The organism is Streptomyces sp. A 4/2 (genome assembly GCF_940670765.1).
GTDB lineage: Bacteria > Actinomycetota > Actinomycetes > Streptomycetales > Streptomycetaceae > Streptomyces.
In genome coordinates this window covers 1-41077 of sequence record NZ_CALNVW010000013.1, presented here as the reverse complement: position 1 = coordinate 41077, position 41077 = coordinate 1, and the positions used below count along the sequence as shown (strand labels likewise).

Sequence of the window (41077 nt, the reverse complement as noted above, 5' to 3'; positions counted from 1 at the left end):
CTGACCTTCGACGGCGTCTACCAAGGCGTCCGCATCAAGGGCACCGCCGGCGCCACCGGCACCATCATCGACTTCGCCCCCCACCCCGACCAGAGAGGCCTGCAGCCGCCCACCCACCTCGAACCGCCGCCGCCCCGCGAGCTGTCCGACGAACCCGCGTTCAGCGAGACGTCGATGCGGTTCGTGCTGCGCGGTGACCCCTCGACGCTGACCGGGGTGCAGTACGCGCACAGCGAGGACCGGCGCGAGCTGGCCCAGACGGACCGCGGAATCCGCTTCGACAAGCTGTCGGACCCCGACTTCAACGGCGTGCGCCGGGCCGAAGTGTGGTTCCGGAACCCGCCGACGGGACCGGGAAGGGCGATCCTCAAGATCGGCCAGGGCGACTCGCCCGAGGTGATCACTCATGACGGTCTCGGCAGCCATCCGCGGACGCTGTTCCCGGAGGTGTGGACCCCCGGTGACCTGCGCGAGGCCGTACGGGACGCACACGACAACGCCCTGGCCAACGGCCTCTTCGAAGTGCTGCCCGACGGCGGCTACCTGTGGGAGGGCTCGGCGGGCGGTGTCCGGATGCAGGGCGTCGTGAAGGACGGCGAGCACCGCTGGTTCCGTCCGACGCGCTTCCAGCCGCACCCGGAGTGGGACGCGCACGACATCGCGGCGACCACCTCCGAGACCCCGATGACCTACGCCAGGGCGTCCGGCGGGCTCGCCGACTTCCGGGTTTCGCACGTGGTGTTCGCCAACGGCGACCGCGGGCTGAACCTCACCCGGATCGTCCATTACCCGAGGGGCATGGACCCGCTGGCCCTCGCCGAACTGCGCGAGAAGCTGTCCGACGTACAGGACCACATCGACGACACCTACAACTCCCCGGAAGAGGCCAACGAGAACGGCCGGCTGCCCAAGACCCGGTTCACCGTGGAGCTGCGCCCGACGAAGCGGCCCGGCCAGCGGGAGGACGGCGCGGACATCGGAGCGCTGTCCACGCAGAGCACCGAGGACGCGGCGGCCCAGCTGCTGGGCCTCGACGTGGATCCGGACGCGGGCCGCCAGGACCTCGTACGCCAGGTCCTCGAACACCGGCGCCCGGTACCGCAGTCCACCGACTCCTGGGACGCCCCGCACGAGCAGGGCGGGACACCGAACCCGCTGCTCACGTCGGACGTCGAGGCCGCGCTGCGCCGCAACACGCACGCCGGGCTCTTCGACGAACCCGGTGTACTGGAACTCCTGGCCGCCCGCCGGTCCCAGGACCACGCCCCGCACGTCACCAGGGAATCGACCGAAGCGGCACTGGCGGCCCTCACCGAGGACGATTTCGCGCCCGACTACACCCGCACGCCGGACGACCAGCTCCCGGACGGCTGGACCCCGGACCGGCTGCGACTCGCCGCACTGCGGGCCGCCCGCAGCAGCGCACCGCGTACCCCCGACCTCCACCAGCCGGGCACCCTCACCCTCGTCACCACGCCCGAACCGGGCATGCAGCTCACCACCCGCATCGACAGCACCTCGCTGCTCGTCCTCGGCGCCGAGATCGTCAGGCTGCCGCAGCCGACAGCCCCGGCCGGACACACCCAGGCCCCGGGCACGCACCCGAACGATCCGGTCACACCCGTCCCGCCCGTCACACCCGTCAGTCCGATCGGCTCGGTCACCCACGTCAATCCGGTCCATCTGGACGCTGTTTCACGGGCCTTGGGCCTGACCCCCGCGCAACTGCACACCGCCCTGCCCGTACTGCACCATGCCGCCACTCCGAGCGAAGCACTGCACGCCCTGGAGACGCTGGCGAAGCGGGTCGGCTCGGGACCGCAGGTGGGCAGGTTCGTCCGGCGGATGTCGGAACTCCAGGTTCCCGCAGCCGACTGGTGGGATCTGTCGAGCTACCTGACCGGCCGGGGCGAGAGCATGCTGCACGTGCTCGGCCCGTACACCCCGGAGGTCCAGCGGCGGATCGACGAGTGGCGGCTCAGCGATGTGACCCACACCGACGAGGCCACCAGAACCACCGCACACGAGCTGGGCGTGCATCCGCTCGCCCTCACCCGGATCGCCAGGGCCGTCCGGCTGCCCAGCCCTTCGGACGTCACCCGGCTCACTGTGGACGCCGACTTCTGGCAGCGCCCGGTTCCCCCCGAGGAGCTGGCGCTGGAGTATCTGGTCGGGCACCGCACGGAGATCGAGAACCTCCGCGCCGTGATCGACCGGGACCGGTTCGACGAGGTCGCCGACGACGTCCTCGGCCCGGAACGACACGACATGGGCGAGAGCGACCTCGACTACCACCGCTTCCTGTACTGGACCGGGGTGGCCCACGAGGGTCTGCGGCCCTTCAGCGCAATCGAGTTGGACTTCCTGGTCGGCAACTGGGCGCCGTACCGGGACACCGGGCCGCAGCCGCCGCCCGGCTTCGACCCCGCCCTCTACCGAAGGCATCTGGACGAGCTGGAGCACCGGCGGAACCTGGCCAAGTTCGCGGCCGTCGAAGCGGGCCGGGCCAGAGACCGGACGGCGCTCGACAGGGCGCGCGCCACCCTGAACCAGCTGCGCCCCTACGTCACGAGGCACCGCGCCGACCTGCGGCTGCGGCTCGCCCAGCTGTGGTCGCAGAACCCCATGACCCCGGCCACTCCGGGCGCACAGACGCCTCCCGCCACTCCGGGCGCACCGACGCCTCCCGCGCAACCGGCCGCACCGACGCACCCGGTCGCCGACGAGGACATCGTGATGGGCGAGGACGCCCCGGTGGACCCGGACGGGGACATCGTGATGACCCCGAGCCCGCGTCTGCTCCACCAGTCCCCGCCCAACGTCCCCCCGCAGAGCAACTCGCACGTCGACGGGACGACGGAGCCGCCCCTCATCGAGCCGAACTCCTCGCCGAGCACCCCGCTCCACACGCAGCAGACCGGCCCGCAGGAGCCCCCGGTTCCCACCCTCACGCCCGCCGCCAAGTACGCCGTCGTCGAACTTCCCCCGGCTCCCCTTCCCAAGCCGGTCATCGACGTCAAGTCGCTGGGCAAGGCCGAGATTCTCCCGCCCAGTGCCCGGAGCAGGGCAAGGGGCGGGGCCGCCGCGTCCGTCTGGGAGCGCGCCTTCGCCGTCGAGCGCACCGAGCTCAGCGACGGCAGTGTGCGCTCCGACATCACGGTCCGCGTCTATCTGGACGTGCAGCCGGGCGCCACCCCGAACCACGTCGCGAACGCCAAGGAGATGGCGGAGCGCGGCATCGACACGTACTACAACGCCCCGAACCACCGGCTGTCGAACGGTGATCTGCTGCGGGTGAAGATGGAGTTCGTCGACGATCCCGCACAGGCGCACCGCAAGGTGCGGCTGCACCCGGACCTGGACGGCAAGGGCCGCGACAACAGCGGCACCTGGTACGTCTCGGAGGGCGGAAAGAACGCGAAGGACAAGTCGTACGTCATCGCGCACGAGACCGGCCACCTCCTCGGCTTCCAGGACCAGTACCGCGAGGCCAAGGAGGGCCGTCCGCCCCGGCCGGTGCACGACGACCACTCGCTGATGTCCGGATACGGCATCGACGCATCGGGACTCATCCAGTTCGACATGGACCACCTGGCCTCCTCCGGTCAGCTCTCGCCGACGCTGCGGATCGTGCCGCGGGATCTGCTGCTGCTCTCCACGGCGGTCGACACCGCCTGGTCGCACGCCCCCGGCGTGGGCGCGGGCCCGCACGACAAGGCCAGGGCGCACATCCCGCTCGACGTACGGGAACAGGTGCTGCGCGGCAACGTCAGCACCGGAGCCACCGGCCTCCTCGCCCCGCGCGGCCCCTCCGGACGCTTCCGCCCCGAACCCACCGGACCGCGCAACCCCAACGGCACGTACCAGGCGGGCAAACGCCCCGACGGCACCGACCAGACGATGTTCCCGGACCACTGGAGCCCGGAAGAAGTCCTGCACGCCACCCGCCAGGTCTACCTCGACCACGTCAGGACCGGCAGTCTGACTGCGGACAGAAAACTCTCGGGCCGCCAGACCTTCGACGGTGTCTACCAGGGCGTACGCATCAAGGGCACCGCCGACACCACCGGCACCATCATCGACTTCGCGCCCCACCCCGACCAGAACGGTCTGCTGCCGCCCACCCACCTCGAACCGCCCCCGCTCCGCAAGCCCACCGACGATCCCGCGTTCGGGGACGTCGCACTGCGCTTCATGGCGTACGGCTCCGCCCACAGCCGGACCGGCGTGCACTACATGCTGCCCGGCAAGGTCGGGACGCGTGCGCGGGAGAGCCAGTCCATCCTGATCAGCGAGTTGTGGACCGCGCACCCGAACGGCACCCAGTGGGCCCAGGTCTGGTTCAAGGACCCCAACCTGCGGGGGCGGACGGCGCAGGCTGTCACCACCGGCGCCCCGGCACCTTCGGAATGGCGGTTCGGCGACCAGGAGAGCCGGCACGTGCTCGGCGCCGACGGCACGGCGAACAGCGGCCAGCTGCTCTTCCCGGACCGCTGGTCGGTGTCCGATCTCCGGAACGCGATCGTCGAGGCTCACCGCGGCGCGCGCAGCTCCGGTTCGTGGGTGGAGGTCCCGGAGGGCGGCTACTTCTGGGAGGGCATGCACGACGGCGTACGGATGCACGGACACGTCCGCGACGGCGAGCACCTGTGGGTCCGGCCCTCGTCGGACCAGCCTCCGCTCCCGCACAGCTCGCCCGAGATACTGGCGAGCACCGCCCCCCTGGAATTCAGTGCGCCCAAACCGGACGGCACGACGGCGCTGTTCAGCATCCGGCGGGTGATCCACCAGGACGGCACCCTCGGGATGCACGTCACCCGGATCCTGCCGCATCCGTCGCTGGACCCGGGTGTGCACAGCCGCCTCGTCGACGAGCAGCTGCCGAAGGTCAGTAAGCAGCTGGCCGCCGAATTCAACCGGCCCGACCCGAATGGACGCCGCGAGCTGGGCCTGATCACCTTCGATGTGAAGCTGTCGCCGACGGACGACCCGAAGATAAAAATCCCGCGCCGGTCCGAGCTGTTCCAGATCATGATGGACAACGCGGACACGGACACCCTGACGGACCTGATGACGGTCGACGCCACCGACCCTGTGCGCCTGGCAGACCTCCTGCGCGACATGGCCGACCACCTGCCGCCGGTATCGGAGCTGCCGACCGACTGGCAGGGCCCGCAGGGGCAACCGCACCATGAGCAGGACCGGGTCTGGACGTCGGACGTGGCGACTTCGGTCCGCCGCACCCGGGCCCGGCTCCTCGACGAGCCGGGCGTGAAGGGGCTGTTGGAGCAGCACCGGAGCCAGGAGTCGGCACCCGGCCCGCTCACGAACACGAGCACACATACGGGCGGGGCCGAGAACACAGCCGCAGGCACCGCCACCGCCACCGACCGCAGGAACGCGGCAGCCGAGAGCCTCGGACTGGCGCCTTCCGATCTCACCAGCATCGAGATGGCCCTGAAGGGCTCCGGTCCCCTGCGCCCGGCCCTCGACGCGCTCGACCAGTTGGCTGCCCGCCTGGAGGCCGGGCCCACGGGCCCCTTCGTCCGGCGGATGACGGAAATCGGTTCGCCGCTCTCCGAGTGGTGGTCCTTCTCGTCGTATCTGCACACCAAGAAGGGCCTGCTGTCCGACGTGGTCAGCATGGACCTGACCGGGGCCCGGAAGATGCTGAACGACTCGCGCAACCACCCGCCGGCGCCCACGTCGTACGAGACGGACATCCAGGCCTACGCGCTGGGCCTGCACCCGAATTATCTGACGCGGCTGGCCGACGCCGTCAAGGTGCGCCCGGAGGACGTCGCCAAGCTGGGCGAGGACAAGTCCTACTGGCAGCAGCCCCTTTCGCCCGAGACCCTGGGGCAGAACTACCGGGACCGCGAGCGCGAAAAGCAGGAGGACATCCGCACCGCCCGCGACCGCACCCGGTTCAACACCGTCGCCGACCAGCTGCTGGGCGCCGACCCGACCCGCGCGGAGGAGCGGTTCCGCTCCTTCACCCACTGGTCCGAGGCGGCGCGACACCTGGGCCTGAACGTCTTCACCGACCAGCGCCTGCGGGAACTGGCCGAGCACTGGCAGGTGGAAACGAACAGCGGCACCAACCCGGTGCCCGCGAACTTCGACCCGCGCAAGGACGGCAAGGTCCGGGCCGATCTGCTCCTTACGGAAGAACTCGCCAAGCGGTCAGGGGAACCGCTGCCCCCGAAACTGGTGAAGGACCTGGCCGACTTCGAGTGGTTCATCCAGTTCCAGCTGACGAATCTGGACGCGCGGTACAGCGGAGGCGTGACCCAGAACGCCACCCCGTCCGTGACACCCGCCACGGACCCGCACTCCACCCAATCGACCACCACTCAGTCAGCTTCCACTCAGTCAGCTTCCACTCAGTCGGCCTCCACTCAGTCGACCTCGAACCAGCCGCACAACTCGCCGAACCTCCCTCTCCACACGCCGCACGCCAGCCCGCACAAGGCCCCGGCATCCACGCCCACGCCCGCGCTCACGCCCACGCCCACCGCCGATCACCCCGTCACCGATGTCCCCACGGCCCCCATCGCCCCGACCCCCACCGCCCATTACTCCGTCGTCGAGATTCCCCCGCACCCCTCCGCCCCGGTCCCCCACCCCGCACCGGTCACCGACGTGCGTTCGCTGGGCACGGCCGAGGTTCTCCCGCCCAGTGACCTGACCAGGACGAAGGGCGGTGCCGCCGCATCCGTCTGGGAGCGCGCGTTCGCCGTCGAACGCACCGAACTCAGCGACGGCAGTGTGCGCTCCGGTATCACCGTCCGCATCCACCTGAACCTCCAGCCCGGTGCCACCGAGAACCACGTCGCGAACGCCAAGGCGATGGCGACGCTCGGCATCGACACGTACTTCAACGTCCCGAAGCACCGTCTCTCCAACGGTGATCTCCTGCACGTGAAGCTGGAGTTCGTCAACGATTCCGCACAGGCACACCGCACGGTGAAGCTGCACCCGGACCCGGACGGCACGGGCCGCGACGACAGCGGCGCCTGGTACGTCTCGGAGAGCGGGGCGGGCGGGAAGGACAAGTCACACGTCATCGCGCACGAGACCGGCCACCTCCTCGGCTTCCAGGACCAGTACCGCGAGGCCACGGAGGGCGAACCGCTCCGGCCGGTGCACGACGACCACTCGCTGATGTCCGGAAACTACATCGACGAGTCCGGGCTCCTGCAGTTCAGCATGGACCATCTGGCCACCGAGGGGGAGCTCTCACCGACGCTGCGGATCGTGCCGCGGGACCTGCTGCTCCTGTCCACGGCCGTCGACACCGCCTGGTCGCACGCCGACGGCGTGGGCGCGGGCCCGCACGACGGTGCCAGAGCACACATCCCACTCGACGTACGGGACCGCGTCCTGCGCGGCAGCGCCACCACCGGCACCCACGGCCTGCTCGCCCCGCGCGGCCCGGCCGGGAGGTTCCGCCCCGAACCCACCGGACCGCGCAACCCCAACGGCACCTACCAGGCGGGCAAACTGCCCGACGGCAGCGACCGGACCATGTTCCCCGACCACTGGAGCCTCGAAGAGGTCCTGCACGCGACCCGCCAGGTCTACCTCGACCACGTCAGGACCAACAGCCTGACCACCGTCCCCGACCGCTCCACACGCCAGACCTTCGACGGCGTCTACCAGGGCGTCCGCATCAAGGGCACCGCCGACACCACCGGCACCATCCTCGACTTCGCCCCCCACCCCGACCAGAGCGGGCTGCTGCCCCCCACCCACCTCGAACCGCCGTCGCCCCGCCGCCCCGACGCCGATCCCGCCTTCGGGGACGTCGTACTGCGCTACCTGACCTACGGCTCCACCGCCAACAGGACCGGCGTCCACTTCGCGCTGCCGGACAAGACCGGGACCTTCGCGCAGCGCAAGCACGGCGTCCACATCGAATCGCTGTGGCCCGCGCACCCGAACGGCACCCAGTGGGCCACGGTCCTGTTCAAGGACCCGAACCTGCGGGGGCTGACGGCAAAGGCTGCCGCCAACAACGCCCTACCGCCTCTCGAATGGCATCAGGGCGACCGGGAGAACGGGACCGTATTCAACCCCGACGGCATGACCGCCGCCGGTCAGCTTCTCTTCCCCCACCACTGGTCGCTGCCCACTCTCCGGGACGCGATAGCCGGAGCCCACCGCACCGCGCGCAACGCCGGTTCGTGGGTGGAGGTCCCGGAGGGCGGCTACCTCTGGGAGGGCGTGCACGACGGCGTACGCATGCACGGCCACGTCCGCGACGGCGAACACCTGTGGGCCCGGCCCTCGACGGACCAACCGCTGATCTCGGCCGTGTCTGCCAAGGTGCTCGCGGTCACCGATCCCGTACCTGTTCAGCTGCCCAAACCGGGTGGCGGGTCGCTGCCGTTCCACGTCCAGCGGGTGATCCACGAGGACGGCACCCTGGGGCTCCGCATCACCCGGGTCCTGGAACATCCCCCGCTGGCAGACGAGTTCCACGAATACCTGCGCGACGAGATGCTGCCGGACCTGCGTGAGCAGCTGGCCGACGACTTCAATCGGCTCTCCCCGTACAGACACCGCGAGCTGAACCTGGTCACCTTCGACATAGAACTGTCACCGACCGAAGATCCGGCGATGGAACTCGGGGACGACTCCGAGCTGGTCAAGATCGCGCAGAACAACGGGGACCTGAGCTCCCTCCTGTCGGACCTGATGCCGGTCGACTCCATCGACGAAGCGGGCATGGACGCCCTCCTGCAAAGCGTGCGAGGCATGCTGCCGCCGCTGTCGGAGCGGCCGGCCGACTGGCAGGGCCCGCAGGGGCAGCCGCAGCACGAGCAGAGCCCGGTCCTGAAATCGGTCTGGGAGTCGGACGTGACGACTTCCGTGCACCGCAACACCCCGGCCGGGCTGCTCGACGAGCCCGGCGTACGGGCGCTGTTGGCGCAGCACCGGGGCCAGGAACCCTCCAGCCCGCTCACGCGCACCGACACGGACACGGTCGTAAGCCCCCATCGCCTGGCGGCGGCGGCCGGGTTCCTCAAACTGCGGCCCTCCGACCTCACCAGCATCACGGCCGCCCTGCAGGGGTCCACCCCCCTCCACACGGCCATCGACTCACTCAACCAGCTGGCCGCCCGACTGGGCGTCGGGAAGTCCACGCGCCAGCTCGTGAAACAGATGACGGAAGTGGGTGTGCCGCTCTCCGAGTGGTCGCACTTCTCGTCGTATCTGCACACCAAGGGGCACACGCTGTCCAAGGTGGCCTCCATGGATCCGGCCAGGGCCAAGAAGCTGTACGCAGACTCGCGCGCCCAACCGATGCCGCGGGTTTCGGACGACATGCGGTTCTTCGCCTACACCCTGGACATGCACCCGAATTATCTGGAACGGCTGGCCGACGCCCTCCACCTGCACCCGTCAGATGTCCTCGATCTGGGCGAGTACGAGACCTTCCGGCAGCAGCCCCACACCCCTGAGGCCCTGGCGCGGAACTACGGGCTCGACAACCACCAGACGCTGGAGGATGCCCGCTTCGCCCGTAGCTACACACGGCTCAACGCGGTCGCCGACAAACTGCTGGGCAGCAACCCCGCCCTCGCGGACGCCAGGTTCCGCTCCTTCATGCACTGGTCCGACGTCGCGAGCGAGGGTCTGCACATCTTCACCGACCAGCGCCTGCAAGAGCTGGTGGAGCACTGGCGGGTGGAAACGAACGACGGGACCAACCAGGTGCCCGACGATTACGACCCGCGCGCGGAGCGGGAGCAGTATGCCGATCTGATGCACCTGGCCGACAAGTCGGCGCCGGTGCTGGACCCGGCCCGGGAGGAGGCCCTGGACACCTACGAGCAGCGCGTCCGGGACCGGCGGACGCAGTTGGATGCGCAGTACGTGGGAGGCCTGTCCCAGAACGCCGGCCTGCCCGTGACGCCGCCCACGGCCCCGCACCCGGCCCAGCAGTCCGCCGCCCCGCACCGGCCTCATCAGTCCCCGCCCACCGTCCTCTCGCAGAGCCCGGTAAACCCCCCGCAGACCCCCGTCACCCCGCAGCGACCCACCACCCGGGGCCGGTCGGCCTCCGCACCGCCGCCGCTCCCTGCCCCCGTGCATGCACCCGCTGTCCCGCATGCCCCCGACACCCCGCAGCCCCCCGTCACCCGGGGCCGGTCGGCCTCCGCACCACCGCCGCTCCTTGCCCCCCTGCCTGCCTCCGCCGTCCCACATGCCCCCGACACCCCGCAGCCCCCCGTCACCCGGGGCCGGTCGGCCTCCGCACCACCGCCGCCCCTTGCCCCCCTGCATGCCCCCGTCACCCACCGAGCCGAGATCCGCCGACCCTCCCCGGAGTTCCTGAACAGCGCGGGCTACACGGGACCCATCAGGCGTCGCCGGTTCAGCGCCGAGCGCACCGAGGTGCAGGGCGGTGTCGCCGAGACGAAGATCACCGTACGCATCCACCTGGACGTCAAGGACGGTGTCACCCCCGAACTCCTCCAGGCCACCAAGGCCTCGGCGAACAGCGGCCTCCAGAAGTACTACAACGACCCGGACCACCGACTGCCGAACGGCGATCTGCTGCGGGTGGCGGCCGAGTTCGTCGACACCCCCGAGCTGGCGCACCACACCATCGCGCTGCACCCCGACCCCGATGGCATGGGCCGGAGCAACGACGCGAACTGGTACCTCTCCGTGGAGAAGCTCACATCCGACCCGGTCATGCCGCCCCACGAGATCGGCCACCTCCTGGGCCTGCAGGACTACTACCGGGATCCCATGCAGGGACGAGCACACTGGCCGGTCTACGACGAGCACGCGCTGATGGGCGCCGCCTACACCGACCCGCTCTTCGGCCGGTCCGTGGTCGACCAGAACTTCCCGATCCCGGTGACGTCGTCGCCGTATCTGCGGATCATGCCCCGCGACCTCCTGGTGCTGGGCACCGCGATCGGAGCGGCGCTGCGGGACACGCCGCAGCCCACCGTCCGCATCCCGCTCGACGTGCGGGAACGGGTCCTGCGCGGCTACCCCCGCACCGGAACCGTCGGCCTGCTCGCCCCGCACGGCGCCGCCGACCGGCCCCGCCCGGTAGCCACCGGCGAGCGCAACCCGAACGGCACCTACCAGGCGGGCACCCACCCCGACGGCAGCGTGCGAACCGTCTTCCCGGACCACTGGACCCTCGAAGAGACGCTGTACGCCGTACGCCAGGTGTATCTGCACGAACAGGCCACCGGCGGTCTCGTACCCACCAAGCACACCCCCGGCATCGAGCCGGGGAACTACCACTTCACCGGCGAGTACCAGGGCGTACGGATCAAGGGCACCGTCGACGGCACGGGCACCGTCACCGACTTCGCTCCCCACCCCGACCAGGCCGGGCTCGACGCACCCCGCCACCTCGAAATTCCGGCGCGTCCAGAAATGCCTGACCATTGGCAATATCTCGCCCCCATGCCCGGGTCCCCCGCCGAACCGGCGCTCGGGGAGGGCGCGCTGCATTTCGTGACGTACGGCTCCACCCACCACAGGACCGGCGTCCACTACGCACTGCCCGGGACGGGCGGGACCGCAGCGCAGTTGGACCAGGGCGTCAACATCCAGCAGCTGTGGACCGCCCACCCGAACGGCACCCAGTGGGCCACCATCTGGTTCAAGGACCCGAACCTGCAGGGTCACACGGCACAGGCCGCCGCCAACAACGCCCCACCGCCCTTCGCATGGCAGCCCGGCGACCGTGAGAACGGGACCGTGCTCGGCTCCGACGGGATGGCAGCCGTCGGCCAACTGCTCTTCCCCTCCCACTGGTCGACGCACCAGCTCTGGGAGGCGATCGTCGTGGCCCACCGCAACGCGTTCGCCAACGGTTCGTGGGTGGAGGTCCCGGAGGGCGGCTACCTCTGGGAGGGCGTGTACAACGACGTACGCATGCACGGCCACGTCCGCGACGGCGAGCACCTGTGGATCCGGCCCTCGGCGGACCAACCCCCGCTCTGGCCACGCCTTTCCGAAGTGATCGCGGTCACCGCCCCCGTATCTGCCTCCGTGCACAAACCAGATCTCACCTGGGCAAATTTCAATATCCAGCGGGTGATCCACGGGGACGGCACCCTGGGGACGCGTATCACCCGGCTCCTGCGGCACCCACAGCTGAGCCCGGAGGAACACAGCCGACTGGTCGACCAGCAGCTGCCGGAGGTGCGTAAGCAACTGGCCGCCTCACTCAGCCAGCCCGACCCGTACCGGCGCCGCGAACTGAGCTGGGTCAGCTTCGACGTAGAACTCTCTCCGACGGGCCCGGAGACGGGGCTCCCGCCCCACTCCGAGGTGTACTCCATCATGAGGGGCGAATCGGACATGAGCACCCTGATGGATCTGCTGGCGGTCGACACCACCCGACCGTCGGGTCTGAGCAACGTCCTGCTCTACCTCGCCGACCGGCTGCCGCCGGTACCGCAGACACTGGCCGGGTGGCAGACCCCGCAAGGACAGCCGCACCACGAGCAGCACCCGGTCTGGCAGTCGGACGTAACGACCTCACTCCACCGCAACACCCTGGCCGGGGTGCTCGAAGAGCCGGGCGTAAAGGGATTGCTGGCCCAGCACAGAAGCCAGCAGCCGCCCGTCCCGCTCACGAACACGAACACGAACACGAACACGCATACAGGCGGGAACGAGAACGCGGGCACCGGCATCGGCACCGGCATCGGCACCGAGCGCGCAGCCGCGGCAGCCAAGGCCCTCGGGTTGCACCCCACCGCCCTCGGCAGCATCGAGGTCGCCCTGCAGGGCCACGCCCCTCTCCGCCCAGCCCTCGACGCACTCCATCAGCTGGCCGCCCGGCTGGAGGCCGGACCCACAAACGCGTTCGTCCGCCGGATGACGGAGCTCAATGCGCCGCTCTTCGACTGGTGGCACTTCTCGTCGCATCTGCGCACCAGGCAGCTCACCATGTCCCACGTGGTCGGCATGAATCTGGCCGAGGCCAAGAGGCTGTACAGCGACTCGCGCACCCAGCCGCTGCCGTACATTCAGCCCAGTACGGAAGTCCAGGCCAACGCGCTGGGCGTGCACCCGCGCTATCTGACACGGGTGGCGGACGCCCTCCATGTGCGCCCGGAAGACGTTGCCAACCTGGGCAGGGACAAGTCCTTCTGGCAGCGGCCCCTTTCGCCTGAGGCCATGGGGCACGACTACCTGGTCAGCGAGCGCGAGAGGCGGGAGGATGTCCGCCTCGCCCGCGAGCAGGATCGGTTCAACGCCCTCGCCGACGAGCTGCTGGGTAACGAACCCACCCTCGCGGAGAAGAGGTTCCACTCCTTCATGAATTGGTCCGGTGTGTCGCACCTGCCCCTGGACATCTTCACGGATCAGCGCCTGCGAGAGTTGGTGGGGCACTGGCACAGGAAGACGAACGGCGGCACCGATCAGGTGCCTGCGGGCTTCAATCTGCGCGCGGACGGAGTGGGACATGCCGATCTACTCCTCGCGGTGGAACTCGCCAGGATGTCGGGGCCGCTGCCCCCGAGGCTGGCGGAGGAACTGACCAGACGCGAGAAGCACATCAAGAGCCAACTGGAGATACTGGACGACGATTACGAGGGGGGCGTGTCCCAGGAGGACGGCCCACCCGTGACACTGTCCACGGAGATCTTCGCCGCACTGTCCGGCAACGACTGACACCCACGACCGGCGCACACGGGCGATGCACCCGGCTGACGCACACGAGCAGTACGAGAAGCAGGAGAGGCGAGGTGGCCATGGCACACACGGAACCCGAGTCGAACAGCGAGGTGTCCGCTGCTGCGGAGACGTCGGAAGAGGCGGCGCCGGGAGCGAGTACGGAGAACGAGAAGAAGGCTGGGGCCGAGGCAGCGAAGTCCACCACTACGGCTCCTGCGGCTCCCGCGGCTCCTGCGACCACCTCGGGATCCGGGGCAGGCGCCGCCAAGGTGACGGAATCCCGGAGTAGTTCACCGAAGGGCGTCGCCGCGACGCTCGCCGGTGGCGTGATCGGCGCGGAGGTTCCTGACGCCGCCCGCGCGACGGAGAGCAAGGCACCGACACTCGAATCGGCACCCGAGCCGATGGCGGCCGAGAAGCAGAAGGCCGAGAAGCCCGAGCCGACTCCGGAACCTGCTCCGGAAGCCGCTTCGGAAGCCGTTTCGGAAGCCGTTTCGGAACCGGCCGCCACCGAGCCGGAGACCACGGCCCCCCTCGCCGCCGAGCCAGTCGCAGCCACCGCGACCGCCACGGCGGCAGCCGCAACTCCCCGTGGGATAGCGGGACTCACCGCCGTCCTCGGCACCCTCACCCGGACCCGTACGCGTACCCGTACCGCCTCCGAGGCCGTCACCACCGTCGACGGTGCGGGCAACGGCCCCGAAGGCACCGGCGCGGCGGAAGAGAAGTCAGCACCCGGCAAGGTGTCCCGGCCGATGGTCGCCGCTGCCGCGATCGGGGGCGTGGTGCTGCTGTCCCTCCCGTTCGTCGTCGCCTCGTCGACCGGCGGGGACGGTCCCCAGCACAACAACAGGAACAACGCCGCCGGATACACGGACCCCGCCCCGGGTGCGGACGGCTACGTACCTCAGGCGGATGCCTCCAAGGCCCCGCTGGGCAAGGGCAGTTCGAAGGGATCCGGCACCACGGGGGGAACGGCGGGCGGCGTGAACGCCCCGCCCATCACCGAAGCCGCGTCGGCGGACAACGTCGGCGGCGGCGACCTGCCCGCCGATACCAAGGCGGGCGACAAGACCCCGAAGGGCAAGACGGGCGGCAAGACCACGTCGACCAAGACGGGTTCCGACTCCGGCTCGGACTCCGGCAAGCAGACCGACACGAAGACGAACTCCTCGACGGGCAACGGCAGCCCCGCGACGCCGAAGAAGGTGTCGTCCTCCCCGACCGTGCTCTTCTCGGCGGTCGGCGGCATGCACTGCTCCAGCAGTGCGGTCACCTACACCGAGCACGGGAAGTACACGGACGGTCAGGAGGGCTGGACGACGCACGACGGTTCGTACGCCTCAGGTGGCTGCGAGGGCTGGTACCGCTCGATTCCCATGTCGGGTGACTCCGACGACAGCAGCAACTGGGCCGTCTGGAACTTCCGGACCGGTGACGTGAAGTCCGGCAGCTGCAAGGTCAGCGTCTTCATTCCGAACGACAGCAACGTCGGACACGTCGGCGGCCAGCCCACGTACTACACCGTCCACGACGGCACGAGCACAGCAGGCTCCACCCAGCTCGGCCACTTCACGATCACCCAGGTGAGTCACCGTGGCCAGTGGATCGCAGCCCCCTCGTACAAGATCAACAGCGGCGTGCTGAGCGTCAAGATGCACGACCGTGGTGACGACTGGAGCTCGTCGTCACGGAAGAACGCCCACAACGCCGCCGCGCCGATCCGGGTGGAGTGCACCAAATAGGGCGCTAATCCGCCACGCAAGGCAGCACCACCCACATCCGGGTACCTCCCCCGGGCTCGTCCGCCGCCCCCGTCCCCCAGCTCCCGCCCTCGGCCCTGACCAGACGGGCCACCACCCGCAGCGCGCCCCGACGCCGGGCGTCGCAGACGGCGGCGAGCCGGGGATGGGGGTGCCGCGGATGCGCGTCGTAACTGACGATACGAACGGCGCCGTCCCGGTAGCGGAGCGACAGATGAACCTGCCCCTCCGGCGCGAACCGGCTTGCACACGCGGTGAGTTCACTCACCGCGAGAACAACGGAGTCGGCCACCGCCCCGAGCCGATGCGCCTCGAGCACGGCCCGCGCCGCCAGCCGCGCAACGGCGGCACTGCGCGGTGCGGCGGGCAGCGTGAGGCTGTACGCAAGGGCCGGCACCTCACCTTCGGGCGTGGGCGGCGCGGGACATGGCGTAACAGTGGTTGCGAACATGATCAGTCGGCTCCTTCGAACGCAGGGTTCGGCGCGGTCGGTGTCCTGTCTCCCTGACGCGGGGCCACCCCTCCCAGGGGAGGAGACTGCGGGCAGGCTCGCGCGATGCACTTCCAACTCGCCGTGTGTGAGCGGTGCGTTACCGACTGTAGAACATTCGGGAGTACATGTACTACGTTCTGCGAAACCGCCAGTGTGGACCGATCGCTCGCGCCCGGGGCAGACTGAGCCCGGTACCCGGTTCGAGAGCGAGGACTCATGCCGCCAAGGAGCACCCCCACCGCGCGCCAGAAGCGACTCGGTGCGGAGCTGCGCAAGATGCGCCTCGCGGCGGGCATGAGCACCGGATACGCTGCCGGTCTGCTCGACGTGCCCCGCACCAACATTCCGAATATGGAATCCGGCCGATCCGGGATCAGCGCCGCACGGGTACGCACCCTGGCGGGCAACTACGGCTGCCCCGACCAGGCGTTCATCGACGCTCTGGCCGCCATGGCGAGCGAGCGCGGCAAGGGCTGGTGGGACACGTACCGGGGACAACTCCCCTGCGCGTTACTGGACATCGCCGAGCTGGAGTGGCACGCGGTGGCCCTCCGTATCGCCGTGACCATCCACCTGCCCGGACTGCTCCAGACGGAGGCGTACGCCCGCGCGGTCTTCGGGCATGTCATTCCCCGACTGACGGATTCCGATCTCGACGCACGGTTGATGCACCGCATGGACCGCAGGCAGGTCCTGGAATGTCCGGACCCACCGACCGTCGACGTGATCATCCATGAAGCGGCCCTGCGGATCGAGTTCGGCGGCACGGCCACGATCCGTGCACAGCTGGCCCACATCCTGGAGCTGTCCGAGCGACAGCACATCGTGGTGCGTGTCATCCCGTTCAAGGAAGGCGGCTTCCCCGGCGCCGGGCAGTCCGTCGTCTACGCCTCGGCCTCCGTACCCGCGCTCGACGTGGTCGAACTCGACGCCACCCACGGGCCGGAATTCCTGGACACGGACATACAGCTCGCCAAGTACAGGGCCCAGCTCGACGCGTTGCAGACACGCGCACTGGCACCGGCGGAATCGCGCACATTCATCAGCAATCTCGCCCGACAACTCTAGGAGCCGGACAGAACATGCCCGAGATCAACTGGGAAAGCCCCTTCTGCGGCGAAGGCGCAAACTGCTTCCGACTCGGCACCGACGCCGACGGCAACGGCTACATAGCCGTCCGCGGCGACGAATCCCGCTACATCACCGACAGCGCGGAAGCCCTTCGCACCATGATCCGAGACATCAAGGCGGGCAAGGCGGATCACTTGCTGTAGACAGCAGATGAGGCGGCGCCCAGGGAATCTGATCAGGCGACTCGGACTAAGAAATCTTCGCGCATCACGGCTCGCCCCTATCCGGCCCCCAAGTGCCACCGGCGAGCTGAAACGGAAGGTGGCGGAGCGTCATCGCGGGGTTCGACCCTGATCGAAATGAGAGACGACCTGCCGGTTTCTCTCCACCACCGAGGAACGAATACTGCCGTTGCGGCGAGGAGCACGCCAACCACCACGAGGAGGCATGCGGCACGGACCTCCCCCCTCCCCGCGCCCTGAGCGCCCGGCACGCGCTGGCCGACTGGCGGAGCAGAAACGATCGCAACGACCTTACTGATGGGTAGCGACAATTCGGGATGCTCATAGTGGGACTTGCTGTGGGTTCCTTCCAGCCAACTGAACACGGTGTAACTCGACTCGGCACATGGCCCCGAATTCACCCACGCAGAAGCGCAGCTCACCAAGTACCGTGCCCGTCTGGACTGGATGAGCGCCAGAACGCTCAGCCCAGCCCATTCGCGCGACCGCATCCGCTCGATCGTCCGCGAACTCTGAGAGAGGCCACCATGACCGACATCACCTGGGAAGAACCCTTCTGCGCGGAAGGAAACAACTGCTTCCGAATCGGCACCGACGCACACGGCAACGGCTACGTAGCCGTTCGCGGCGACGAATCCCACTACATCACCGACAGCACAGAAGCCCTTCGCACCATGATCCGGGACATCAAGGCGGGCAAGGCGGATCACCTGCTGTAGTACACACGCGCAGCGGCAGCGCAGGTTCAGTCGGTCAGCAACCGCTCCCGCAGCCCCCCGATCAGCTCCTCGTCGACGCCCAGGTGCTTCGTCGCGTACGCGTGCACGCCCCCGTACTCGGCCGTCAGGTCCGCCAGGAACAGCCGGATGACCGTCTCGGGGGCCCTGCCGTAGCCGGGCCACCTCAGCGTGCGGGTCGGGTTGGACGCGTGCCAGTCGGCGATCAGCCGGTCCGTGGCGAGTTCGGTCAGGGCGAAGTCTGCGGCGATGTCGTCCTCGGACACTCCGACGAGCGAGAGAACGAGCGCGGCGATCAGGCCGGTACGGTCCTTGCCCGAGGCGCAGTGGAAGACCTGCGGGGCGTCCTGTGACGCGATGATCTCCAGGGCCTGCCGGATCTCCACCGCACCGTCGAGGGCGACCTCCGCGAAGCGGTCGGCGAGGTAGCGCCAGGGGTCGACGTCGGGATCGATCCCGGCCTGGTCGTACGGCCGGTGTTCGATGCTGAAGTTGAACCAGTCGAGCCCCGCGTCCTCGGGCGCCCGGCCTTTCGCCTCGATCTCCCACGGGTAGCGCAGGTCGATCACCGTACGCACACCGAGCTCCAGGAACCGGTCCCGATCTGCCCCCTGGAGCTTGGCCAGCGAATCGGAGCGGTAGAGGCGGCCCCAGCGCACCGTGCGGCCGTCGGCGGTGCGGTAGCCGCCCATGTCCCGGAAGTTGTGCAGGCGTTCGAAGTCTATGTGTCTGCTCACGGTCGACACCCTATGACCGCCAACGGCCCCCGCAGCCAACGGACTCCACGCTTCCCCGGCGGTGCGCCGCCGCCCTGACGTACGGGCTGCCGGCGCACCGCGAGGTGAGCACTGCCGTCAGCCGGTTGCCGGGTCGCCCGCCAGTCGGTCCGCGTCCGACGACGGGTCCGACGACGGGTCCGCCGAAGCGTTGGCCGCAGGGTCCGTCGCAGAGCTGCCGTCCGCCGCGCGGCCGGTGAGCAGCGAAACGACGGTGAGGACCGCGCAGTTGGCCACCAGGGCCACGAGGCCGGTGTTGAGGTCCTGTACGGGCCGGGGCAACCAGGGGGCGACATCGCCGAGGCCCGTCCCCGCGAGGGTGAACGCCACGACCACGGCGACGCCGACGGCCATTCCGGCCACCGCCCCGGGGACGGTGGCCCGACGCCGGTGTCCGAGGCTGAGGATCAGGGCCGGGAACAGCTGGGTGACCAGGCCGTAGCCCATCAGCAGCAGGGAGACGATGGTGCTTCCGCCGTTGAACGCGAAGAACAGCGCGACCAGCGCCAGCACCGGAACCAGTACCTTGGCCAGCCGCCGTACCTGGGCGTCCGAACTGGCGGGCCGGGCGACCCGGTAGACGTTCTTGGCGAGGGAGGTCGCCGACGTCATCAGCAGCAGGGATCCGGGCACCAGCGCGGTGAGCACACCGGCCCCGCCGATGACACCGACGAACCAGGGCGGGAACGCCTTCAGGCTGATCGTCAGCAGCGACAGGTCGCCGTTCTTGAGGCCCGGCACCACCAGGACGGCGGCGAATCCTACGAACAGGACGAACAACAGGACCAGTTGGTACAGCGGCAGGAAGATCGCGTTCCGGCGGAAGACCTGCTCGTTCCGCGCGCTGTAGGAGGCGGCGAAGCTGTGCGGCCACATGTAGAACCCGAGCGCCGACAGCACCACCGTGGAGACGAACCACGTGGGGCTCATCCCGGTGGAGTGCAGGGTGAGCAACCCGGGCTCGGCGGCGTCCACCGCGTGGAACATCGCGCCGACGCTGCCGAAGTAGTGCACCGGCAGGTAGATGCCGAGGACCACGACGACGGCGAGGATGAGCCCGTCCTTGAGGACGCTGGTCCACGCCGAACCGTGGATTCCGGAGACGGTCACGTACACGGCGAGCACGAGTGCGCCGATGACCACGGCCGCGTGCTGGCCGATGTGCCCGTAGGAGGCGACCGACACGATGACGCCGAGCCCCTGGAGCTGGAGTACGAGGTACGGGACCATCGCGATCACGCCGACCAGCGCGACGACCACCCCGAGGGCCGGGCTGCGGTACTTGGCCGCGAAGAAGTCCGGCTGCGACAGCAGTTGGTGCTGCTTCGCATAGGACCAGATCACCGGGAGCAGCCAGTACGAGATGACGTAGGCCAGCGACCCGTAGCACAGGATGTAGAAGGCGGGCCCGCCCTTGCCGTAGGCCCATCCGGAGGCGCCGAGAAAGGTGAAGGTCGTATAGATCTCCCCTGCCATGAGCAGGAAGACGAAGACCGATCCGAAGCCCCGGCCGCCGACCGACCACTGCTCCAGATCCATGCTCCTGCCCCGCCGGGAACGGATGCCCACGCAGAGTGCGAGCAGCACGAAGGCGAGGATGACGGCGAGCGCGATCACTGCTCGACCTCCTTCACTGAACCTCCGTCACGCTGAACCTCCTTGTTGCGCGGATCCAACCGGTAGATCACGGCGAGCGTCACGGAGGTCAGCACCACCCACAGCGACACCCAGAACAGCAGGAACGGCATGCCCAGGACGTACGGCGTGGTGCGGTTGGCGACGAAGACACCGCCCAACATGCCGACAAAGGGAACTGCGCCGAGCAGACCAAGACGTTTCACTGCGAACTCCTGGAACGGAATTGGAGGTGATCCCTCCTTGGGTCATGTCCAGGAACCGGGTGCGAAATGCCCCGTACGGGTCCGTAGGGCGAGGCTCGGGCGCCTGGAGCGTCGACCGTCAGGCCTTCGTTCGGCATCGCAATCCATCGAACGAAGGTTGCGGCACACCGAGGACGACGTCACTTCGAGGGCCGCAAGCCGCCCGGAGCTCGACATCGAGGGGGCTACGGGCCCACCCACCCTTGGATTCAACGAGTCTTGTCACCAGCCTTTCGCTTTCGTTCGTAATCATGTCAGCATGAACGAAGCACGAACGCCGCGATACGGCTTCGAGTGATGTCGCATCACCGTTGGGCGTGACAACTCCGTCATGCAGCCGCGCCGAGCGTCCGCCGACCGAGCACCGCACGAGGCGGGGGCCATCGGGGCCTCCCAGCCCGGCTTCACCTGCAAATCCCACGATGTCGAGGGGCGAAATGACCAAGCTTCGCAAGGTATCGACCGCGCTCGGAGCAGGAGCCCTGCTGGTTCCGTTCCTGCTGTCCCAAGCCCATGGAGCCGATGCGGAAAGGACCTCGCCCGTCAGGTCGGTGGCCGCACAGAGCGCCAAGGAAGTCCTGCACGTGGATTACGAGAGCGGCACCCTGGACTCGGGAGTGAAAGGCCTGACCACCACGCACGCCACAGCACCGGACGCTTCCGGCGTCGTGCGGCCGGGAAACGGGAGTGCGTACGCGGTCCAGCACAAGGTGACGCTCGGCGATCCGGGATACGAGTCCAACGGCGCACCGCGCAGCGAGACCGCGACGGACCTGCTGACCAACGGGCAGTTCGTCGTGGGTGACGTGCAGCGCTACGAGTTCAGCGTGCTGCTGAAGGACTGGCAGCCGTACAAGTCGGGCGACAGCGAGACGGGCGACATCGTCTTCCAGGGGAAGTACGCGGGCGGCAACGTCCCGGCGTTCTACCTGATGGCGAAGCGCAATGCGATGGCGTTCCGGTCCCCGCACCTGAACCGGCAGACGACGGTGGTGCCGGACTTCCGCCCCTACGTCAACAAGTGGATGAAGTTCCGCGTGGACGCGCGCTGGACCACTGACGAGACGGGGTACTTCAAGGTCTCCGTGCAGCTTCCGGGGCAGTCCGACTACACGTCGGCCGCCTCGTACGAGAACGTGCGCACCTACCAGCCGGAGAATCCGGCCGAACACGGCTATATCAAGTGGGGTCTTTACCGTCCCTCGGAAACGCTCGGGGACGGCGACGTACCCACGCGGATCGTTCAGCACGACGACATCCGCATTTTCGATCTGTCCTGACGCGCATCCGCACACCGAATAAGCGGACCGAAACCGCGGGCCGAAACCGCAGACCGAGTCCGCGGACCGAATCCACAGAGTCCCTACCACTAGGAGTACAGATGACCGACTATTCGACCGTGAGCAGGCGCCGAATGCTGCAGGCCGGTGGTGCGCTCGGGCTCGCGACGGCTGCCGGATCCCTCTTCGCCGACCGGGCGCAGGCCGCGTCCGGCCGGGCGCCCACGACCGTGGTGACCGATCTCGGGCCCGGTCTGGTCCAGTTCTCCCTGATGAGTGGACTGCTGGTCGGTGACACCGTCTATATAGGGGCCCGCAACGTGGAACCCGCCAGGGTGATCGGGTTCCATCTGCCGAGCCGGAAGGTGGTGTCGTACACCGAAGTCGGGGCAGGGCCCAAGCCGTCCATCCAGGCGCTCGCGGCGGACCCCACCGGCCAGTACCTCTATATCGGCGTCCTGCTGAAGGCCGACGAAGGCAAGCCGAATCTCTTCCGGTGGGACCTGAAGACGCCGGAAAAGCCTGCCGTGCCCATCGGCAGGACCGGGGACCGGGACATCCGCGATCTGGCAGTCGCCCCCGACGGCACGGTCTACGCCGTGGGCGGCGTCCCTGACAGGGCGCCCGTCCTGTGGGAGTACGACCCGGCCACCGGCACCGTCACCGACCTGGGTGCCCCCGACCCGAAGGCCACCCTGGCCAGGGCGGTCGCCGCCACGGACACCACCGTCTTCTTCGGGGCGGGCAGCATCCTCTCCGGCGGGGGCGGCGCGAGCAGGGCATCGCTGTTCGCCTTCGACCGGCAGAAGCGCACCTTCACCTCGATCGTGCCCAAGGAGATGGAGAAGGACCCCAGCCTGCGGGAACTCGCCGTCATGGACGGGCACTTGGTCGTCGGCACCTCGGGTGGAGTCGATCCCTCGAAGCTCGCGCTGATGGACCTGAACGACCTCTCCTCGTACACCGTGGTACCCACCCAGGCGCAAACCATCAAGGCGTTCACCGCCGACGAGGACCGGATCTACTTCGCCTCCGAGGCGGGGGTGCAGGCCTACTCGAAGGCGGACAGGACGGTTTCCCCCGTCGAGTTCGACGGACCGGACCTCGGTGAGATCTGGGGCGTGGACCACACCGACGGGAAGCTGGCGGTCGTCTCGGGCTACGGTTTCGTCGCCGAGATCGACCTGGCGGCCCGTACGTCGGTGGTCACCGACCTGAAGGAGGCGGGCGCGCCCGCCAGTCCGCAGGCAGGCATGGGGATCGCCGCCGGCCGCGGGTACGTCTACGTCGGCGGCAACAGCTCCATCTCCCGGCGCAATCTGCGGACCGGCGAGGTGGTCAACCTGCAGGCACCGGGCGAGGCCAAGGACGCCGAGGTGATCGAGGGACGCCTGTACACAGGTCAGTACGACGCGCTGGGCATCTATCGGTACGACCCCGCCAAGCGGCAGCAGCCGCAGCAGGCCGCGCACTTCCCCAGTGAGCAGAACCGGCCGTTGGACACCTCGTGGGACCCGGAGAACGAGCTGTTCCTCGTCGGCGTGCAGTCCGACACCGAGGGCGGCGGCGCCCTGTGGACGTACTCCCCGAGGACCGGGAAGTCGGCCTCCTACGTCAACCCCATCGACGACGTCCAGATGGTGCGGGCAGTGGTCAACCGGCAGGGCGTCGCCTACCTGGGCGGCGACAACGACGCCAAGGAGGGGTCGCGCGCCACCGTCGTCGCTGTCGATCCGGTCACCGGACGGGAGAAGTGGCGCGTCGAAACGCAGCAGACCGCGGGGGTGGCGGCGCTGGCGGTGCAGGGCCGGAACCTCTACGGACTCACCACGAAGGGCGCGTCGTTCGTCATCGACGTACGGACCCGCAAGGTGGTGCACACCGCTGATGTGAGCAGTGTCTGCAAGGGATTCGGCGCCATGGTCGTCAACCGCGGTGTGGTCTACGGCGTCTCGGACACCACGCTCTTCCGTTTCCACCCGAAGACGTTCGCCGTCAGCACGGTCGTCGCCGGCATCAACGGCGTCTGGTACAGCGGCCCGCACGTCAACGTGGACCGGGGCATGCTCTACACGCTCCGCGGCAACAATCTCGTCGAGGTCGACGACAGGCCGTCGTACTGAACAGCCGCCTGAACAGCCGCCTGAACAGTCGCCGTGAACGGCGGCCCTGAACGCCGTTCATGAAAACTGTCGTTCGAAGCCGATGTTTACCTTTGATTGATATCTTTTGGTTGTCGAGTGAAGGAGGGCGACTCACTCGTTACCGAGAGGGGACTGAAGGTGTTGGCTGACGAGCGGCGGCAGGCGATCCTGCGTGCGGTGGAGCGCCAGGGTTCGGGCACGGTCACGGTCAAGGAGCTGGCGGCGGAGATGGGCGTCTCCGCCGTCACCTTGCGGCAGGACGTACGGGAGCTGGCGGGCCGGGGGCTGCTGACCCGGGTGCACGGCGGTGCGAGGGCCCTGACCCCGGTCGACACCAGGGCCGCCGCCCCCGCGTCCGCAGGCGCACCCGCGGCCGAGGCTCCGGTCCCCGTCCCGCCGCCCGCGACAGAGCGGTACGCCGTCGGGCTGGTGGTCCCGCCGGGCGGCTACTACTACGCGGAGGTGATCCGCGGCGTCCAGAACGCGGCCCGTGCGCTCGGCGTACGGGTCGTGCTGGCCGTTTCCGGGGAGTCGCTGGCGGAGAACCAGGAGCAGGTACGCCAGCTCACGGCCGGTGGCATCGACAGCCTGCTGTTGATGCTGCACCCGGGCCTGAGCCTGCTGGGCGAGGCCGAGGACTGGCTGAGCGGCCTCGATGTACCGACGGTCCTGGTGGAGCGCCGGGCGGGACTCCGGGCCGGCCGGCTGGAACAGGTGGCCTCCGACCACGCCTACGGCGCGGCCCTGGCGGTGCGTCACCTCGCCGGGCTCGGGCACGACAAGGTGGCCCTGGTCGCCAGGGTCGAGAGCCCCAACACGGCGCTTCTCAGCGCTGGTTACGCCGATGCCGTGAAGGTCATGGGGCTGACGCCGGGGCCCGAGTACCGCATCACCACCAGCGGTGACGCGGCTCCGGTCGACGCGCGCTTCGAGGAGGTGGTCCGGGCCGTGGAAGCCGGTGAGGTCCGGGCCGCACTGGTGCACAACGACATCGACGCCATCGCCCTCGTCGGCATCCTGCGCACCCGGGGCATGCGGGTGCCGGAGGATCTGGCCCTGGTCACGTATGACGACGAGGTCGCCGAGCTGAGCGAGGTTCCCCTCACCGCGGTGGCTCCCCCCAAGCAGGCGGTGGGGTCGTGGGCCCTCGACCTGGTGGTACGCCGGATGTCCGACCCTTCCATGCCGTTGGCCGAGATCCTGCTCCGCCCGGAACTGCGGGTACGGGCGTCCTGTGGCGCCGACCGCCGGACCGACGCCTGACGGACCGACACAACGGCGGGTCAACACAACGGCGGGTCAACACCCGACCAAGTGATGTCACATAGCTTCACTTTAAACAAACGAAAGCGAATCCATTGACTGGCTGTCGTATGTAACGAATGATTGAGGTGACACCCAAGCGAACGATCGGTGGCACATCAATGCTTCGTAGACGTCTGACAGCTGTCGTCTGTTCCGTCGCGGCACTCGGCCTGCTCGTCACAGGTTGTGGGGGCTCGGACCACGCGGGATCCGCGGCGGAGAAGAAGACCGGAGAGGTCACCTTCTGGTCCTTCGTCAAGGGCTCCGACAAGGTGGCCGAGGCCTTCAACCGGACCCACCCCGGCATCAAGGTGAACTTCGAGTCGGTGCCCTCGGGCCAGGAGTACTACTCCAAGCTCACGAACGCCGTGAAGGCCGGTACCGTCCCGGACGTCGCGGTGGTCGAGTACCCGCAGCTGCCGGAGTTCGCCACGCAGGGCGAGCTGGAGAGCCTGGACAAGACCCTCGGCCCCCTGGTGAACGACCACTTCCCCAAGTCGGTGAGCAGACTGGTCCAGTTGGGGGGCCGGACCTGGGGTGTGCCCCGTGACGCCGCGCCGCTGATGCTGTACTACCGCAAGGACTTCTTCAAGAAGCACCGGATCGATGTCCCCACCACGTGGGACGCCTACCGGGACATGACCGTACGGGTGAAGAAGGCCGACCCGAAGGCGCGTGGCGGAGTCCTGTTCACCGACAACCCGGGACTGCTGAGCGCGCTGTCCTGGCAGGCCGGTTCGAAGTGGTTCTCCACGCAGCAGGACGCCTGGAAGGTATCGCTCGACGACGCTCCCGCCCGGAAGGTGGCCGACTACTGGGGCGGCCTCGCCCGGCAGGGCCTCGTCCAGTCGCTGAGTACGCTCGACCCGTTCTGGTCGAGCGTCCAGCAGAACCGGACCGTCGCCTACGTCTGTGCGAGCTGGTGCGCGGGTTCCCAGCAGGCGACCGTCGCCGACCAGGCGGGCAAGTGGGCGGTGGCGCCGGTCCCGACCTGGGACGGCAAGCCGGCCTCCGCCATGTACGGCGGCTCGTCGTTCGTCATCCCGAAGGGTGCCAGGAACAGCGGCGCCGCTGCGGAGTTCATCAAGTGGATCACCACCGACCCGGCGGGTATGAAGGCATGGGTCTCCTCCGGCACGAGCAGCATGTTCCCGGCCGATCCCCGGCTGGTGCCCGTCGCCAAGGCGGCGTTCCCCACGGACTACTTCGGCGGCCAGGACGTGTACGCCGTGGGCAGCAAGTCCTACGCGGCGGTCGTGCCCGGCTGGACGTGGGGCCCGGTCATGGGGACCACGAACACCTCCCTCGTCGACGGGCTCCCGAAGGTCGCCGAGGGCAAGGTGACGCTTCCCGACGTCCTCGCCGGCGCACAGCGGGCCACCGTCAAGGACATCAAGCACCGCGGTATGCGGCTCGCCCCGTAGGACGCGAACCCCTGCTGGGCCGGATGCCCGGACCGCCGGGCGGGACGGACATCCGGCCGCTCACCCCCGCACTCTCCCGATCTCTCCCGATCTCTCCCGATCTCTCCCGATCTCCATGAGGAAGGCCGGAATGGCCGGTATGGCAAGCCCGTCAGCCCGCGCGCAGCGCCGTACTGCCGCGCTGCTCGTAGCACCGTTTTTCGTCCTCTTCGCCGCCGTCACCCTCGCCCCGCTGGTCTACGCGGGCTGGATGAGCCTGTTCACCACCCGCACCTCCGGCCTCGGTTTCGGCGGCACCGAGAGCGTCTTCGCAGGCCTGGACAACTACACGAACGCCTTGTCGGACCCGGCGTTCCGCAACGGATTCCTCACCATCGCCGTGTACGTCGCCATCTACATCCCGGTGATGATCGGCGGCGCGCTCGTCCTCGCTCTGCTGCTGGACTCGGCGCTGGTCAGGGCGCGGGCCTTCTTCCAGCTGGCCCTGTTCCTCCCGCACGCGGTGCCCGGTCTGATCGCGGCGCTCATCTGGGTCTACCTGTACACCCCGGGGCTGAGCCCGGTGATCGACCTGCTCCACTCCGGAGGCCTGGACGTCAGCTTCCTCTCGGCGGACAACGCGGTGTTCTCCACGGCGAACATCGCTGTCTGGGAGTGGACCGGGTACAACATGGTCATCTTCTACGCCGCCCTCCAGTCGGTGCCGCGCGAGACCCTGGACGCGGCGAAGATCGACGGTGCGGGCGGCATCCGTACCGCCCTGTCGATCAAGGTGCCGATGATCCGCCCGGCCATCGCCCTGTCCGTGCTGTTCACCGTCATCGGCTCGGTCCAGCTCTTCACCGAGCCGAAGGTGATCTACAGCGCCTCCAGCTCGATCGGCAGCAGCTGGACGCCCAACATGTACGTCCAGACCGCCGCCTTCACCCACAACGACTTCGGCCTGGCCGCAGCCGCCTCGCTGCTCATCGCGCTGTTCGCCGCCGCGCTGTCGTTCCTCGTCACCCGGTTCTCGCGCAGCAGGAGTCAGCCGTGACCATGACCACAACGCCCAGTCCCCCCAAGCCCGTTGAGCCCGTGGACCACCGGAGCGAGGACAGGCGGCCCGGAGACGGTCCGCGGCGCCCCCGCAAGCGCCCCTCCGCCCTGCTGTCCCGGACCGGCGTCACCGCGATGCTGGGTCTCGCCGCCCTCTACACACTCCTGCCGATGCTCTGGCTGGTCCTGTCGTCCACCAAGAGCCGCCAGGACCTCTTCGCCACGAACGGCTTCGCGCCGGGCCACGACTTCGCGCTCCTCGGCAACCTCAGGCACCTGTTCGAGGTCGACCACGGCATCTTCCTGCGCTGGCTGGTCAACACGGTCCTGTACGCCGGGATCGGCGCGCTGCTGGCCACGGTGTTCAGCGTGGCCGCCGGGTACGCGTTCGACAAGCTGGCCTTTCCCGGCAAGGAGAAGCTCTTCGCCTTCGTCCTGCTGGGTGTGATGGTGCCCGGCACCGCGATGGCCATCCCGCTGTACCTGCTCGCTGCCAAGGTCGGCCTGGTGAACACCTTCTGGGGCGTCTTCGTCCCCGGCCTCGTGTTCCCGTTCGGGGTCTATCTGGCCCGGGTCTTCAGCGCGGCCTACGTCCCCAACGAGGTCCTGGAGGCCGCCCGGGTGGACGGGGCCGGCGAGTTCAAGACCTTCTGCCGCATCGCCCTCCCGATGATCTCGCCCGGCTTCGTGACCATCTTCCTCTTCCAGTTCACCCAGATCTGGAACAGCTTCTTCCTGCCCTTGGTGATGCTGTCCAACCAGAAGCTCTACCCGGTCAACCTCGGGCTGTACGTCTGGTACTCCTCCGCGCTCTCCCAGGGGCACCCGCAGGACTACCTCCTGGCGGTCGTCGGATCGCTGGTGTCCGTGGCTCCCCTGGTCGTTCTCTTCCTGATGCTCCAGCGGTTCTGGAAGTCCGGCATGACCGCCGGCGCCGTCAAGTAGGCCCATCGCCATGAGGATTCCCATGCCATCCACGCAGCTGCCGTCCGCTCAGGCCCGCCCCCGCGCCCTGTTCGCCATGGGCCGCGCACACCGCGACGTACTCTTCCCGCCGGCCGTGGTCGAGCGGCTGGCACGGTACGTCGACATCGACCCGCAGTTCGTCGCCGAGGACTTCGCGGACTTCGAAGGTTTCGAGGACGTCGAGAACTTCGAGGACTTCGACCGGGTACCGGACCTGGCAGCCGTAGAACTCCTCATCACGTCCTGGGGATGTCCCCCGCTCGATCACGCCGTACTGGCCCGCATGCCCGCACTGAAGGCGGTCGTGCACGCTGCGGGAAGCGTCAAACACCATGTGACGGAGGCCTGTTGGGACCGCGGACTCCTCGTCTCCACGGCAGCGGCTGCCAACGCCCTGCCCGTTGCCGAGTACACGGTCGCGGCCGTCCTCTTCGCCAACAAGCGCGTCCTGGAGATCAGCGGGCTCTACCGCGAACACCGCACCGCGCTGGACTGGTCCGCGTACTGTCCCGGCCTCGGCAACTACCGCAGGACCGTCGGCGTGGTGGGCGCGTCCCTGGTGGGCCGCCGGGTGCTGGAACTCCTGCGCCCCTACGACCTCGACCTGCTGGTGGCCGATCCCCACCTCGACCCCCTGCGGGCCCGGTCGCTGGGGGCCCGGCTCGTCGACCTCGAAGAGATGCTCGCCGCCTGCGACGTCGTCTCCCTGCACGCCCCCGCCCTGCCCGAGACCTACCATCTGCTGGATGCCCGCCGCCTGTCGCTGCTGCGGGACGGGGCCACCCTGATCAACACCGGGCGGGGCTCACTCATCGACACCGAGGCTCTGACCACCGAGGCTGCGTCAGGACGCATTCACGCCGTCCTGGACGTCACCGACCCCGAAGTACTGCCGGCGACTTCACCCCTGTACTCACTCCCGAACGTCCTCCTGACCCCGCACATAGCGGGCTCCCTGGGCGGTGAGCTCCAGCGCATCACCCACAGCGCCCTGGCCGAGATCGAACGCTACTGCGCCGGGCGGGAGTTCGCCCATCCCGTGACCCGCGAGGCGCTGACGACGTCGGCCTGAGGGGGCCGCTCGACCGGTCGGCACTGAAGGGTGCACATCACCTTCTGAGCGCGGGTGCCGGCGGCACGGGTGTGGTTCCTCCCATGCCGCGCGGCGCCCTCGCGATGTCAGGCGGCGCGCTTCACGTGGCGGACCAGCCACATCAGCAGGGCGTCCAGGTCGGCGGCGGCCGAGAGGACCCTGTCGACCGCCTCGGGGGTGTGCACCCACGCCTCGCAGCCGAGAGGACGGGCGGCGATCAGCGAACGGTGGCGCAGCAGCTTCGTACGGGAGTGGTCTGTCGGATAGCCGCGCGGGGGGCGTTTCATCACGTCCCCGGAGATGTCGTAGCCCTTCTTCCGCACGTCCTCGACGATGGCGGACAGTTCACGGCCGCTCCCCTCGGAGGCCACGGCTTTGCGGAACATGTCCACCTGGCCGGGATCGGGGTACCACCAGGCGCCCTGGATCCGCAGGCCGTCCAGGGAGAACCGCAGTCCGATCTCGATCTTGCGGCCGAGCCGGATCACCGCGCTCTGGTGCTGCCACCACCAGGAGTCGGTGCGGTAGTGCCAGACGGAGAAGTCCTCGTATCGGGGGTCGGTGTCCGCGACCTCGTCGAGCAGGGCGATCATCGGCTGCCGGACCAGGCGTTCGCGGTCCGCGCGGTAGCGCTCGCGGGTCGCGTGGGTGGGTTCGCCCTGGAGCTGCCACAACACGTCCATGGCCTGCTCCGGCCAGCCGGTGAACTGTCCGCGCATGCGCGGATATTAGCTCACCCGTGATCCGCGCACACGGAGAGTGGGACGGGCAGGAAGGCGTAGCCCCGGACATGGTCGGAAGGGTTACGGCGGGGCTCGCCGGCCAGTCCGCTGTGGCGTGCGCGGTGGGCGAGTTCGCTGGGAGTGCAGTCGATATGAAGCGGGCGGTGAGATCGTGCAGACCGAACTTGAGATCCCACACGTGCACTACGACGTCGCTCCCGCTCCGGGCTTCTCGCCCCGGGGGAAGGAGATCTCGACGCGGCGGTTCTTCGTACGGCCCTCTTCGGTGTCGTTCGACGCGATCGGGTAGTCCTCGCTGTACCCCCGGATGTCGAAGGTGACGTCGGAGCCGAGCGAGGTGGCCAGTTCCTGCTGTACGGAGTCGGCGCGGCGCTTGGAGAGGATCTTGCCGTGCTCGTACGAACCGAGGTTGTCGGTGAAGCCGAAGACCCTGACCTTGGTGGCGTGCTGGGCCAGCGCTTCCTCGGCGATGGCCTTGATCCGGGCCTTGGCCTCCGGGTTGAGCTTGGGACTGTCCCTGGCGAAGAGGACTTCCGCCTGGAGCGCGAACGTCACGTCGGCGTTGGTGTCCTCGCGGCGTTCGTCACCGCCCATGTCCTCGACGACGGATTTGATGTCGAGGACCTTGGAGGGAGCGAGGGTCGCGCCGTCGCCGAGCTTCAGGCCGGGGGCGGCCGGGTCGATCGTGGGCGGCGGGGTCGAACTGGTGCTGTCCGGGGGCGTGCTGGGGGTGGGCCCGGCGGCGTGGGCGCCGGTGACGGACAGGCCGGTGAGGAGGAGGGTGACGGCGAGGGTGGCCGCGGAGCGGCGGGGTCGTTTCATCGGTCACTGCCCATCGGTGATGTCGATGGTGGCGGGGGGCATGTCGCCGATCTGGAACTCGACGGACTTGGTACTGGCGGGCGGGGCGGGGAACTGGGCGTAGAAGGCCCGCTCCCCATCCGCCTGGATACCGCCCGTGAACTTGGTGCAGAGGCAACGACCGTCGGTGTCACGGAGGATGAGGTACTTCTTCTTGCCCGCCGGATCGACCAGAGCCGCGCCTGCCATGGAAGAGGAGTTGCCTGCCAGTTCTTGCTCGTCACCGGCCCAAGAGGGTTCGAGCCAGTACTTCCCGCTTCCGTTCTTCACAGTTCCGTCCACCGTGAGGAATCCCCCCTGGTCACGAACGGCGGACGTGATGGTGAGCGTGATGTCGGCGCCGCCCTTGACCTGCGCCAGCACCTTGTCCTGTGTCGTTGCGGGTGGCTTGGCCTTGCCGTCCCCCTCTGACTTGGGACCTGACGTCGAAGCATCGGGCTTGCCCTTGCCACCGCTGTCGCCTCCGCAGCCCGCCACCGTAAGGACCAACCCCGTCGTGATCACCACGGCGGTCAATGCCCTGCGGGCCTTCAAGGTGTGCCGCATGCTCATCTACAACTCATCCTTACTCGGCCAGGTGGACGGCGAACAGGTCTTTCGGTTGGGGTAGTTGGACATCATCGAGATTCTTGGGATCGATCTTCCAGTGCTGACCGCCGTCGCAGTTGAACTCGATGAGCTTCGGGTCACTCGGCGGCGTCGCCGAACAACGCGGCTCGATCATGGCGACGGCATGCGCCTTGGCGTGCCTGCTGTCCGTCCCGGGGATCACCGACTTGCCCACCGTGGAACGTGTCGTGACGCTTGCGCGGAAGGCGGGGTAGCCCCTGACCGTGGTCGGCGTGAGCCCGTCGAGCGTGGCACCGTTCTCAGCGGCAAGCTGGTCCGCCGCCGCTTCTCCCGTGCCGGGAACAGACTCGTTGCCGAGAAGCCAGTCGACCCAGGCGTCGGAGTGCCCGAGCGAGTTGGTCAAACCGTCGGCCATCTCGTTCCGTACGTTCTGTGCCGCCGCCAATGCCGCCGCGTCGGCGGCCGATTGGGCGCTGCCGCGAGCGACCGCCGCTTGGGCGAAAGCGAAGTAGGCGAACGCCAGAAAGAGCAGGCCACCGATGGCGGCAACGTAGATCAGAATCGTCTGGCCCCGGTCTCCGTGTGCCCGCCGTGCCGTCAGCCCCCGGTGATGCTGTTGACGGCTGTGCCGATCGCCTTGGAGATGATCCCCTGCAGCCCCAACCCCCGCACCGCCACCACGATCAGCGCCACGATCACCAGCAGCCCGCCGTACTCCACGATGCTCGCCCCGCGGTCCCCGGCCTGCCTCCGCATCCGGGAGACGACCGTGTCGCGCCACGTGCCGAGTGCCAGGTATGCCCTGAGCGTGATGTTCTTCGCCATGCTCTGCCCCTTCGGGAACGTACGACTCCGCCTCTGCGGCAGGGCGGCCGTGTGCGGCGCCCCGCTCTCCCCAACCGCGAAAACCGCGAACGAACTCAGCCATGGCGGCCGACTGCTGGTTGCTCCGGTCGGAGGCGTGGTCCCGCATGGCCTCCGCCTTCCTCGAACGCAGCCCGGAGTCACCTCTCCGGGGAGAGCGTGGCACATCCGGTTTCGGCCGTGCAGTGGCTGACAGAAACTGGCCGGATCCCTCCCCCGTCCGGGCAGCCCCTATGCCCGAACCGGCCGGGAGACTTGCTCGTGCCGCCATGGCGCACCGCCTCAGTTCCCGAAGAGGGAGCCGAAGTCGGTCTCCGAGCCGAGGAACATGTTGGTCACGATCAGGATGAGGGTGGCCGGGACCATCGAGATCAGAGTGACCACTGTGGCCTGCGGGATTGCCTTGGCCGCGCGCCGGCGGGAGTTCTGGGCGTCGGTGCGGCGCATGTCGTTGGCGATCTGTATGAGGGTCTCGGCGATCGGCGCGCCGAGTTCCTCGCCCTGCTGGAGCGCGCTGACGAACTGCGAGACCTGCTCGGAGCCGTTGCGCCGGCGCAGTTCGTCGAAGGCCTGGCGGCGGCTGACGCCCATGTCCATCTGGCGCAGAGTGATGCGCAGTTCGTCGGCCCAGGGTCCCGCGTACTTCTCCGCGACCCGCTCCAGTGCCTGCCGGAAGCCGAGTCCGGCGCTGACGACGACGGCGAGCACGTCCAGGAAGTCCGGCAGGGTCCGCTCGATGATGTCCTTGCGCTTGCGGATGGCCTGCCAGATGGTCGCGTCGGCGGCGAGGACTCCGTACGCGAGAGCGAGGCAGGCGAGGACCGGGCTGCCGTTGGTGAGGAGGGCCAGCGCGGCCAGCCCGCCGAAGATGCCGTACACCGCGCGGCGGGCCGCGTAGCGGTCGACGGTCAGGCCGCCGGGGTTGCCCGCGCTGTCTATCCTGCGGCGCTTCTTCTCCACGGACCGGGGGCCCATCGCCTTGAGCACGGCGGGCGCGAAGCGCATCCCGGCCCGGTCGATCGCGGCCTCGACTCCGCCCACCCGGGTGGCTCCGACCTCCAGGGCGACCGCGAGGTCGCTGGGGATCTTGGCCTCGGCGCGGTACATCCGGATGCCCTGGAAGATCCCGGCGACGGCCGCGCCGAGCAGCAGAGCCAGCAGCAGTCCCACCATGTCGGCCGCCTCCCTCAGACTTCGATCTTGCCGAGGCGGCGCATGCCGACGAACCCGACGGCGTACAGGGCGAGGGCCACGATCACCGCGGCCTGTCCGAGGGGGTGCCCGGTCATCCGGGCGAGCGAGCCGGGGTCCATGGAGTTCAGCATGATCATGGCGCCGAGGCCGAGCAGCGGGAGGGTGTACGCGGTGGCGTTGACCTCGGAGAGCATCGTGATGACCTCGCGTCGGGTCTCCTTGCGCTCCTCCAGGGTCTCGGTGAGGTTGCGCAGGCTGCCGACGACCGTTCCGCCCGCGCGGTTGGAGAGGACGAGGGTGGTGACGAGTACGACCAGTTCACGGGAGGGCAGCCGTTCGGCCAGCTCGCCCAGGGCTTCGTCGATGGACCGGCCGAGCGCCAACTGGCTGGTGACCGTGGCCAGTTCCTCTCCGGCAGGTGCGTCGAGTTCTTCGGCCGCCATGCCCAGGGCAGTACGGAGCGCGAGCCCGGCGGCGGTGGCGTTGGCCAGGATCCTGGACAGCTCGGGCAGCTGGTTGATGAACGCCTCGATGCGTTTCTGGCGCTGCCAGTTGAGGAAGGTGTTGCCCGCCCAGAGGGCGACGAGTCCGGCGACCGGGCCGAAGAACGGGGCCAGTACGGCGGAGGCGATCAGCCAGAGCGCCGCGACGCCGCCGAGGACGTACACGGTGAACTCGCCGGGGGTGAGGTCCAGGCCGGTGGCCGAGAGCCGCAGCTGGATGCGCTTGCCCAGTGCGGTCCTGCGGAGTCTGCGGTCCACGCCGGTGAAGCGCCGGGTGCGCAGTCCGGTGGGCGGCGGTCCGGTGTACGAGAGCCGGTCGACCAGCGCCTCGCGCTGGGCCTTCCCCGAGGCGTAGACATGGATACCGGCGACGGCCAGGCCGCCGCAGAGCAGCGTGCTGCCGATCGCCAGCAGAGCGGTGTTGTTCATGGTCCTGCCCTACCTCGCCTCTCTCGTGTTGAGCGGGTCGATGCCCTCCACGACGCCGAACGCGGGTGGAAGTGCCTCGTTCGCCAGGTGGAGCCGCTCCGCGACCCGGCGCGGCAGCGGCAGATGTTCGAACTGTCCGTGCACGACGCGGTCCGCGCTCATCGGCTGCGCGTGGTAACGGGACAGGGTGGCGAGCTGGAACGGTTCGCGGCCGTGGCTGACGAGCATCACGATCTCGCTGACCTTGCGGGAGCCGTCGGCGTGCCGGGTGAGCTGGACGATGACGTCGACCGCGCTGTTGATCTGGTCGCGCAGCGCCTCGAAGGGGATCTCCACCTCGGACATGGAGCCCAGGGTCTGGAGCCTCATCAGGGCGTCCTCGGCGCTGTTGGAGTGGACGGTGGCGAGCGAGCCGTCGTGGCCCGTGGACATCGCCTGGAGCATGTCGAGGGTCTCGCCGCCGCGTACCTCGCCGACGATGATCCGGTCGGGGCGCATGCGCAGGGAGTTGCGGACCAGGTCGCGGATGGTGATCCGGCCCTTGCCCTCGACGTTCGCCGGGCGGGTCTCCAGCCGGATCACATGGGCCTGCTGGAGCTGGAGTTCGGCGGCGTCCTCGACGGTGATGATGCGCTCGTGCTCGGGGATGAGGCCGGAGAGCGCGTTGAGCAGGGTGGTCTTGCCGGAGCCCGTACCGCCGGAGACGATCACGTTGAAGCGGGCCCGTACGAACGCCGAGAGCAGCAGCAGCATCTGCTCGTCGAGCGTGCCGAGGGCGATCAGTTCCTGGAGGCGGTACGCGCGGGGGAAACGGCGGATCGTGAGGGTGGGGCCGGTCAGGGCGAGCGGCGGAATGATGACGTTGACGCGCTCACCGGACGGGAGGCGGGCGTCGACCATCGGATTCGACTCGTCCACCCGGCGGTTGACGGTCGAGACGATGCGCTCGATGGTCTGCATCAGCTGTTCGGTGGAGGCGAAGCGCATGGGGAGCTGTTCCACCCGGCCCGCGCGCTCGACGAAGATCGCGTCGGGGCCGTTGACCATGATCTCGGTGATCGACGCGTCTTCGAGGAGCGGTTCGAGTACGCCGAGGCCGAGCGCTTCGTCGACGACGCGGCGGATCAGCTGGGAGCGCTCGGCGGTGGAGAGGACCGGCCCCTCGCGGCTGATGATGTGGCCCAGCACCCGCTCCAGCCGGGCGCGCCGGTCGGCGGCGGCGAGCGAGGACATCTCCGCGAGGTCGATCTCTTCGAGGAGTTTGGCGCGGTAGGCGGCGACCTGATGACCGTCCTCCCGGCCGCCGCCGTGCTCCTCGGGAGGGGTGATGCGCGAGCGCAGACTCATGGTTGCCTCCTGTCCTGTCTGCCCGTGCGTACGGGGGCGGATGTGCGGATGATCGGGTGTGCGGGTCAGTCGCGCGGCATGGTGACGGTGCGGTGTACGGGTCCGAAGAGGTGGATGCCCGGCAGTACGGAGGGGACGCGGATGGTGGCCGTCGCGGTCACGGTGTCCCCGCCGCCGACGGTGATGGTGGTGCCGCCCTGGAGCCAGTCCGCGGTGGCGGCCTGCCCGGCGGCGGCGCCGGTCCCGGCCTGGAGCGATTCGGTGCGGGCCGCGGCGCGGGCGGCGGAGCCCGCCTGGCTGGCGGAGTACCCGACGATCCCGAGCTGGATGGCGGCCATCCCGATGAAGAGGAGGAGGGGCAGCATCCCGGTGAATTCGAGGATGGCGGTGCCGCGGTCGTCGCGCAGGTCCCTGCGGGCCGTAGCTGTTGCCGTACCCGAGGCCCTGCCCGTAGCCGAGGCCCTGCCCGTACCCGTGCCTGTGCCCGAGGCCCTGCCCGTAGCCGAGACCGTGCCTGTGCCCGTGCCTGTGCCCGTGCCCGAGGCCCTGCCCGTACCCGGTATCAGTGACCCACGTACGCACCTCATCGCGGCTCCCCCTCCAGCGCCGCCCCGGCGCTCCCGTCCACCGACCACGGGAAGTTCCCCGCCCCCGGGAAGAGCACCGGCGTGCGCAGATGCACCGTCGCCCGCATCAGATTCCCCGATGCGGCGCAGCTGACCTTCGCGGCGCCCCGCCAGCTGCCCGGGAGGCGTTCGAGGCCCGCCTCCTGGCAGCCGGACGTCGAGCCGTCGACCGCGTACGACGCCGTCGCCACCCGCGCCGCCTCGTCCGCCGCGTTGCCCGCCAGCGAGAACGTGTAGCCCCACAGCACGCACTGCCACATCGCCACCAGGACGAACGCGATGAGCGGGGCCATCCCGGCGAACTCGACCAGGACCGCGCCCCGGTCGCCACCCCGGTCCCCGCCCCGGTCCCCGCCCTTCCGGCCGCGCAGCAGACCGCCGCCCCGGCCGTGCGAGGCCGCGGGGGCCGCCTTCACCAGGCCCAGTTCCCCGGCCAGCGCCCACATCGCCTGCTTGACCGCGGACCGGCTGTCCAGGTCCTGCATCCGGCCCGCGTCGACCGCGGCCTGGAGTTCCTTGAAGCCTGCCGGAATCGCGGCGCGCGCCGCCTTGGTACCGGTGATCCGTTCGATGAGCGGTGGCTGGATCTCCGCGCCGCGGGTGGCCCGGTTGACGACGGAGATGGTCTCCTCGGCCTTGCGGACCTGGAGGCGGTCCCACATCCGCACCATCCGCTTGGCCGCCCGTACGGCGACGACATCGGGGGTGACCAGGAGCAGCGCGTGGTCGGCCATCTCCACGGCGGCGGCGTTCGCGCTGTTCAGCTGGGTGCCGCAGTCGACGATCACGATCTCGTAGCGGTTGCGCAGGGCTCCGATCGTCTGCCGGGCGACCCGGTCGGTGACCTCCTCACCGCGTTCGCCGTCGCCGGGAGCGAGGAGCAGGCCGACGCCCGTCGGATGGGCGTACACGGCGTCCTGGAGGACCCGGGGCGAGATGTCCGTGATGCCCGCCAGGTCGGCGATCGAGCGGCGGAACTGCACGTCGAGGTACGAGGCGACGTCCCCGGACTGGAGGTCCAGGTCCACCAGCGCGACGGACCGGCCCGACGACGCCGCGGCCAGGGCGAGTTGGACGGCGGTGACGGTGGCGCCGACGCCGCCCTTGGCGCCGGTGACCGTGACGACCGTACCGCCGGGTCCGGTGGCCGTGTCCGCGCCGCCGCCCAGGTGGCGGCGGACGCCGGTGGACCAGGAGGCGGCGTTCTGTACGCGGGCCGCCAACTCCTCGTAGCCGAGCGGGAGTCCGATGAGACCGCGGGCGCCGGAGTCCATTGCCGCGGTGTAGAGGAGGGGGCTGACGTCCGCGGTGATGAGGACGACGCCGACCGCGGGGAAGCGCAGGGCGACCTCCCGGATCAGCTCCAGTGCGGGGGTCGGGCCGATCCGTTCGTGGACGAGGACGACCTCGGGCAGTTCGTCGAGTGATACGCCCGCGGACCGGGCCAGCAGGTCGAGCAGCGAGGTCGAGTCGGTGACCGGCGGGGCGGGTTCCGCGTCGGGGAGCTGGCTGAGCAGGGTGATCACCGCGCGGGCCGCGTCCGGATCACCGACCGCGGGCAGGATGCGAGTCGTCATCGGTCCCTCACTTGTCGCCGTCGAGGGTGTAGGTGCGGTCGCGCTGGGCCACGGCCCCGCCGCCGCCTGCCGCGACGAGGGCGAGCCGTACGTGCGTCGCGAAGGACTCCGCGTACGCCACGCGCTGGGCGTCGAGCGTCTTCAGGGCGAAGGTGATCGGGACGGCGTCGGTGGCCTGCCGGGTGCGGTCGTTCTCGTTCTGGTTCGGGTCGAGGGCGGTGATCTTGCCGACGTCCACCACCCGGGCGCCGGAGACGATGACCTTGGAGGTGTCGGGGACGTTCTTGCCGTCGCCCTTGAACGTCGCGTAGATGTTGACGCTGGACCCTGGGGTGATCTTTCCGGCGACGCCGGTGGAGGCGTCGATCATGATGGCGATCTCCTGTTCGCCCGGGGCCAGTTCGGGCTGCCGGACGATCATGTCGGTCTGTAGCAGCGACCCCTTGTGCAGCGGGGTGACGGCGATCTTGCCGCGTATCTGGCCGAGGTCGGTCACCGCGTTGTCCGACAGCCAGCGCCGGGGCATCCGCGTCTCCTCGAAGTCGCCTGCGGCGAGCTGCTGGTACGGGGCTATGTCGCTGCGCACCCGGTACGCCGTGACCTCCGGGCCGACCTTCGCATTCACGTTGCGGATCACGGAGAGCACCCCGACGACGGCCGCGATGGCGCAGAGGGCCGACAGGAGCAGCAGGACGACGCCGCGGCGCTGGCGTGAGTTCACTGAGCGGACAACCTCTCGAACTGGGCAGGGGGATCGGCGGGCGGCGCGGCGAACGGCGAGGAGCAGAACCCGCAGCGGTCTCCTATGAGTTCGAGCCCGCACCACCGGCACAGCTCGCGGCGTACGGAGGAGACCAGCTGGTAGAGCACGGAGATGTCGGGGATCGCCGCGGCGAACTCCACGAGCCGGGATGTCGCCCACCAGCCGGCCGAGTCGGCGGGCAGCGCGGTCTCCAGATGGCCCTGGACCTGCCACGCCGGAGCGAGCGTCCCGGTCACCCAGTCGGACTGGAGCTGGCCGCGGGCGACGAGCAGCTGCGTGGCGAAGGCGGGGCCGTCGGGTACGCCGGGTTCCGTGCCGCTCACCTTGGTCAACTGGGGTGCGGGGGAGGCCAGTACGGCGAACTGCGAACCCGGCACCCAGGACTTGGCGTGCGTGGTCAGCGACACCGGGACCCGGTCGAGCCGGGTGACCGAGGAGAGCAGCGCACCCGCGTAGATGTAGTGCGAGAGCAGCCGGGCGGCGGAGGCGAGCACGCCGGGGCTGAAGTCGCAGGCGGAGAGCTGGCGCAGCTGCCGGGCGAGTACGGCGACACCCAGCGGTGGCAGGTCGACGGGCAGCAGCGCGATGCGGTCGCTCTCCAGTACCGAGCGGACGGTGTGCAGCCGCTGGACGAAGGGCGCGGGCAGCGCGGCGGCGTGCACCACGACGACGTATCCGTACTGTTCGAGGAGGGCGTGCATCTCCGTGACGGAGGCCTCCAGGGACCACTCCGCCGGGGGCCGGAGGACGGCCGCGGGGGGCGTGTGCCGGTCGGAAGGCGGCAGCACGAGATCGCTGCTGGTGACAGCTATGGCGGTCGGCACTACGCGATCCCCCGTTCACAGCGAGTTGCTCCTGCACCAGCACTGTATCCACGGGACACGCGCGGAGAACCACAACTGACCAAGAATCATTGGATCTTGGACATGGAGCAGCGCGAAGGGGAACGCCCGGAGGCGCCCGGAGGGACGGGAGGAAGAGAAGAAACGATGAAGAACGGGGAGACGCCTTGACAAGCTCATTGGTCTGGACCAGTTTGGACGCACCCCGCGGTGGCCACCGTTCCGTATAGCAGCTGACAGCCCCCTCCCCCCACATCTGGAGGCCGTACGTGACATCCGGACGATCCCTCACCCGCGCCTGGCTCGGCGCGGTCGTAGCCGCTTTCGCGGCTGCCGCACTCTCCTTCACGGGTACGGCCGCACAGGCCGCGGCGCCCGCATCCGCTGCCTCGACCGTGTCCGCTGCCTCGACCGCGTCCGTCGCCTCGACCGCAGCCGTTGCCTCGACCGCAGCCGTTCCCGCCCACGCAGTGACGGGCTACTGGCAGAACTTCAACAACGGCGCGGCCGTCCAGAAGCTCAGCGACGTACCCGCCGACTACGACATCATCGCGGTCGCCTTCGCCGACGCGACCTCCACACCCGGCGCCGTCTCCTTCACCCTGGACTCGGCCGGACTCGGCGGCTACACCACCGACCAGTTCAAAGCCGACATCAAGGCCAAGCAGGCCGCGGGCAAATCCGTCATCATCTCCATCGGCGGCCAGAACGGCACCATCTCGGTCGCCGACTCCACCTCGGCCACCAACTTCGCCAACTCCGTGTACGCACTGATGCAGGAGTACGGCTTCAACGGCGTCGACATCGACCTGGAGAACGGCGTCAACTCCACCTACATGTCACAGGCGCTGAAGTCCCTCTCCGCGAAGGCA

The 41077-nt window shown here is 69.2% G+C and carries 28 protein-coding genes and 1 pseudogene; 13 read left to right on the top strand and 16 right to left on the bottom strand.

The window, feature by feature from the left end; genetic code table 11:
* Positions 1 to 174: 174 nt before the first annotated feature.
* Positions 175 to 13671 carry an EndoU domain-containing protein gene (locus NBY69_RS09495; protein WP_250299824.1) on the top strand — a complete coding sequence of 4499 codons (13497 nt, stop codon included), beginning with the start codon at positions 175 to 177 and terminating at the stop codon, positions 13669 to 13671.
* Positions 13672 to 13751: 80 nt separating this feature from the next.
* Positions 13752 to 15419: a hypothetical protein gene (locus NBY69_RS09490; RefSeq protein WP_250299823.1), complete on the top strand. Its 1668-nt coding sequence runs from the start codon at positions 13752 to 13754 to the stop codon at positions 15417 to 15419.
* A 4-nt stretch (positions 15420 to 15423) separates the two neighbouring features.
* Here NBY69_RS09490 and NBY69_RS09485 read toward each other — a convergent pair whose 3' ends face one another.
* Positions 15424 to 15834, bottom strand: coding sequence for an ATP-binding protein (locus NBY69_RS09485; protein WP_250299821.1), 411 nt, complete (start codon positions 15832 to 15834; stop codon positions 15424 to 15426).
* A 312-nt stretch (positions 15835 to 16146) separates the two neighbouring features.
* Here NBY69_RS09485 and NBY69_RS09480 point away from each other — a divergent pair, with 312 nt between their 5' ends.
* The 3 genes from NBY69_RS09480 to NBY69_RS09465 all read left to right on the top strand — a co-directional run bounded on the left by NBY69_RS09480 (position 16147) and on the right by NBY69_RS09465 (position 17962).
* Entirely contained in the window at positions 16147 to 16998 is an 852-nt protein-coding gene (locus tag NBY69_RS09480; RefSeq protein ID WP_250299819.1) for a helix-turn-helix transcriptional regulator, read from the top strand.
* Positions 16999 to 17012: 14 nt separating this feature from the next.
* Entirely contained in the window at positions 17013 to 17204 is a 192-nt protein-coding gene (locus NBY69_RS09475; protein ID WP_250299817.1) for a hypothetical protein, read from the top strand.
* Between the two features lie 566 nt (positions 17205 to 17770).
* Positions 17771 to 17962, top strand: a complete 192-nt coding sequence (locus tag NBY69_RS09465) for a hypothetical protein (protein WP_250299815.1) — start codon at positions 17771 to 17773, stop codon at positions 17960 to 17962.
* Positions 17963 to 17988: 26 nt separating this feature from the next.
* On the opposite strand, the gene NBY69_RS09460 is transcribed toward NBY69_RS09465, so the two are convergent.
* The 3 genes from NBY69_RS09460 to NBY69_RS09450 form a co-directional block, all read right to left on the bottom strand.
* Positions 17989 to 18717, bottom strand: a complete 729-nt coding sequence (locus NBY69_RS09460) for a tyrosine-protein phosphatase (protein ID WP_250299814.1) — start codon at positions 18715 to 18717, stop codon at positions 17989 to 17991.
* 117 nt (positions 18718 to 18834) lie between these two features.
* On the bottom strand, positions 18835 to 20373 hold the full coding sequence (locus NBY69_RS09455; protein ID WP_250299813.1) for a sodium:solute symporter: 1539 nt from the start codon (positions 20371 to 20373) through the stop codon (positions 18835 to 18837).
* Positions 20370 to 20597, bottom strand: coding sequence for a DUF3311 domain-containing protein (locus NBY69_RS09450; RefSeq protein WP_250299812.1), 228 nt, complete (start codon positions 20595 to 20597; stop codon positions 20370 to 20372). Before NBY69_RS09450 ends, NBY69_RS09455 begins: the two co-directional genes overlap by 4 nt.
* A gap of 476 nt (positions 20598 to 21073) precedes the next feature.
* Here NBY69_RS09450 and NBY69_RS09445 point away from each other — a divergent pair, with 476 nt between their 5' ends.
* The 7 genes from NBY69_RS09445 (at position 21074) to NBY69_RS09415 (ending at position 29865) form a co-directional block, all read left to right on the top strand.
* On the top strand, positions 21074 to 21916 hold the full coding sequence (locus NBY69_RS09445) for a heparin lyase I family protein (RefSeq protein WP_250299811.1): 843 nt from the start codon (positions 21074 to 21076) through the stop codon (positions 21914 to 21916).
* A gap of 101 nt (positions 21917 to 22017) precedes the next feature.
* On the top strand, positions 22018 to 24039 hold the full coding sequence (locus NBY69_RS09440) for a PQQ-binding-like beta-propeller repeat protein (protein WP_250299810.1): 2022 nt from the start codon (positions 22018 to 22020) through the stop codon (positions 24037 to 24039).
* A 159-nt stretch (positions 24040 to 24198) separates the two neighbouring features.
* Positions 24199 to 25323, top strand: a complete 1125-nt coding sequence (locus NBY69_RS09435; protein ID WP_250299809.1) for a substrate-binding domain-containing protein — start codon at positions 24199 to 24201, stop codon at positions 25321 to 25323.
* Between the two features lie 161 nt (positions 25324 to 25484).
* Positions 25485 to 26789, top strand: coding sequence for an ABC transporter substrate-binding protein (locus tag NBY69_RS09430; RefSeq protein ID WP_250299807.1), 1305 nt, complete (start codon positions 25485 to 25487; stop codon positions 26787 to 26789).
* Between the two features lie 139 nt (positions 26790 to 26928).
* A complete protein-coding gene (locus NBY69_RS09425; protein WP_250299831.1) occupies positions 26929 to 27825 on the top strand; it encodes a carbohydrate ABC transporter permease in 897 nt (298 codons plus the stop codon).
* A 2-nt stretch (positions 27826 to 27827) separates the two neighbouring features.
* Positions 27828 to 28772, top strand: a complete 945-nt coding sequence (locus tag NBY69_RS09420; RefSeq protein WP_250299829.1) for a carbohydrate ABC transporter permease — start codon at positions 27828 to 27830, stop codon at positions 28770 to 28772.
* A gap of 22 nt (positions 28773 to 28794) precedes the next feature.
* The gene (locus tag NBY69_RS09415; RefSeq protein WP_250299804.1) at positions 28795 to 29865 is read left to right on the top strand and encodes a hydroxyacid dehydrogenase; all 1071 of its coding nucleotides are present in this window, start codon (positions 28795 to 28797) and stop codon (positions 29863 to 29865) included.
* A gap of 107 nt (positions 29866 to 29972) precedes the next feature.
* Here NBY69_RS09415 and NBY69_RS09410 read toward each other — a convergent pair whose 3' ends face one another.
* The 12 genes from NBY69_RS09410 to NBY69_RS09355 form a co-directional block, all read right to left on the bottom strand.
* On the bottom strand, positions 29973 to 30605 hold the full coding sequence (locus NBY69_RS09410) for a DUF2461 family protein (RefSeq protein WP_250299802.1): 633 nt from the start codon (positions 30603 to 30605) through the stop codon (positions 29973 to 29975).
* A gap of 207 nt (positions 30606 to 30812) precedes the next feature.
* Positions 30813 to 31451: an OmpA family protein gene (locus NBY69_RS09405; RefSeq protein ID WP_250299800.1), complete on the bottom strand. Its 639-nt coding sequence runs from the start codon at positions 31449 to 31451 to the stop codon at positions 30813 to 30815.
* Between the two features lie 3 nt (positions 31452 to 31454).
* Entirely contained in the window at positions 31455 to 32042 is a 588-nt protein-coding gene (locus NBY69_RS09400; protein ID WP_250299798.1) for a hypothetical protein, read from the bottom strand.
* 13 nt (positions 32043 to 32055) lie between these two features.
* Positions 32056 to 32619 (bottom strand): pilus assembly protein TadG-related protein, encoded by a 564-nt coding sequence (locus NBY69_RS09395; protein ID WP_284347912.1) that lies wholly within the window; start codon positions 32617 to 32619, stop codon positions 32056 to 32058.
* 38 nt (positions 32620 to 32657) lie between these two features.
* Positions 32658 to 32885 (bottom strand): hypothetical protein, encoded by a 228-nt coding sequence (locus NBY69_RS09390; protein ID WP_250299797.1) that lies wholly within the window; start codon positions 32883 to 32885, stop codon positions 32658 to 32660.
* A 321-nt stretch (positions 32886 to 33206) separates the two neighbouring features.
* Entirely contained in the window at positions 33207 to 34097 is an 891-nt protein-coding gene (locus tag NBY69_RS09385) for a DUF5936 domain-containing protein (protein ID WP_250299795.1), read from the bottom strand.
* Positions 34098 to 34111: 14 nt separating this feature from the next.
* Complete coding sequence (locus NBY69_RS09380; RefSeq protein WP_250299792.1) at positions 34112 to 35050, bottom strand: type II secretion system F family protein; 939 nt, start codon at positions 35048 to 35050, stop codon at positions 34112 to 34114.
* Positions 35051 to 35059: 9 nt separating this feature from the next.
* A complete protein-coding gene (locus NBY69_RS09375; RefSeq protein WP_250299790.1) occupies positions 35060 to 36397 on the bottom strand; it encodes a CpaF family protein in 1338 nt (445 codons plus the stop codon).
* A 65-nt stretch (positions 36398 to 36462) separates the two neighbouring features.
* Complete coding sequence (locus NBY69_RS09370; protein WP_250299788.1) at positions 36463 to 36984, bottom strand: TadE/TadG family type IV pilus assembly protein; 522 nt, start codon at positions 36982 to 36984, stop codon at positions 36463 to 36465.
* Positions 36981 to 38600, bottom strand: a complete 1620-nt coding sequence (locus NBY69_RS09365; protein WP_250299787.1) for an AAA family ATPase — start codon at positions 38598 to 38600, stop codon at positions 36981 to 36983. The genes NBY69_RS09370 and NBY69_RS09365 overlap by 4 nt, the downstream gene beginning before the upstream one ends.
* Before the next feature lie 7 nt (positions 38601 to 38607).
* The gene (cpaB, locus tag NBY69_RS09360; RefSeq protein WP_250299785.1) at positions 38608 to 39321 is read right to left on the bottom strand and encodes a Flp pilus assembly protein CpaB; all 714 of its coding nucleotides are present in this window, start codon (positions 39319 to 39321) and stop codon (positions 38608 to 38610) included.
* Positions 39318 to 40187 (bottom strand): hypothetical protein, encoded by an 870-nt coding sequence (locus NBY69_RS09355; protein ID WP_250299783.1) that lies wholly within the window; start codon positions 40185 to 40187, stop codon positions 39318 to 39320. Before NBY69_RS09355 ends, cpaB begins: the two co-directional genes overlap by 4 nt.
* Before the next feature lie 473 nt (positions 40188 to 40660).
* Here NBY69_RS09355 and NBY69_RS09350 point away from each other — a divergent pair.
* A pseudogene (locus NBY69_RS09350) lies at positions 40661 to 41077 on the top strand (glycosyl hydrolase family 18 protein); the annotation flags it as partial.

What these genes read in the sequence shown, in the direction of transcription:
- NBY69_RS09495 (WP_250299824.1), top strand. Translation starts at nt 175, where the DNA reads ATGCGGTTCGTGCTGCGCGGTGACCCCTCGACGCTGACCGGGGTGCAG.
- NBY69_RS09490 (WP_250299823.1), top strand. Translation starts at nt 13,752, where the DNA reads ATGGCACACACGGAACCCGAGTCGAACAGCGAGGTGTCCGCTGCTGCG.
- NBY69_RS09480 (WP_250299819.1), top strand. Translation starts at nt 16,147, where the DNA reads ATGCCGCCAAGGAGCACCCCCACCGCGCGCCAGAAGCGACTCGGTGCG.
- NBY69_RS09475 (WP_250299817.1), top strand. Translation starts at nt 17,013, where the DNA reads ATGCCCGAGATCAACTGGGAAAGCCCCTTCTGCGGCGAAGGCGCAAAC.
- NBY69_RS09465 (WP_250299815.1), top strand. Translation starts at nt 17,771, where the DNA reads ATGACCGACATCACCTGGGAAGAACCCTTCTGCGCGGAAGGAAACAAC.
- NBY69_RS09445 (WP_250299811.1), top strand. Translation starts at nt 21,074, where the DNA reads ATGACCAAGCTTCGCAAGGTATCGACCGCGCTCGGAGCAGGAGCCCTG.
- NBY69_RS09440 (WP_250299810.1), top strand. Translation starts at nt 22,018, where the DNA reads ATGACCGACTATTCGACCGTGAGCAGGCGCCGAATGCTGCAGGCCGGT.
- NBY69_RS09430 (WP_250299807.1), top strand. Translation starts at nt 25,485, where the DNA reads ATGCTTCGTAGACGTCTGACAGCTGTCGTCTGTTCCGTCGCGGCACTC.
- NBY69_RS09425 (WP_250299831.1), top strand. Translation starts at nt 26,929, where the DNA reads ATGGCAAGCCCGTCAGCCCGCGCGCAGCGCCGTACTGCCGCGCTGCTC.
- NBY69_RS09420 (WP_250299829.1), top strand. Translation starts at nt 27,828, where the DNA reads ATGACCACAACGCCCAGTCCCCCCAAGCCCGTTGAGCCCGTGGACCAC.
- NBY69_RS09415 (WP_250299804.1), top strand. Translation starts at nt 28,795, where the DNA reads ATGCCATCCACGCAGCTGCCGTCCGCTCAGGCCCGCCCCCGCGCCCTG.
- NBY69_RS09410 (WP_250299802.1), bottom strand. Translation starts at nt 30,605, where the DNA reads ATGCGCGGACAGTTCACCGGCTGGCCGGAGCAGGCCATGGACGTGTTG.
- NBY69_RS09405 (WP_250299800.1), bottom strand. Translation starts at nt 31,451, where the DNA reads ATGAAACGACCCCGCCGCTCCGCGGCCACCCTCGCCGTCACCCTCCTC.
- NBY69_RS09400 (WP_250299798.1), bottom strand. Translation starts at nt 32,042, where the DNA reads ATGAGCATGCGGCACACCTTGAAGGCCCGCAGGGCATTGACCGCCGTG.
- NBY69_RS09390 (WP_250299797.1), bottom strand. Translation starts at nt 32,885, where the DNA reads ATGGCGAAGAACATCACGCTCAGGGCATACCTGGCACTCGGCACGTGG.
- NBY69_RS09385 (WP_250299795.1), bottom strand. Translation starts at nt 34,097, where the DNA reads ATGGTGGGACTGCTGCTGGCTCTGCTGCTCGGCGCGGCCGTCGCCGGG.
- NBY69_RS09380 (WP_250299792.1), bottom strand. Translation starts at nt 35,050, where the DNA reads ATGAACAACACCGCTCTGCTGGCGATCGGCAGCACGCTGCTCTGCGGC.
- NBY69_RS09375 (WP_250299790.1), bottom strand. Translation starts at nt 36,397, where the DNA reads ATGAGTCTGCGCTCGCGCATCACCCCTCCCGAGGAGCACGGCGGCGGC.
- NBY69_RS09370 (WP_250299788.1), bottom strand. Translation starts at nt 36,984, where the DNA reads ATGAGGTGCGTACGTGGGTCACTGATACCGGGTACGGGCAGGGCCTCG.
- NBY69_RS09365 (WP_250299787.1), bottom strand. Translation starts at nt 38,600, where the DNA reads ATGACGACTCGCATCCTGCCCGCGGTCGGTGATCCGGACGCGGCCCGC.